The 55,290-nt window shown below is 72.1% G+C and carries 57 protein-coding genes (2 of these 57 only partly in view); 27 read left to right on the top strand and 30 right to left on the bottom strand.

Translation table 11 applies throughout. The features are described 5' to 3' along the window. Nucleotides 1-525: the 3' portion of a TetR/AcrR family transcriptional regulator gene (locus JYK18_RS45630; RefSeq protein WP_307796375.1), read on the top strand. The gene continues 51 nt to the left of window position 1, outside the view; the window shows 525 of its 576 coding nt (coding positions 52-576); the start codon falls outside the window, past its left edge; it ends in the stop codon at nucleotides 523-525. Here the strand turns inward: JYK18_RS45630 and JYK18_RS45625 are convergent. The 3 genes from JYK18_RS45625 to JYK18_RS45615 are packed head-to-tail and all read right to left on the bottom strand — an operon-like array spanning nucleotide 508 to nucleotide 2,269. Then, nucleotides 508-924, bottom strand: coding sequence for a thioesterase family protein (locus JYK18_RS45625; protein ID WP_206810555.1), 417 nt, complete (start codon nucleotides 922-924; stop codon nucleotides 508-510). The two genes, JYK18_RS45630 and JYK18_RS45625, sit on opposite strands and share 18 nt — an antisense overlap. A gap of 17 nt (nucleotides 925-941) precedes the next feature. After that, on the bottom strand, nucleotides 942-1,712 hold the full coding sequence (locus JYK18_RS45620) for an AraC family transcriptional regulator (protein WP_206810554.1): 771 nt from the start codon (nucleotides 1,710-1,712) through the stop codon (nucleotides 942-944). Nucleotides 1,713-1,714: 2 nt separating this feature from the next. Continuing rightward, the gene (locus JYK18_RS45615) at nucleotides 1,715-2,269 is read right to left on the bottom strand and encodes a carboxymuconolactone decarboxylase family protein (protein ID WP_206810552.1); all 555 of its coding nucleotides are present in this window, start codon (nucleotides 2,267-2,269) and stop codon (nucleotides 1,715-1,717) included. A 198-nt stretch (nucleotides 2,270-2,467) separates the two neighbouring features. Between JYK18_RS45615 and JYK18_RS45610 the strand changes: the two genes are divergently transcribed. Then, nucleotides 2,468-3,169, top strand: a complete 702-nt coding sequence (locus tag JYK18_RS45610) for a DUF1986 domain-containing protein (protein WP_206810550.1) — start codon at nucleotides 2,468-2,470, stop codon at nucleotides 3,167-3,169. 14 nt (nucleotides 3,170-3,183) lie between these two features. On the opposite strand, the gene JYK18_RS45605 is transcribed toward JYK18_RS45610, so the two are convergent. Further along, a complete protein-coding gene (locus JYK18_RS45605; RefSeq protein ID WP_206810548.1) occupies nucleotides 3,184-3,537 on the bottom strand; it encodes a cupin domain-containing protein in 354 nt (117 codons plus the stop codon). Nucleotides 3,538-3,698: 161 nt separating this feature from the next. Between JYK18_RS45605 and JYK18_RS45600 the strand changes: the two genes are divergently transcribed. The 3 genes from JYK18_RS45600 to JYK18_RS45590 all read left to right on the top strand — a co-directional run bounded on the left by JYK18_RS45600 (nucleotide 3,699) and on the right by JYK18_RS45590 (nucleotide 5,568). Further along, nucleotides 3,699-3,917, top strand: a complete 219-nt coding sequence (locus tag JYK18_RS45600) for a hypothetical protein (protein ID WP_206810857.1) — start codon at nucleotides 3,699-3,701, stop codon at nucleotides 3,915-3,917. Between the two features lie 60 nt (nucleotides 3,918-3,977). Then, the gene (locus JYK18_RS45595; RefSeq protein ID WP_206810547.1) at nucleotides 3,978-5,228 is read left to right on the top strand and encodes a CdaR family transcriptional regulator; all 1,251 of its coding nucleotides are present in this window, start codon (nucleotides 3,978-3,980) and stop codon (nucleotides 5,226-5,228) included. A 91-nt stretch (nucleotides 5,229-5,319) separates the two neighbouring features. Then, nucleotides 5,320-5,568 (top strand): hypothetical protein, encoded by a 249-nt coding sequence (locus JYK18_RS45590; protein WP_374195127.1) that lies wholly within the window; start codon nucleotides 5,320-5,322, stop codon nucleotides 5,566-5,568. A gap of 10 nt (nucleotides 5,569-5,578) precedes the next feature. Here JYK18_RS45590 and JYK18_RS45585 read toward each other — a convergent pair whose 3' ends face one another. Further along, entirely contained in the window at nucleotides 5,579-6,346 is a 768-nt protein-coding gene (locus JYK18_RS45585; RefSeq protein WP_242584610.1) for a siderophore-interacting protein, read from the bottom strand. A gap of 139 nt (nucleotides 6,347-6,485) precedes the next feature. Between JYK18_RS45585 and JYK18_RS45580 the strand changes: the two genes are divergently transcribed. From JYK18_RS45580 to JYK18_RS45550, 7 genes are all read left to right on the top strand, one after another. Beyond that, complete coding sequence (locus JYK18_RS45580; protein WP_206810545.1) at nucleotides 6,486-7,100, top strand: TetR/AcrR family transcriptional regulator; 615 nt, start codon at nucleotides 6,486-6,488, stop codon at nucleotides 7,098-7,100. A gap of 182 nt (nucleotides 7,101-7,282) precedes the next feature. Continuing rightward, nucleotides 7,283-8,560, top strand: a complete 1,278-nt coding sequence (locus tag JYK18_RS45575) for an ABC transporter substrate-binding protein (protein WP_206810544.1) — start codon at nucleotides 7,283-7,285, stop codon at nucleotides 8,558-8,560. A gap of 83 nt (nucleotides 8,561-8,643) precedes the next feature. Further along, nucleotides 8,644-9,429: a carbohydrate ABC transporter permease gene (locus tag JYK18_RS45570; RefSeq protein ID WP_206810543.1), complete on the top strand. Its 786-nt coding sequence runs from the start codon at nucleotides 8,644-8,646 to the stop codon at nucleotides 9,427-9,429. After that, nucleotides 9,426-10,250 (top strand): carbohydrate ABC transporter permease, encoded by an 825-nt coding sequence (locus JYK18_RS45565; protein ID WP_206810542.1) that lies wholly within the window; start codon nucleotides 9,426-9,428, stop codon nucleotides 10,248-10,250. The genes JYK18_RS45570 and JYK18_RS45565 overlap by 4 nt, the downstream gene beginning before the upstream one ends. A gap of 24 nt (nucleotides 10,251-10,274) precedes the next feature. Next, entirely contained in the window at nucleotides 10,275-12,686 is a 2,412-nt protein-coding gene (locus JYK18_RS45560; RefSeq protein WP_206810540.1) for a glycoside hydrolase family 2 protein, read from the top strand. Beyond that, complete coding sequence (locus JYK18_RS45555; RefSeq protein WP_307796373.1) at nucleotides 12,683-13,702, top strand: LacI family DNA-binding transcriptional regulator; 1,020 nt, start codon at nucleotides 12,683-12,685, stop codon at nucleotides 13,700-13,702. The genes JYK18_RS45560 and JYK18_RS45555 overlap by 4 nt, the downstream gene beginning before the upstream one ends. Nucleotides 13,703-13,713: 11 nt before the next feature. Next, complete coding sequence (locus JYK18_RS45550; RefSeq protein ID WP_206810538.1) at nucleotides 13,714-14,733, top strand: LacI family DNA-binding transcriptional regulator; 1,020 nt, start codon at nucleotides 13,714-13,716, stop codon at nucleotides 14,731-14,733. Here the strand turns inward: JYK18_RS45550 and JYK18_RS45545 are convergent. After that, the gene (locus tag JYK18_RS45545) at nucleotides 14,730-15,080 is read right to left on the bottom strand and encodes an arsenate reductase family protein (protein ID WP_206810537.1); all 351 of its coding nucleotides are present in this window, start codon (nucleotides 15,078-15,080) and stop codon (nucleotides 14,730-14,732) included. The genes JYK18_RS45550 and JYK18_RS45545 overlap by 4 nt on opposite strands. A 105-nt stretch (nucleotides 15,081-15,185) precedes the next feature. Between JYK18_RS45545 and JYK18_RS45540 the strand changes: the two genes are divergently transcribed. The 4 genes from JYK18_RS45540 (at nucleotide 15,186) to JYK18_RS45525 (ending at nucleotide 19,938) form a co-directional block, all read left to right on the top strand. After that, nucleotides 15,186-15,677, top strand: coding sequence for an RICIN domain-containing protein (locus JYK18_RS45540; RefSeq protein ID WP_206810536.1), 492 nt, complete (start codon nucleotides 15,186-15,188; stop codon nucleotides 15,675-15,677). 33 nt (nucleotides 15,678-15,710) lie between these two features. Further along, nucleotides 15,711-16,514, top strand: a complete 804-nt coding sequence (locus tag JYK18_RS45535; protein WP_206810535.1) for an aminoglycoside 6-adenylyltransferase — start codon at nucleotides 15,711-15,713, stop codon at nucleotides 16,512-16,514. Nucleotides 16,515-16,666: 152 nt separating this feature from the next. Then, nucleotides 16,667-18,553, top strand: a complete 1,887-nt coding sequence (locus JYK18_RS45530; protein ID WP_206810534.1) for a rhamnogalacturonan lyase — start codon at nucleotides 16,667-16,669, stop codon at nucleotides 18,551-18,553. Between the two features lie 11 nt (nucleotides 18,554-18,564). Next, nucleotides 18,565-19,938 (top strand): glycoside hydrolase family 30 beta sandwich domain-containing protein, encoded by a 1,374-nt coding sequence (locus JYK18_RS45525; protein ID WP_206810531.1) that lies wholly within the window; start codon nucleotides 18,565-18,567, stop codon nucleotides 19,936-19,938. Here the strand turns inward: JYK18_RS45525 and JYK18_RS45520 are convergent. The 3 genes from JYK18_RS45520 to JYK18_RS45510 form a co-directional block, all read right to left on the bottom strand. Further along, the gene (locus tag JYK18_RS45520) at nucleotides 19,928-20,158 is read right to left on the bottom strand and encodes an NADAR family protein (RefSeq protein ID WP_374195135.1); all 231 of its coding nucleotides are present in this window, start codon (nucleotides 20,156-20,158) and stop codon (nucleotides 19,928-19,930) included. The two genes, JYK18_RS45525 and JYK18_RS45520, sit on opposite strands and share 11 nt — an antisense overlap. Before the next feature lie 245 nt (nucleotides 20,159-20,403). Beyond that, nucleotides 20,404-21,786 carry a glutamate decarboxylase gene (locus JYK18_RS45515; protein ID WP_206810528.1) on the bottom strand — a complete coding sequence of 461 codons (1,383 nt, stop codon included), beginning with the start codon at nucleotides 21,784-21,786 and terminating at the stop codon, nucleotides 20,404-20,406. Between the two features lie 71 nt (nucleotides 21,787-21,857). After that, a complete protein-coding gene (locus JYK18_RS45510; protein WP_206810526.1) occupies nucleotides 21,858-22,307 on the bottom strand; it encodes a PaaI family thioesterase in 450 nt (149 codons plus the stop codon). Nucleotides 22,308-22,463: 156 nt separating this feature from the next. On the opposite strand from JYK18_RS45510, the gene JYK18_RS45505 reads away from it, so the two are divergent. Continuing rightward, nucleotides 22,464-22,832: a CrcB family protein gene (locus JYK18_RS45505; RefSeq protein WP_307796372.1), complete on the top strand. Its 369-nt coding sequence runs from the start codon at nucleotides 22,464-22,466 to the stop codon at nucleotides 22,830-22,832. Next, entirely contained in the window at nucleotides 22,829-23,197 is a 369-nt protein-coding gene (locus JYK18_RS45500) for a CrcB family protein (RefSeq protein ID WP_206810525.1), read from the top strand. The genes JYK18_RS45505 and JYK18_RS45500 overlap by 4 nt, the downstream gene beginning before the upstream one ends. Here the strand turns inward: JYK18_RS45500 and JYK18_RS45495 are convergent. Continuing rightward, on the bottom strand, nucleotides 23,190-24,359 hold the full coding sequence (locus JYK18_RS45495) for an MFS transporter (RefSeq protein ID WP_242584609.1): 1,170 nt from the start codon (nucleotides 24,357-24,359) through the stop codon (nucleotides 23,190-23,192). The genes JYK18_RS45500 and JYK18_RS45495 overlap by 8 nt on opposite strands. Before the next feature lie 69 nt (nucleotides 24,360-24,428). Here JYK18_RS45495 and JYK18_RS45490 point away from each other — a divergent pair, with 69 nt between their 5' ends. After that, nucleotides 24,429-25,343: a LysR family transcriptional regulator gene (locus JYK18_RS45490; RefSeq protein ID WP_242584608.1), complete on the top strand. Its 915-nt coding sequence runs from the start codon at nucleotides 24,429-24,431 to the stop codon at nucleotides 25,341-25,343. 178 nt (nucleotides 25,344-25,521) lie between these two features. Here JYK18_RS45490 and JYK18_RS45485 read toward each other — a convergent pair whose 3' ends face one another. The 5 genes from JYK18_RS45485 to JYK18_RS45465 all read right to left on the bottom strand — a co-directional run bounded on the left by JYK18_RS45485 (nucleotide 25,522) and on the right by JYK18_RS45465 (nucleotide 31,186). Next, a complete protein-coding gene (locus JYK18_RS45485; RefSeq protein WP_206810524.1) occupies nucleotides 25,522-26,151 on the bottom strand; it encodes a response regulator transcription factor in 630 nt (209 codons plus the stop codon). After that, on the bottom strand, nucleotides 26,148-27,296 hold the full coding sequence (locus JYK18_RS45480) for a sensor histidine kinase (RefSeq protein ID WP_206810523.1): 1,149 nt from the start codon (nucleotides 27,294-27,296) through the stop codon (nucleotides 26,148-26,150). The genes JYK18_RS45485 and JYK18_RS45480 overlap by 4 nt, the downstream gene beginning before the upstream one ends. A 24-nt stretch (nucleotides 27,297-27,320) precedes the next feature. Then, on the bottom strand, nucleotides 27,321-29,027 hold the full coding sequence (locus tag JYK18_RS45475) for an FAD-binding oxidoreductase (RefSeq protein WP_206810522.1): 1,707 nt from the start codon (nucleotides 29,025-29,027) through the stop codon (nucleotides 27,321-27,323). 276 nt (nucleotides 29,028-29,303) lie between these two features. Further along, nucleotides 29,304-30,167, bottom strand: a complete 864-nt coding sequence (locus tag JYK18_RS45470; protein WP_206810521.1) for an LLM class flavin-dependent oxidoreductase — start codon at nucleotides 30,165-30,167, stop codon at nucleotides 29,304-29,306. Further along, entirely contained in the window at nucleotides 30,164-31,186 is a 1,023-nt protein-coding gene (locus JYK18_RS45465) for an aldo/keto reductase (RefSeq protein WP_206810823.1), read from the bottom strand. The genes JYK18_RS45470 and JYK18_RS45465 overlap by 4 nt, the downstream gene beginning before the upstream one ends. Before the next feature lie 98 nt (nucleotides 31,187-31,284). Here JYK18_RS45465 and JYK18_RS45460 point away from each other — a divergent pair, with 98 nt between their 5' ends. After that, nucleotides 31,285-31,851 carry a TetR/AcrR family transcriptional regulator gene (locus tag JYK18_RS45460; RefSeq protein WP_206810520.1) on the top strand — a complete coding sequence of 189 codons (567 nt, stop codon included), beginning with the start codon at nucleotides 31,285-31,287 and terminating at the stop codon, nucleotides 31,849-31,851. Here JYK18_RS45460 and JYK18_RS45455 read toward each other — a convergent pair. Together JYK18_RS45455 and JYK18_RS48235 are read right to left on the bottom strand one after the other, a co-directional pair. Continuing rightward, nucleotides 31,842-33,650 carry a long-chain fatty acid--CoA ligase gene (locus JYK18_RS45455; RefSeq protein WP_206810518.1) on the bottom strand — a complete coding sequence of 603 codons (1,809 nt, stop codon included), beginning with the start codon at nucleotides 33,648-33,650 and terminating at the stop codon, nucleotides 31,842-31,844. The two genes, JYK18_RS45460 and JYK18_RS45455, sit on opposite strands and share 10 nt — an antisense overlap. Nucleotides 33,651-33,699: 49 nt before the next feature. Beyond that, nucleotides 33,700-36,564 carry a crotonase/enoyl-CoA hydratase family protein gene (locus JYK18_RS48235; RefSeq protein ID WP_206810517.1) on the bottom strand — a complete coding sequence of 955 codons (2,865 nt, stop codon included), beginning with the start codon at nucleotides 36,562-36,564 and terminating at the stop codon, nucleotides 33,700-33,702. A gap of 65 nt (nucleotides 36,565-36,629) precedes the next feature. On the opposite strand from JYK18_RS48235, the gene JYK18_RS45445 reads away from it, so the two are divergent. After that, nucleotides 36,630-37,262 carry a TetR/AcrR family transcriptional regulator gene (locus JYK18_RS45445; protein ID WP_206810516.1) on the top strand — a complete coding sequence of 211 codons (633 nt, stop codon included), beginning with the start codon at nucleotides 36,630-36,632 and terminating at the stop codon, nucleotides 37,260-37,262. Nucleotides 37,263-37,397: 135 nt separating this feature from the next. On the opposite strand, the gene JYK18_RS45440 is transcribed toward JYK18_RS45445, so the two are convergent. From JYK18_RS45440 to JYK18_RS45410, 7 genes are all read right to left on the bottom strand, one after another. Further along, a complete protein-coding gene (locus JYK18_RS45440; RefSeq protein WP_206810515.1) occupies nucleotides 37,398-38,399 on the bottom strand; it encodes a proline racemase family protein in 1,002 nt (333 codons plus the stop codon). Continuing rightward, a complete protein-coding gene (locus JYK18_RS45435; protein ID WP_206810514.1) occupies nucleotides 38,399-39,316 on the bottom strand; it encodes a dihydrodipicolinate synthase family protein in 918 nt (305 codons plus the stop codon). Before JYK18_RS45435 ends, JYK18_RS45440 begins: the two co-directional genes overlap by 1 nt. Continuing rightward, complete coding sequence (locus JYK18_RS45430) at nucleotides 39,313-40,710, bottom strand: FAD-dependent oxidoreductase (RefSeq protein ID WP_206810513.1); 1,398 nt, start codon at nucleotides 40,708-40,710, stop codon at nucleotides 39,313-39,315. Before JYK18_RS45430 ends, JYK18_RS45435 begins: the two co-directional genes overlap by 4 nt. Before the next feature lie 166 nt (nucleotides 40,711-40,876). After that, the gene (locus JYK18_RS45425) at nucleotides 40,877-41,185 is read right to left on the bottom strand and encodes a (2Fe-2S)-binding protein (protein ID WP_206810512.1); all 309 of its coding nucleotides are present in this window, start codon (nucleotides 41,183-41,185) and stop codon (nucleotides 40,877-40,879) included. Next, on the bottom strand, nucleotides 41,182-42,333 hold the full coding sequence (locus JYK18_RS45420) for an FAD-binding oxidoreductase (RefSeq protein WP_206810511.1): 1,152 nt from the start codon (nucleotides 42,331-42,333) through the stop codon (nucleotides 41,182-41,184). The genes JYK18_RS45425 and JYK18_RS45420 overlap by 4 nt, the downstream gene beginning before the upstream one ends. A 78-nt stretch (nucleotides 42,334-42,411) precedes the next feature. Continuing rightward, a complete protein-coding gene (locus JYK18_RS45415; RefSeq protein WP_206810509.1) occupies nucleotides 42,412-42,987 on the bottom strand; it encodes a helix-turn-helix domain-containing protein in 576 nt (191 codons plus the stop codon). Between the two features lie 70 nt (nucleotides 42,988-43,057). Further along, a complete protein-coding gene (locus JYK18_RS45410) occupies nucleotides 43,058-43,918 on the bottom strand; it encodes a cobalamin-binding protein (protein WP_206810505.1) in 861 nt (286 codons plus the stop codon). A 52-nt stretch (nucleotides 43,919-43,970) separates the two neighbouring features. Between JYK18_RS45410 and JYK18_RS45405 the strand changes: the two genes are divergently transcribed. The 3 genes from JYK18_RS45405 to JYK18_RS45395 all read left to right on the top strand — a co-directional run bounded on the left by JYK18_RS45405 (nucleotide 43,971) and on the right by JYK18_RS45395 (nucleotide 46,040). Further along, entirely contained in the window at nucleotides 43,971-44,300 is a 330-nt protein-coding gene (locus tag JYK18_RS45405; protein ID WP_206810503.1) for a VOC family protein, read from the top strand. Between the two features lie 121 nt (nucleotides 44,301-44,421). Continuing rightward, a complete protein-coding gene (locus tag JYK18_RS45400) occupies nucleotides 44,422-45,033 on the top strand; it encodes a DUF6801 domain-containing protein (protein ID WP_206810501.1) in 612 nt (203 codons plus the stop codon). A gap of 23 nt (nucleotides 45,034-45,056) precedes the next feature. Next, nucleotides 45,057-46,040, top strand: a complete 984-nt coding sequence (locus tag JYK18_RS45395; protein ID WP_206810499.1) for an LLM class flavin-dependent oxidoreductase — start codon at nucleotides 45,057-45,059, stop codon at nucleotides 46,038-46,040. Here JYK18_RS45395 and JYK18_RS45390 read toward each other — a convergent pair. Then, nucleotides 46,026-46,505, bottom strand: coding sequence for a hypothetical protein (locus tag JYK18_RS45390; protein WP_206810497.1), 480 nt, complete (start codon nucleotides 46,503-46,505; stop codon nucleotides 46,026-46,028). The genes JYK18_RS45395 and JYK18_RS45390 overlap by 15 nt on opposite strands. Nucleotides 46,506-46,699: 194 nt before the next feature. Here JYK18_RS45390 and JYK18_RS45385 point away from each other — a divergent pair, with 194 nt between their 5' ends. The 3 genes from JYK18_RS45385 to JYK18_RS45375 are packed head-to-tail and all read left to right on the top strand — an operon-like array spanning nucleotide 46,700 to nucleotide 49,595. Continuing rightward, nucleotides 46,700-48,079, top strand: a complete 1,380-nt coding sequence (locus JYK18_RS45385) for an MFS transporter (RefSeq protein ID WP_206810495.1) — start codon at nucleotides 46,700-46,702, stop codon at nucleotides 48,077-48,079. Nucleotides 48,080-48,095: 16 nt separating this feature from the next. Then, the gene (locus JYK18_RS45380; RefSeq protein WP_206810493.1) at nucleotides 48,096-48,623 is read left to right on the top strand and encodes a TetR/AcrR family transcriptional regulator; all 528 of its coding nucleotides are present in this window, start codon (nucleotides 48,096-48,098) and stop codon (nucleotides 48,621-48,623) included. Between the two features lie 51 nt (nucleotides 48,624-48,674). Further along, on the top strand, nucleotides 48,675-49,595 hold the full coding sequence (locus JYK18_RS45375) for an NAD(P)-dependent oxidoreductase (RefSeq protein ID WP_206810491.1): 921 nt from the start codon (nucleotides 48,675-48,677) through the stop codon (nucleotides 49,593-49,595). Here the strand turns inward: JYK18_RS45375 and JYK18_RS45370 are convergent. The 5 genes in view from JYK18_RS45370 to JYK18_RS45350 are tightly spaced (at most 53 nt apart) and all read right to left on the bottom strand, a layout consistent with a single transcriptional unit that may run on beyond the window. After that, a complete protein-coding gene (locus JYK18_RS45370) occupies nucleotides 49,533-51,437 on the bottom strand; it encodes an SUMF1/EgtB/PvdO family nonheme iron enzyme (RefSeq protein WP_206810490.1) in 1,905 nt (634 codons plus the stop codon). The genes JYK18_RS45375 and JYK18_RS45370 overlap by 63 nt on opposite strands. Then, the gene (locus JYK18_RS45365; protein WP_206810487.1) at nucleotides 51,434-52,306 is read right to left on the bottom strand and encodes a ribokinase; all 873 of its coding nucleotides are present in this window, start codon (nucleotides 52,304-52,306) and stop codon (nucleotides 51,434-51,436) included. Before JYK18_RS45365 ends, JYK18_RS45370 begins: the two co-directional genes overlap by 4 nt. Further along, entirely contained in the window at nucleotides 52,303-53,610 is a 1,308-nt protein-coding gene (locus tag JYK18_RS45360; RefSeq protein WP_206810486.1) for an ADP-ribosylglycohydrolase family protein, read from the bottom strand. The genes JYK18_RS45365 and JYK18_RS45360 overlap by 4 nt, the downstream gene beginning before the upstream one ends. After that, nucleotides 53,607-54,770, bottom strand: a complete 1,164-nt coding sequence (locus JYK18_RS45355) for an ADP-ribosylglycohydrolase family protein (RefSeq protein WP_206810485.1) — start codon at nucleotides 54,768-54,770, stop codon at nucleotides 53,607-53,609. Before JYK18_RS45355 ends, JYK18_RS45360 begins: the two co-directional genes overlap by 4 nt. Nucleotides 54,771-54,823: 53 nt before the next feature. Continuing rightward, nucleotides 54,824-55,290, bottom strand: the final stretch of a protein-coding gene (locus JYK18_RS45350; RefSeq protein WP_242584607.1) for an ABC transporter substrate-binding protein. 802 nt of this gene lie beyond the right edge of the window; only the last 467 of its 1,269 coding nucleotides appear in the window; its start codon lies beyond the right edge, outside the window; it ends in the stop codon at nucleotides 54,824-54,826.

The raw sequence follows: 55,290 nt of genomic DNA, 5'->3' as shown, positions 1-55,290 counted from the left end.
GCGGCGAACCTGCTCGACGCGGCCACCGCGGTTTTTGTCGAATCCGGCGTGGCGGCGCCGATCCGGGACATCGCGGCCAGGGCCGGGATCGGCACGGCCACGATCTACCGCCACTTCCCCACCCGGGCGGACCTCATCGTCGCCGTCTACCGGCACCAGGTGGAGACGCTCGCCGAGGCCGGGCCGTCGCTGCTGGCGAGCAGCGCCACCCCGTACGCCGCGCTCGCCAGCTGGCTCGACCTCTTCGTCGATTTCGTTGTCACCAAACAAGGTCTGGCCAAGGTGCTGCAGTCCGACGATCCCTGTTACGACCCATTGCACGCCTACTTCCTCGAGCGGCTCGTGCCCGTGTGCGGGGCGTTGCTCGACGCCGGCGCGGCCGAGATCCGGTCCGATGTGGACCCCTACGAGCTGATGCGCGGCATCGGCGGGCTGTGCGCGGCGGCGGGTGGCACGCTCCCCTACGACGAACGACGGCTGGTCGCGATCCTCGTCGCCGGGTTGCGCTCAGGCGAGTCCCAGTAGGCCGGGCCGGGTGGCGTGCTCGCGCCAGAACCCGGCGGGATCGGGCACCAGCCGCCGTTCGGTGAGGTCGAGCAGCCCGCACACGCTGCTGACCTCGGCGACCGCCACCCCGTCCTGCCGGTGCAGCCGCTGCACGATGCGCGAGGTCTTCCCGGTCCCCCATTCGTAGGTCGAGGTGATCGTGACCCGGTCGCCCGCCCGCAGTTCCGCCAGGTGCCGGATGGTGGTCTCCAGGTTCACCGGGCCCACGCCCCTGGCGTTCAGCAGGGCCTGCCCCGCGCCCGCGGCCTCGGCGGTCACCCATCGGGCGTGATCGGCGTAGACCAGGTAAGCGGGCCCGCGGACGTGCCCGTTGGTGTCCAGGTCGTCGAGGCGGACGGACAGCGTGATCGGCTCCATGCGCCGACCCTGCCCCCTCAGGCCGGGCGAGTCTGGTGGATTTCGGCCACGCCGTCGTGACGTGCGTAGGCGGCCACCAGCCGGGCCGGTGACGAGCCCGAGAGCCGGACGCACTCGTGGCCGAGGTGGGACTGATCGGCGAAACCGAGGCCCGCCGCCACCGACGAGAGCGTCGCGCGGCCCGACGCCAGATCGCCGAGGCCGCGCACGAACGCGGCGAAGCGCAGCACCCGGTGGACCTCCTTCGGCCCGCATCCGGCCGCGGCGCCGAGCCGTCGTCGCAGGGTCCGCTCGCTCAGGCCGATCCGGTCGGCCACCCGGTCGACCCGCGCGTCCGGTTCCGCCAGCGCACGCACCACCGCGGGCAGTGCGGGATCGGGGCGGAACCCGGCACGCAGCCGCCCGGCGACAAAACGTTCCAACAGCAGGCGCTGTTCGGCGGCGGTCTCGGCCGCCTGAAGTTCATCGGCCAGTTTCGCGCTCGACGGCACAAGATCGGCCAGCTCCCCGCTCGCCACACTGCGCAGCACTCCGCCCGCCGCCCCACAGCGCAACCGAAGGCCGACCGTGGTCCCGTGTGCGGCCAGTGGCACCCGCATCAGCGTGAAGCCGGTGGTCACGAACAGGCGTTCCCCGTTCCAGACGAGGTCGGCGCACCCGTCCGGCAGCACGCGGATGACCCGCGACCAGCCCGGCACCCCCTCCCAGGTGCAGTGGACGACGTCCGTCACCGCCTCGAACTCCCGGTAGACGGATCCGGCCGCGTCGGCTCGCAGGGGCACGCCCACGGCTAGGGCTCCACCCGGAAGACACGTAGTTGCAGGGCGAGCGTGGCGTAGTAGCCGACCAGGGTGGTCAGCTCGACGACCGTCCGTTCACCGAGGGTCGCAACGGTGGCGGCATAGGTCTCGTCGTCGGCATCGCCGTCGCGGAGCAGGGCGGTGACGAACCGCAGCGCGGCCCGTTCGGTGTCGTCGAGACCGTCCGGCAGGGTTCCCGCGCGGACCGCCGCCAGTTGTTGCTCGGTCAGCCCGGCCGCGAGCGCGACGGGTTCGTGGGCGTGGCGTTCGAAGGCGGAGTCCCAATGCGACGCGACGGCGAGAATGGACAGTTCCCGCGTGCGCGCGCTCAGCGAGGTCTCGTACCGGATGGCCGCGCCCAGCCGCTGCAACGCCGAACCGGCCGCCGGCGCGACGAGCATCGCGTTGAACGGCCCGGCGAGACGGCCGTCGGTGTCGGTCAGCGCGACCGGGCCGCCCGCGCGCGGGCCGCCGGTGATGGCGTCGTACAGCGCGCGCTGGTCGTCGTCGAGGTCGTCGGGCCGGAGGTGGGGCAGCCTGGTCATGCCCGCCATCCCACCCTACTGAGTAAAAGGGCCGCCACCCGGTGATCGAATTCAGTAGGTAGCGAAACCCCCTTCCTCGGTAGGGATCCGCGCCGCCACCCGACCTTCGTCGGTACCTGGCGCCGCGCCCGCCTGCCTACTTTCCGGCCCATCGCCGGAATCCCGGCGGTTCCCCCGGTATCCGAAAGGACCTCGACCGTGAGCCGAGTCCGTACCCTTGGCACCCTCGCCGCCGCCACCGCCACGCTCGCCATGACCCTGCTCGCCGGCACCGCGAGCGCGGGCGGGGTGCAGCCGAACATCGTCGGCGGCGGCACCGCCCCCTCGGTGCCGTGGGGCGCGCAGGTCTACGTCAACGGCAACTTCAACTGCTCGGGCACGATCATCGCCCCGCAGTGGGTGCTCACCGCCGAGCACTGCCTCGGCAGCTCGATGAGCGTGCGCGTGGGCAGCAACACCCTCGGGGCCGGCACGCAGATCGGCGTCGACCAGCAGAGAGTGTCACCGGTCGGTGACGTGGCGCTGCTGCACCTGACGCGCTCGTTCAGCACCACCTACATCACCCTCGGCAACGCCAACCCGCCCGTCGGCTCCACCAACCAGATCTACGGCTGGGGCCGCACCACCCCGACCGGCCCGGCCTCGCCGGTGCTCAAGACGGCCAACGTGCAGGTCACCGGCACCTCGACGGACGCGTACGGCGGCCCGGCGATCCAGAGCCGCGGCATCAACGGCGCCGCGTGGAAGGGCGACTCGGGCGGCCCGCAGATCTCCGGCGGCCGTCAGGTCGGGGTCGCCTCGACCGTGCAGAACCAGGGCGGCAGCAACCCCACCGGGACCAACAACTACGCCAGCGTGGCCAGCAGCCGCTCGTGGATCAGCCAGACCGCGGGCGTCTGAGCTGAGCTGACCGGTCAGGGCAGGGGGTCGGTGCTGTCGAGCCATTCGGTGCTCATCTCACCGGCGGCGTGGATGCAGACCAGTTCCACGCGCTCGGTGCCGTTGTTGCGGAAGGTGTGCGGGGTGTGCGCGCCGACCACGACGACGTCACCGGGCCCCGCCTCGGTCTCGTCGCCCTCGGCGTAGAAGGTGGCGCGCCCGGACCGGACGATCCAGGTCTCCGGGTACGGGTGCCGGTGCGGGCGCGGCCCCTGGCCCGGTTCGGCGTCGACCAGGAAGAAGGAGATGTCGGCGCCGTAGGGCTCGCCGATGAACTGGGCGTTGCGCGGTCCCTGCGGCGGGTGGAGTTCACGGATCACGTGGTGCACGGCAGCTCCTTGTCGGTTCGTCGTTGCCGGTACGTCGAACGAGCATGGCCCGGCTCGACCGGGCAGCGCGCCTCTTTCCCGGCTTTCCGGCGGAAAAGAGGTTGAAGCGGACGCGGCGGGGTACTTCGATCGAGGGATGTCGGAGTTCGGGGGTCGTGGTGGTGAGTAGCCGGGAGTCGAAGCGGGGGTTGCTCGCGCGGTGGCGGCGGAACGGCAGTTCGCTGGCGATGATGTGGACGCTGATCTCCCTGGGCGTGGCGGCGATGCTGTGGATTTCGGGGTTCCACGACTGGCCGGTCTACCTGCTGGTGGCGCCGAGCACGGTGGTCTCGGCCCTGCTGTGGATCGGCGTCTGGCGACGGCGGGGCCGGTCGCGCTAGCGAACTCCGATAACGGCAGGTTACAGCCGGATTCCCGCTGTAACGCCCTAGAGTGATCACGTGGAGGATCCCCGTTCGGACCGGCTCGCCCGTGTCGCCACCGCGCTGAACGACCGTGCCTCGGAAGTGACCGCCGAACTGGTCAGCCTCTACGAACGCGAACTCCCCCACCTGGTCCACGACGACGAGGGCATGGTCAGCCTGCTCTCGGCGAGCGTCTACCAGAACATCGACACCGCCCTGCGCATCTTCCAGCACGGCATCGACCCCACCCGGGTCGAGGCGCCGGCCGCCGCGATCGAGTACGCGCGGCGGCTCGCGCAGCGCGGCACCTCGGTGATCGACCTGATCCGCGCCTACTACCTCGGCCAGATGGCGGTGCTCGACCTGGCCATCCAGGAGGGCACCCGCCAGATCCCCGACGCCGCCGAACTCGGCGCGCTGACCCGCGAGGCGCTCTCCGGCGCGCTGATCTTCATCGACCGCGTCACCCAGCAGGTCGTGGCCGCCTACGAGGAGGAACGCGACACCTGGCTGCTCAACCGCAGCGCCGTGCGCGCGGCGCGGGTGCGCTCGCTGCTCGACGGCGCGGTGGTCGACATCGACGCCAGTGAGACCGCGCTCGCCTACCGCGTGCGCGGCCACCACGTCGGCCTGGTCGCCTGGTACAGCGAGACCGCGCGACCGGCGGACGCGCTCGCCGGACTGGAAGCGCTCGCCGGCCGGTTCACCGCGAAACGGCCCGGCGCCCCGCGACCACTGTTCGTGCCCCACGACGAGCTGTGCGCCTGGGTTTGGCTGCCCGTCGACGAACTCGCCGGGCCGACCGACGAGGAGATCGAGGCCGCCCTCGCCGCCGACGCGCAGGTGCGGGTCGCCGTCGGTGAACCCGGCAGCGGGGTCGAGGGCTTCCGGCGGACCCACCGGCAGGCGGCCCGCGTGCACGGCCTGGCCGTCGCGGCCGGGGACGACTGCGACCGCGCGATGACCTTCCGCGACGTCGGCGCGATGGCGCTGATGGCCTCGGACCTCACCGCCACCCGCATGTGGGTCGAGGAAACCCTGGGCGAGCTGGCGCTCGACGACGAGCAGCACGAACGCCTGCGCGAGACCCTGCGCGTGTTCCTCACCGTCGGCAGCAGCTACACCGCCGCGGCGGAGCGCCTGCTCATGCACAAGAACTCCGTGCAGTACCGCGTGCGCCGGGCGCAGGAACTGCTCGGCAAGCCGGTCGCGGACAACCGGCTCGACGTGGAGCTGGCGCTGAACCTCTGCCACCGGCTGGGCGGCGCCGTGGTCGTCCGCCGTTAGCGGTTTTCGGTTCTTCGAACCAGTCGGGGTGTGATTCCTTGGTCCGTTGGCACGAAGCCAACTGGGCCGGGCGGGCCCTACCTTGATCAGTATGGATGGCGTGGCACGGGAGCCTGGTCCCGCGATGATGATCGTTCGCCTGCGGCGGGGCATCGTCGGCGAGACCAGACGCGTCTGCCACCTCGTCCCGGCGTCGGCGGGCTCGACCGAGCTGAGCGCCCTGTGCGGTGAGGTGATCCAGCCCGGGCAGGCGGATCTGCTGGACGGGCTGCGCGGCATGCCGTGCGACCGGTGCCTGGCCCAGTCCGCCCGCGCCCTGCGGCTGGAGCGCGCCTCCTGACGAACGCCGCTCAGCCGGGGCTCGCCCGGCCGTACCGCCAGTAGCCGTAGAAGGCGATGTCCTGCTTCGGCCACCCGCGTTCGTTCACCAGGTGGCGCCGCACCCCGGTGGGCAGCTTCGCCTCCCCGGCCAGCCACGCGTAGCACCGGCCCGAGGGCAACTCCGCCTTCGTGACGGTTTCCAGCGCCAGGCCGCCGGGCCGGGCCGTGCGGTCGTTCCTGGGCAGCCAGTGCACCCGCACGCCTTCCGGTTTGACCACGTCGTGGCGGATGTCCGCGGTCTCGGGCACCTCCAGGAACACCTCGGCGGCCAGCGAATCCGGCGCGTTCTCCAGAATCGCCAGGATGGCGGGCAACGCGCTTTCGTCGCCCGCCAGCAACTGCCCGCCGACCCCGTCCGGTGGCAGGTAGGACACGCCCATGTCGAAGATGCCCGCCGGATCGCCGGGCCGGGCTTGCGTCGCCCATGACGAAGCCGGGGAACCGGCGTGCAGCGCGAATTCGATGTCCACCTCCCCCGCTTCGGGCCGGGACCGCCGGATGGTGAAGTTGCGGACCCATGGCCGCCGGGATTTGGGCAGCAGCAGGACTTCGGCCATCCACGCCTCGTTGTTCAGCGTCGGCATGCGCAGGCCGTCCTGACCCTCGCGCGGGAAGAACAGTCGGACGGTCTGGTCGTCGCCGGTGGGCCGGAAGTGCTCCAGCTCGGGGCCGCCGAGGGTGACGGTGGTGAAGTTCGCGGTCGTCCTGGTGGTTCCCAGCACCTCCAGCGTGATCATTCTGCGGGTATGGGGCAGTCGTACCTTGGGCAGCATCCAAGCTCCGGTTCAGCGAGTGTTTGCGCAGGTGATGGCATAATTATGAGCAATCATTCGGTTTGCCGGAAACTCGCTTTTCCCGGCTTTGGAGGAGGTAGCGGTGACATCCGAGCGGCAGCGGCTCCACCCGCGCAAACAGCCCCGGCAGGTCCGCGCCGAGCTGACCCGGCAGCGCATCCTGCTCGCGGCTGCTCACGTTTTCGGCGAGCACGGGTACGCCGCGGGCACCACCAACCGGATCGCCGAGCGGGCCCGGGTCTCGATCGGTTCGCTGTACCAGTACTACCCGAACAAGGACGCGATCCTGCTGGAGTTGGTGACCCGGCACCTCGACGCCGGGCGGGAGGCCGTCGAGCGCCACCAGAACGGTGAGCTGCCCGGGTCGATCGAGCAGATCTTCCGGCTGTTCGTCCGGGCGGTGATCGACAACCACCTCGACGACCCGCAACTGCTGCGGGTGATGCTCGAACAGGCACCGCGGTCGGCCGAACTGCTGGAGAAGATCGGTGCGTACGAACGGGAACGGGTCGCGTTCGTGCACGACCTCCTCGAGCGGCATCCCGAGGTCAAGGTGGCCGACAAGGAGACCGCCGCGCGGCTGGTGGTGTCCACCGTGGAACTCGTCGTGCACCAGCTCATCGCCGCGCCCGCGTCCATCGACACCACGCGGCTGGAGAACGAACTGGTGGCCATGTTCACCCGGTACCTCACTTAAACAGTTCAGTGGAACTTGAGCGGTTAAGTCCGTTCAGTCGAATCTCCACGAGCGCTTTACCAGGGTAGATGCGTCATACAGCTCGATGTTCGGCGCGCTGCGGAGATGATTGCTTGACCGCTTAACTTCGCCGCGCGTAGCGTTTTCGCCACTCATCACCAGCTCGCCGAGGAGCGAAAACGATGAAGCTGAGAAGTAGGACCCTGGTTCTCGCCACCGCCGGCCTCATCGCGTTCAGCGGCTGCTCGGCCTCCGGCGACGCGGGCGCGGACGGCCGGATCGACGGCGAGATCACCGTGCTCACCCAGCGCACCGACCTGGTGGACACCGTGTTCGAGCAGTACAAGCGGGAGTTCGCCAAGGTCCACCCCGAGGTGAAGGTGACCTTCCAGGGCATCACCGACTACGAGGGTGAGGTCAAGATCCGGATGAGCAGCCAGGACTACGGCGACGTCCTGCTGATCCCGGAGTCGATCACCCGCGAACAGCTGCCGTCGTACTTCGAACCGCTCGGTGATGCCGGGGAACTGGCGAAGAAGTACCGGTTCATCCCGGAACAAACCCACGAGGGCAAGGCGTACGGGCTCGCCATCACCGGCAACGCCTTCGGCTTCGTCTACAACAAGAGGATCTGGCAGCAGGCCGGGATCACCGCGCCGCCCAGGACGCCCGCCCAGTTCCTCGACGCGTTGCGCGCCATCAAGGACAAGACCGACGCGATCCCGCTCTACACCAACTACCGCAACGGCTGGCCGCTCGCGCAGTGGGAGGACCTGCGGGCCTCGGTGGCCGGGCAGCCCGACGTGATCACCACGATGGCCGCGGCCGACGCGCCGTGGACGCCCGGCACGCCCCAGGAAACCATCGACACGCTGCTTTTCGACGCGGTGGCGGGAAAACTGACCGAGGAGGACCCGACCACCACCGACTGGGAGACCTCCAAGAAGGCGATCGGCGAGGGAAAGATCGCCACGATGATGCTCGGTTCGTGGGCGCTGACCCAGGTCCGCGAACTCGCCGCCACCCCGGACGACCTCGGTTACCTGCCCTTCCCCAGCCAGGTGGGCGGGCGGTTCCACTCGGCCATCGCCGGTGACTACAAGAACGCGGTCAGCGTGCACTCCCGGAACAAGGACGCGGCCAGGGCGTGGGTCGACTGGTTCGCCGACCAGTCCGGATACGCCGCCAGTCAGGGCGGGTTCACACCCCTGCTCGGCGGCCCGGACCCGGCCATCCTCGACGAATTCACCAGCCACGGCGTGACCTACTTCGAACTGGACCGCAGCCGGGAACCGGTGGCCAAGATGATCGACAAGACCGCCGAGATCGGGCTCTACCAGCCCACCTACCGCCAGACGCTGATCGACGCCGCCCGCGGCGCGAACGGGCAGTCCAAACAGGACGTCTTCGACGACCTCAACCGGCGCTGGGCCGAGGCCAGGTCGCAGGTGACCTCCTGAGCACCACACGGACGCGGCGCGGCCGGGCCACCCCGTGGCTGTTCCTGCTCGCGCCGCTGGTCCTGCTCGCATTGTTCACCTACGTGCCCGTGGTGAGCATGTTCTTCTACAGCGTCACCGACTGGGACGGGCTGAGCCCGAACCCGGAGTTCGTCGGCGCGGACAACTACTCGGAGATCGCCGGGCGCGGCGAACTGGCCGACGTGCTGCTGGTCAGCCTGTACTACTTCGGCGCGGCCTTCGTGCAGCTGGTGCTCGCGCTGTACTTCGCCACCGTGCTGAGCTTCCGGATCCGGTTCGCGAACCTGTTCAAGGGCGTGCTCTTCTTCCCGTACCTGATCAACGGCGTGGCGATCGGCTTCGTCTTCCTCTACTTCTTCCGTCCGGAAGGGACACTCGACTCGCTGCTGTCGCTGGCGGGCCTGGACGGGCACCCGTGGCTCGGCGACCCGGACACGGTGAACTACTCGCTCGCCGGGGTCTCGGTGTGGCGGTACCTCGGCCTGAACTTCGTGCTGTTCCTCGGCGCCATCCAGTCGATCCCGCCGAGCCTGTTCGAGGCGGCGGAACTGGACGGGGCGGGCCGGTGGCAGCGGTTCCGGCACATCATCCTGCCCAGCATCCGCAACATCGTCGGGCTGACCGCGATCCTGGCCATCGCGGGCTCGCTGTCGGTGTTCGAGATCCCGTACATCATGACCGGCGGCGCCAACGGCAGCCGGACCTTCGTCATCCAGACCATCGACCTGGCGTTCAAGTTCGGCAAGGTGGGGCTGGCCTCGGCGATGGCGGTGGTGCTGCTGGTGCTGATCCTGCTGATCACCTGGGTGCAGCGGCGGCTGGTGCCGGAGAACGAGGTCCGGGCATGAGGCGGCGGGACGGTGGCGTGGTGTCGTACGCCTCGCTGGTGCTGGCGTGCCTGGTGATGCTGGTGCCGCTGGTGGTGATCTTCCTCGGTTCGCTCAAGCAGGACGCGGAGTTCCGCGGCACCGGCCCGTTCACCCCGCCGCAGGACTGGCTCAACTTCAGCAACTACGCCACCGCGCTGGTCGACGGCGGCATGGTGGGTGCCTTCGCCAACACCGTGCTCATCCTGGTGGTCTCGGTCGCGGGCACGGTGCTCATCGGCTCGATGGCCGCCTACGCGGTCGACCGGTTCCGCTTCCGGTTCCGCCGGGCGGTGTTGTTCCTGTTCCTGCTGGCGACGCTGGTGCCGAGCGTGACCACGCAGGTGGCGACCTTCCAGGTGGTCAACCGGCTGGGCCTGTTCGACACGCGTGCCGCCGCGATCGCCCTGTTCATGGGCACCGACATCGTCTCGATCTACATCTTCCTGCAGTTCATGCGCTCGATCCCGCGGGAGCTGGACGAGGCGGCCGCGCTCGACGGCGCCTCCCGGCTCGGCGTCTACTGGCGGATCATCCTGCCGCTGCTCAAGCCCGCGATCGCCACCGTGGTGATCATCAAGGGCATCGCCATCTACAACGAGTTCTACATCCCCTTCCTGTACATGCCCTCGCGCGAGCTCGGGGTCATCTCCACCTCGCTGTTCCGGTTCAAGGGGCCGTTCAGCGCGCAGTGGGAGGTCATCTCCGCGGGCGTGATCATCGTGGTGCTGCCCACGCTCGTCGTTTTCCTGTTGCTGCAGCGGTGGATCTACCGTGGTTTCGCCACCGGCGCGACCAAATGACCTTCGAGGAGAACGGAGACGCGGATGGACGGCTGGCGCGTGCGGTCGGCGGCGGTGGGGCCGATCCCGGCCGCGGTACCCGGCACGGTGCACACCGACCTGCTGGCCGCCGGGTTGATCCCGGACCCGCTGATCGGGGACCGGGAGGCGGAACTCGCCTGGATCGGCGAGACGGACTGGCACTACTCCTGCACCTTCCTCGTCACCGAGCCGGACGAGCGGATGGACCTGGTGTGCGAAGGGCTGGACACCGTCGCCGACCTCGCGCTCAACGGGATTTCCGTCGGCTCGGCGGCGAACATGCACCGGACCCACCGGTTCGACCTGCGTCCCGCGCTGCGTGCGGGCGCCAACGAGCTCACGGTGACCTTCCACCCGGCCCTGGCCCACGCCCAGCGGATGCGGGACGAACTGGGTGACCGGCCCGGCGCGTACCCGATGCCGTACCAGTTCATCCGCAAGGCCGCGTGCAACTTCGGCTGGGACTGGGGCCCGGCGTTCACCACCTGCGGCATCTGGCGCCCGATCCGGGTCCACCGGTGGCACACCGCCCGGCTGGCCGAAGTCCGCCCGGAGGTCACCGTCGGGCCGGACGGCACCGGCCGGGTGAAGCTGCACGTCGGCGTCGAACGCACCGGCGACCAAGAACTCCTTGCCACCGCGCGGATCGGGGAAGCACACCAGACCGTGACCATCCCTTCAGGACAGTCCGGAGTGGTCGTCGAGCTGGCCGTGGCGCACGCCGAACTGTGGTGGCCGCGCGGACACGGCGCACAACCGCGCTACGACCTCCGCCTCGAACTGCTGGCGGGCACCGAAGTCCTGGAAACCTGGGACAAGCGGATCGGCTTCCGGACCGTCGAACTCGACACCACCCCCGACGAGCACGGCACCCCGTTCACCTTCCGCGTCAACGGCGAACCGATCCTGGTGCGTGGCGTGAACTGGATCCCCGACGACGTGTTCTTCCCCAGGATCACCCCCGAGCGCTACGCGGCCCGCCTCGACCAGGCGTGCGCGGCCGGGGTCAACCTGGTGCGTGTGTGGGGCGGCGGGATCTACGAGAGCGAGGCCTTCTACGACGCGGCCGACGAGCGCGGACTGCTGGTGTGGCAGGACTTCCTCTTCGCCTGCGCCGCCTACCCCGAGGAGGAACCGCTCGGCGGTGAGGTGCGCGCGGAAGCCGAGGAAGCCGTCCGGCGGCTGGCCTGGCACCCGAGCCTGGTGCTGTGGAACGGGAACAACGAGAACATCTGGGGCCACCGGGACTGGGGCTGGCGGGACAGCCTCGGCGACCGCAGCTGGGGAGCCGGGTACTACTTCGGCACGCTGCCGGAGGTGGTCGCGCGCCTCGACCCGACCCGCCCGTACTGGCCGGGCAGCCCGTATTCCGGTGATCCGGCGCGGCATCCGAACGATCCCGACCACGGGCCCATCCACATCTGGGACGTCTGGAACGACCGCGACTACGGCGACTACCGCGCCTACCGGCCCCGGTTCGTGGCGGAGTTCGGCTACCAGGGCCCGCCCGCGCACCGCACCGCCGTCGACGGTTTCGGCGCGCTGGCCCCGGACTCCCCCGCCGTGCGCGCGCACCAGAAGGCGATCGACGGCGGGGACAAGCTCGCGCGCGGCCTGGCCGAGCACTTCGGCGAGGTCACCGATGACGACGACTGGCACTACCTCGCCCAGCTCAACCAGGCTCGCGCGCTCCGGCTCGGCGTCGAGCACTTCCGCTCGCTGTGGCCGCGGTGCACGGGCACGGTGGTGTGGCAGCTCAACGACTGCTGGCCGTCGATGAGCTGGTCGGCGATCGACAGCGCGGGCCGCCGCAAGCTCCTGTGGTACGCGCTGCGGGAGGCCCATCGGGATCGAGGCTTGACGATCCAACCGGACGAGAACGGACTGATCGTCGCCGTGCTCAACGACACGGACGCGGCTTGGGACGGCCAGGTCCAGATCGAGCGGATGTCCTTCACCGGTGAGGTGCTGGCCCGGTCGGACTCGGCGTTCGGCGTCGCCGCGCGCTCGGTCGGCCGGGTTCCCTTGCCCACCAACGTTTCGCAGGCGGACGACCCCGCGCGGGAGCTGGTCGTGGTGACCGCGGGAGGCGAACGGGCGCTGTGGTTCTTCGCCAACGACCGCGCGCTGGCCTACCCCGAACCCGACTTCACCGCGTCGGCGCGGGCGGGCGCGCACGGCACGGTGGTCACCGTACGGACCCGCTCGCTGCTGCGGGACCTGTGCCTGTTCGCCGATCGCGTGGAGCCGGATGCCCTGGTGGACAACGCTTTGCTCACCCTGCTGCCCGGCGAGTCGGCGGAGTTCGAGATCCGCCACGGCGCCGGGGCCGAGCCCGCGGCGTTCACCACCCGGCCCGTGCTGAGATGCGTCAACGACGTGCTCGCGAGCCGAAGCCAGCCGGCCCGGTCGTGACGCGGCGCCCGACGATGGCGGACATCGCCCGCGAGGCGGGGGTGTCCAAGGGCGCGGTGTCCTACGCGCTCAACGGCCGCACCGGCGTTTCGGCGTCGACGCGGCGCCGGATCGTGCGCATCGCCGGCGAACTCGGCTGGCGGCCGTACGGCATCACCCGCGGGGGCCGGGTCACCCGCGCGGACGCGGTCGGGCTGGTGCTGGCCCGGCCGGCGCGGTTCCTCGCGCTCGAACCGTTCATGATGGCGCTGGTGTCCGGGGTGGAGGCCGAGCTGGGCCGCCGGAAGGTGGCGCTGCGGCTGCAGGTGGTCCGCGATCACCGCGAGGAGATCAGCACCTACCGCCGCTGGTGGACCGGGGCGCACGTGGACGGGGTGCTCGTGCTCGACCTGGCCGCGCCCGACGAGCGGGTGACCGAACTGGCCCGCTGCGGGCTGCCCGCACTGGTGCTCGGCGGCCCCGACGGGCTCGGCCCGCTGCCGGGGTTGTGGAGCGACGACACGACCACCATGCACACCGTGGTCGACCACCTGGTCACCCTCGGGCACCGGCGGATCGCCAGGATCGCCGGACCGGCGCGGCTGCGGCACACCGCCACGCGCACCGCCGCGATGACCCACGCGCTGCAGCGGCACCGCCTGCCACCCGGCGTGGTGATCAACACCGACTACGGCGGGGACGAGGGCGCCGCGGCCGCCCGGCGGCTGCTCGACCGGCGTCCCCGGCCGACCGCGATCATCTGCGACAGCGACGTGCTGGCCGTCGTCGCGCTGGGCGTGGCCACGCGAAGCGGGCTGGCCGTGCCCGGCGGCCTGTCGCTGGTCGCCTGGGATGACTCCGCGCTGTGCGAACTGGCGCGGCCCGCGCTCACCGCCGTCTCCCGGGACGTCGCCGCCTATGGGGCGCACGCCGCGCGACTGCTGCTCCAGCACGTCGGCGGGCAGCCGGTCGCCACCCGGCCGGAAAGCCTGCCGCGCCTGGTGGTCCGCCACAGCACCGCCCGGCCCGACCCGTGAGGAGCACACCGGTGCCGACCAAACGCCCGACCATCGCCGACATCGCCAGGGCCGCCGGGGTGTCCACCGGCGCGGTGTCCTACGCGCTGAACAACCGGCGCGGGGTTTCCGAGGCCACCCGCCGCCGCGTGCACGAGGTCGCCGCCTCGCTCGGCTGGCTGCCCCACACCGCCGCGCGCGTGCTCTCCGGCGGCCCGGCCGGGGCGATCGGGCTGGTGGTGGACCGCCCGGCCCGGGTGCTCGGCATCGAGCCGTACTTCATGCAGCTGATCTCCGGTATCCAGGCCGCGCTGGCCGGCGGGCCGACCTCCCTGCTGCTCCAGGTCACCGACCAGGCCGAGGCCCAGCTGGCCATCTACCGGCGGTGGTGGGCCGAGCGGCGGGTGGACGGCATCCTGCTGGTCGACCTGCTCGTCGACGATCCCCGGGTGGCGCTGGTCAAGGAGCTCGGCCTGCCCGCGGTGGTGCTCGGCGAGCCGCAGGCCGAGCTGGGGCTGTCGTCGGTGTGGACCGACGACGAGAAGGCGATGGCCTTCGTCGTCGACTACCTCGCGGCGCTGGGGCACCGGGAGATCGCCAGGGTCGCGGGCCCGCCCGAGTTCGTGCACACGCGGCGGCGGTCGGCGGCGTTCCGGGCCGCCACCGCCGAGTTGCCCGATGCCCGGGTGATCACCGCGGCGGACTACTCCGGCGACGCCGCCGCCCGCATCACCCGGCGGCTGCTCACCGGGCGGGGCGCGCCGACGGCGCTGGTGTTCGACAACGACGTGATGGCGGTGGCCGCCCTCGGGGTGGCCCGCGAACTGGACTTGGACGTGCCGGGGCGGTTGTCCGTGGTGGCCTGGGACGACTCGGCCCTGTGCCGCCTGGTGCGGCCCGCGCTGACCGCGGTCCGCCGCCCGACCGCCGAGCGCGGGGCCGCCGCGGTGGACCTGCTGCTCCGCTCCCCCGGCGACGCCCCTACGCAGCTCAAAACCGCCGACCCCGAGCTGCTGGTGCGATCGAGCACCGGTCCGGTGGGCGGGCGTTAGAGGATCTCGCGCAGGGAGTCCTCGTCACGGCCGACGACGGCGGTGTCGCCGTCGATCAGGATGGGGCGCTGGATCAGCACCGGGTGCTCGGCCAGCAGTTCGATCCACCGGCCGCGGTTCGCCGCGTCGCGCGGCAGGTCGCCGAGGCCGAGGTCCTTGGCCACCGGTTCCTTGGTGCGGGTGATCTCCCAGGGTTCCTGGCCCAGCTTGGTGAGCACCTCGGTCAGCTCCGCGGCCGTCGGCGGGCTGTCCAGGTAGCGGCGCTCGGTGTAGCCGGTGCCCGCCTCGTCCAGCGCCTTCTTCGCCGCCCTCGACTTGGTGCACCGCGGGTTGTGCCAGATCTCCATGCGGCCATTGTGCCGCCGCCCGCGCAATCCCCAGGTTTCGGGATACACCCGGCGCGCCGCGGCGGCGAAGCTGATCAGGCATCAACCGAGGACAGGGGGAACGAAGTGAACAGAGCGGCGAAGATCGGGGCGGCAGTGGCGGCGGCGGTGCTGGTGGGCGGTGGGGCCGCGGTGACGGCGTCGGCGTCGGCCGGTCCGGCCGAGGAGCTGGTCGGGTTCATGATCGCGTCGAACATGAACAACCGGTGCCTCAACGTCGCCGACGCCAACCCGAACAAGGGTGCGATGGTGCACATGTGGGACTGCGGCGGCTGGGCGCAGCAGCGCTGGTCGTGGCGCGGGGAGAACCTGGTCAGCGACCTGAACCCGGGGCAGTGCCTGGACGTCCGGGGGTCGAACGGCACCGCGGGCGCCGCGGTCGGGCTGTACGACTGCCTCAGTGCGCCGCAGCAGCGGTGGTTCTGGGACGGCAGCCAGCTGCGGAACCGGATCAGCAACCAGTGCCTGAGCATCCCGAACAAGAACCGGTGGAACGGGGCTTCGGTGGTGATGTGGGACTGCGTCGGGGCGGCCGACCAGCAGTGGCACACCACCTGAGCCGGTGACCGCGCTCGTGTGATGATCACCGGCATGGACTACGGGCAGGCGCTTTCCGCACTGGTTTCCTGGGCCGAGGGACGCCGGGAGGTGCGGACGCTGGTCCTGACCGGGTCGGCCGCGGCGGGTTCGGCCCACCCGCTGTCCGACCGGGACGTCCAGGTGTTCACCACCGATCCCGCGGCACTGCTGGACGACGAGTCGTGGTGGGCGGGACTCGGCGAAGTCCTCGTGGTCGAACGTCTCGAGGACGGCGACGGCAACCCCACCCGGCTCGTCTACTACGCCGGCGGCAAGATCGACTTCACCCTGCTGCCCGCCGGTGCGCTGGAGAACAAAACGTACGACCGGTCGTATACTGTGTTGCTCGACAAGGACGGCAGCGCCGCCACCACCTCGCTGGTGCCCGAGGAGGTGGCGGCGCCGTCGCGTGAGGAGTTCGACGAGTCGGTCCACTGGGCGTGGGCGGCGGCCCTGATGACGGCCAAGGCGATCGTGCGCGACGAGCCGTGGTCGGCGAAACTGCGTGACCAGGACCTGAAGGAAGAGCTCCTGCGCATGATCGAGTGGGACCACCGCGCCCGCTACGGTCCCGCCTTCGACACCCGCTACCTCGGCACGCGCCTGCGCGCGTGGATGGACGAGGACGTGCAGGCCGAACTGGAGCAGTGCTGGTCCGGCTTCGGCGCGCCGGAGACCGAGCGGGCCCTGCTGGCCACGGTGACCCTCTACCGGCGGCTCGCCGAGCGCACCGCCGGGCGGCTCGGCTTCCCGGTGTTCGGGCACGAGCGCGTCGCCGCGGAACTGCACACCATTCTCCGTTCCGGTCCGAAATAGACAGACCGTGGCCACATCCGGACATTGACACCCGCGCCAGGGCGGGTGTACCAATTTCGCGAGTGCTTTGTGAGCGCTCCCAGTACCTGGCTCTGTTTCCGGCGGCGGAGCCGAACCCGATTCCTGCCCCCTTGCGATTCGGAGTTCAGCCCATGCCACGAACCCCTCGCGCCGCCACCCTGGGTGCGGCGCTCAGCCTGTTCGGTGCCCTGTTCAGCGCACCGGCCCAAGCCGCACCGCTCCAAGCCGCACCGGATCAGGCCGCTCCGGCCCAAGCCGCACCAAACCAAGCCGCACCGGACGAGGCCGCACCAGCCGCCGGGTCCGTCGCCGAGAAGCTCGGCCGCGGGCTGATCAGCGTCCGCACCGAGCAGGGCAACTTCGTCAGCTGGCGCCTGCTCGCCGGCGATCCGGCGGGCACCGCCTTCAACCTCTACCGCGGTGGCGAACTCGTCGCCCAGGTCACCGGCGCGACGAGCTTCCTCGACGCGGGCGCCCCGGCATCGGCCGCCTACACCGTGCACCCGGTGGTGCACGGCGCCGAGCAGCGCACCGCCGCGGCCGAGGAGTCACTCGCCTTCCCGATGGCGTCGAGCATGGACGTGCCGCTGCAGATCCCGCCCGGCGGCACCACGCCGTCCGGCGAGAACTACACCTACTCCGCCAACGACGCGAGCGTCGGCGACCTCGACGGCGACGGCCAGTACGAGTTCGTGCTGAAGTGGGATCCCAGCAACGCCAAGGACAACTCGCAGTCCGGATACACCGGCAACACCTATCTGGACGCCTACAAGCTCAACGGCACCCGATTGTGGCGCATCGACCTCGGCCGCAACATCCGGGCGGGCGCGCACTACACGCAGTTCCAGGTGTTCGACTACGACGGCGACGGCCGCGCCGAGGTGGCGGTGAAAACCGCCGACGGCACGCGGTCCGGTACCGGCCAGGTGATCGGCAACGCGAGCGCCGACCACCGCAACTCCGGCGGGTACATCCTCACCGGACCCGAGTTCCTCTCGGTCTTCCGCGGCACGGACGGCGCCGTGCTGGCCACCGCGGACTACGTGCCCCCGCGCGGGAACGTGGCGTCCTGGGGCGACGACTACGGCAACCGGGTCGACCGGTTCCTGGCCGGCACCGCCTACGTGGACGGGTCCCGGCCGAGCATCATCATGGCCCGCGGTTACTACACCCGGTCGGTGGTCGTCGCCTGGGACTTCCGCAACGGGCAGCTGACCCGGCGGTGGACCTTCGACTCCAACTCGTCGACCAACGGCGCGGCGTGGACCGGCAAGGGCAACCACCAGCTCTCCGTCGCCGACGTGGACGCCGACGGCCGCGACGAGATCCTGTACGGCTCGATGGCGATCGACGACAACGGCTGGGGGCTGTGGCAGAACAACACCCACCACGGCGACGCCTACCACGTCGGCGACTTCATCCCGTCCCGCTCCGGGCTGGAGGTGTTCAAGCCTTCGGAGTGGACCAGCGAACCCACGCACTGGATGGGTAACGCGCGCACCGGGCAGATCATCTGGAGCGCGCCCTCCTGCGGCTGCGACAACGGCCGCGCGGTGGCCGCGGACATCTGGGCGGGCAACCCCGGCGCCGAGGCGTGGTCGTCCTCGGTCGCCGGACTTCGCAGCGGTACCAACGGGAACCAGGTCTCGGCCCGCAAACCCGGGTCCACCAACTTCGTCATCTGGTGGGACGGCGACGCGCAGCGCGAACTGCTCGACGGCACGCACATCGACAAGTACGGCACCGGCGGGGACACCCGGCTGCTGACCGGTTCCGGGGTCGCGTCGAACAACGGGTCCAAGGCCACGCCCGCGCTGTCCGCCGACATCCTCGGCGACTGGCGCGAGGAGGTCGTCTGGCGCACGTCGGACAACCGCGCCCTGCGGGTCTACTCCACCACCGACAGCACCAGCATCAGCCGCCCGTCGCTGATGCAGGACCGGCAGTACCGGGTGGCGGTCGCGTGGCAGAACACCGCGTACAACCAGCCACCGCATCCGAGTTTCGCCATCGGCTGAGAGGATCCGACATGTTCCGGCTCGCGCTCGTGGTGTTGACGGTGCTCGCCGCGGTCGGGGTGTCCCCCGCCACCGCGCAGACCGCCGCGGTCGTCGACGGTGCCCGGCGGCACCAGCCGATCGACGGGTTCGGCTTCTCCGAGGCGTTCGGCCGGGCCGAGATCATGCGCGGGTCGGAGGGGTTGTCCGAGCAGCGGCAGCGGGAGATCCTCGACCTGCTGCTCTCGGGCGACGGCGCGGCGCTGTCCATCCTGCGCCTGCACATCGTGTCCACGCCCGCCGGGTCGATCCAGCCGGTCGACCCCGGCGGGCCGGGCGCGCCCCCGGAGTACGTCTGGGACGGCAGCGACGAAAGCCAGGTGTGGCTGGCGCGTGAGGCCAAGGCGTACGGCGTGGATCGCTTCTACGCCAACGCCTGGAGCGCGCCCGGGTACATGAAGACCAACGGCGACGAGGCCAACGGCGGCACGCTGTGCGGCCTGTCCGGCACCGCCTGCGGCGACTGGCGCACGGCGTACGCGAACTACCTGGTCAAGTACGCGGAGTTCTACGCGGGGGAAGGCATCCGGATCACCGATCTCGGGTTCACCAACGAACCGGACTACACCGCCACGTATTCGTCCATGCGGTTCACCCCGGCCCAGGCGGTCGAGTTCACCAAGGTCGCCGGTCCGATCGCGGCGAAGGCCGGGCTCAAGCTCGCCTGCTGCGACTCGTTCGGCTGGACCCACCAGCGCGACTACACCGCCGCGATCGAGGCCGATCCGGTGGCGCGCGGGCTCGTGTCGACGCACACCGGGCACACCTACGCGAGCCAGGTCACCGGCCCGCTGCCGACCTCCCGGCGGACGTGGATGTCGGAGTGGTCGCCCAACGGGACGACGTGGAACGAGAACTGGGACGACGGCAGCGGGTACGACGGGTTCACCGTCGCCAAGGCCGTGCACACCGCGCTCACCACCGGCAACACGGCGGGGTACGTGTACTGGTACGGCGCCTCGGTGGGGACCACGCGGGGCCTGATCCAGATGAACGGCGACGGCTACCGGGTGTCGAAACGGCTGTGGGCGCTGGCGAACTACAGCCGGTTCATCCGCCCGGGCGCCACGCGGATCGGGGCCACGACGGGTGAGCAGAACCTCGCGCTGTCCGCCTTCCGCAACCCGGACGGCTCGCTGGCGGTGGTCGCGCTGAACTCGGCGGCCAGTCCGGTCCCGATGACCTACGCGCTGCCGAACACCGGGATCGTCAGCGGCACCGCCGTCCCGTACGTCACCGGCGCCACCAGCGACACCGCGGCTCAGCCCCCGATCCAGGTGGACGGCGGGAAGTTCACGGCCACCGTGCCGCCCCGATCGCTGGTGACCTACCGCGTCACCGGGTGAGCCTCGCCCGCACCTCCCCGAGGGCGAAGCCGAGCAGGTTCGACCCCGGCCAGCGCGCCGGTTCCGCCGCGTCCGGGTGGTCGTGGGCCAGGCCGATCCCCCACACGTCGTCGAGGGGACTGGCTTCCACGAGCACCCGCTCGCCGGTGCCGAGCAGGAACTCGCGCAGGTCCTCGTGCTGCCCGAACTTGGCGAGGTTCCCGTCGACGCACCCAGGGATGCCGTGAATGTGGCTTTCACTGCGGAATCGGCCGTGAAAGCCACATTCACGGCACTAGCTCGCCCCCTGCTGCACCCCGGGCCGGTGAACCAGGTGCGTCACCAAAAGACGCGTCCGGCGGCTGTGCCGTCTGGCAGGTACCCGACATCGTCCCGCCTCAACGCCCGCCGACGTCGGCGGGATTCGTTCGCATCGGGTCAGTGTTCTCGATGACCGGCGGCAGTTCGAGTGGTTTTTCGCGGGACTCAGCCCGGTTGTTCGGCTCCGTGCGCGAAGGCCTGCTTGGCTGCGCCGATCCCGCCCGTGCGGGTCAGGTCCGCCGTGGCCTGTCGCAGGGAGTCGAAGAACAGGTCCGCCAGGTCGTGGCTGAACCCGTTCCGGACCACCACCCGGAGCACCGAAAGGTCCTCCCGGTCCGGCGGGAAGGTGTACGCGGGCACCAGCCACCCCTGCTCGCGCAGCGCCGCCGACAGGTCGAACACCGAGAACCCCGCGTCCTCGCGCACGGTGAAGGTGAACACCGGCAGCTCACCGCCGTCGGTGATCAGTTCGTACTGGGCGAGCGCGCCGATCCGTGCCGCGAGTTCCGTGGCGACCTCCCGGCAGTAACCCTGCACCCGCGCGTACCCGGACCGGCCGAGGCGGAGGAAGTTGTAGTACTGCGCCACGATCTGCGCCCCCGGCCGGGAGAAGTTCAGCGCGAACGTCGGCATCTCACCGCCGAGGTAGTTCACCTTGAACACCAGGTCCTCCGGCAGCGCCTCCGCGTCACGCCAGACGACCCAGCCCACGCCCGGGTACACCAGCCCGTACTTGTGCCCCGAGGTGTTGATCGACGCGACCCGCGGCAGGCGGAAGTCCCAGACGAGGTCCTCGTCGCAGAAGGGCGCGACCATCGCCCCCGACGCGCCGTCGACGTGCACCGGCACGTCCCAGCCACGGTCTTCCTGGAGCCGGTCGAGCGCGGCGCAGATCTCCGCCACCGGCTCGTAGCTACCGTCGAAAGTGGACCCCAGGATGGCGACCACGCCGATGGTGTTCTCGTCGCACCGCTCGGCCGCGGTAGCGGCGTCGAGGTGGAAGCGGTCCCCGGACATCGGCACCACGCGGGCCTCGACGTCCCAGTAGTTCGCGAACTTGTGCCAGCACACCTGCACGTTCGCGCCCATCACCAGGTTCGGCCGCGCACCACCCGGGTTCCGGTGCCGCCAGCGGCGTTTGAGCGCGAGCCCGGCGAGCATGCACGCCTCGCTGGAGCCCGTCGTCGAACACCCCGGCGCGTCCCCGGTGGTGTGCCACAGGTCGGCCAGCATGCGCACGCAGCGCCGCTCCAGCTCGGCCGTGCGCGGGTACTCGTCCTTGTCGATCATGTTCTTGCTGAACGACTCGGTCATCAGCCGGGTGGCCTGGTCGTCCATCCAGGTGCCGACGAAGGTGGCCAGGTTGAGCCGGGCGTTGCCGTCGAGCATCAGCTCGTCGTGCACCAGCTGGTAAGCCACGTCCGCGTCGAGCTCGCCGTCCGGGAGCCGGTCGCGCGGCACGCGCACCGGTTCGCGGGCGAACACCGGGTTGACCGAGACCTCGTCCCGGCCGGTGCCTTCCTCGTCACGCGGGTGGATCAGCGGCACGGCTCGTGTCCTTCCTCGGCGGCGGGCTCCCCCGCGATGCTCTCCGCCGATCGGGACCACGGCCAGCGCAGTCACCCGGCCGGGGGCTCCGGGCGCGCGTCCACGCGGATCAGCGTCTGCTGGCCGGCCGCCACCAGCTTCGATCGCCCGTCCCGCACGGCGAACACCTCCAGCCGGCAGATGGTCAGCGTGCGGCCGGGCTTGAGCACCGTGCCCACCGCCTCCAGGTGGTCCCCGATCGCCGGGGCCAGCAGGTTCATCTTGTACTCCACGGTGAGCACCGTGGTGTCCTCGGGGAAGACGGTGAACCCGGCGAACCCGCCCGCGGTGTCGGCGATCGCGCTGGTGGCCCCGGCGTGGAAGTAGCCGTGCTGCTGGGTGACCTCGGGCCGCGCGGGCAGCGTGATGTGCACGACGCCCTCCTCGATCCGGGTCAGGCGCGCGCCGAGGTGGGCCATCAGCCCCTGCCGGTCGAAACTGGCCTGCACCCGTGCCCGCACTTCGGGACTGACCTCTGCCACTCGCACTCCTCGTTCCCGGGGGGGGGTCGCTGCTCCCCCACTATGCAAGATCGGTATCCTGGGGGTGCAGCACGGCGGTGGGACTCGCCGGAACCGCGGCTCCGGCCGCCAACGGTCCCTATCTGATCCGGTAGTCGTTCAGGTAGGAGCCCGCTCGTGCTTTCCCGTGAAATCCAGCTCATCGCCGTGATCGCCGCCGGTGGTGTGCTCGGCGCCTGCGCGCGGTTCGGCGCCTCCCAGCTCTGGCCCGGCATATGGACCACGGTGTGGATCAACGTCACCGGCTGCGCCGCGATGGGCGTGCTCCTGGTGTTCACCGGCGAGCACGGACTGGCCCGGCCGTTCCTCGGCACCGGCGTGCTCGGCGGGTACACCACCTTCTCCACCTACGTGGTCGACGCCCAGCGCTTCCTGCACGACGGCCGTCCCGCGCTGGCCCTGCTGTACCTCACCGCCACGCTGGCCGCCGCCCTGTTCGCGACCTGGGCGGCGGCCGCGCTGACCCGGCTGGTGGTGCGCCGGTGAACTGGCTCATGGTGATCCTCGGCGCGCTGGCGGGCGCTCCGCTGCGCTACCTGATCGACCGGGCCGTGCGGACGCGGCACGGCGGCACGCTGCCGTGGGGCACCTTCGTGGTGAACCTGCTCGCGTGCGCGGGCCTCGGCTTCCTCACCGGGGCCACCGCCGCCGTACCGGTCGCGGTGCAGCACCTGCTCGGCCCCGGCCTGTGCGCCACGCTGAGCACGTACTCCACCTTCTCCGCCGAAACGCTGCGCCTGGCCCGCACTGGCGGCACGCTGATCGCCGCGGGCAAGGCGATCGCGAGTGTCCTCATCGGACTCACCGCGGCCGGGCTCAGCAGCGCGCTGGGTCAGGCCCTGCTCACCTGAGCACACCCGACTCCGGCGCCCGGCCCAGTCCGGCGACCACCGCCGCGGCGATCGCCAGTGCGCCGCCCAACCACAGCACCGCGGTCACGCCCAGAGCGTCGGCAATCCGCCCGCCCGCCAGTGCCCCCGCCGCGATGGCCGCGTTGAACACCCCGACGAACAACGCCGAGCCCGCCTCCCTCGCCCGCGGCACCGACGCCAGCAGCCACGTCTGGGTGCTCACCGACACCCCGCCGTACGCCAGGCCCCACACCAGCAGCAACCCCACCGCCGCGGCACCGAGCAACGGGATCAGCAGCACCGTCCCCGCCAGCACCCCGCCGAGCACCACCAGCGTCCAGCGCGGGGACCGCGCGACCGCCCACCCGGCCACGAAGTTGCCCACCACCCCGGCGAGCCCGTACCCCAGCAGCAGCGTGCCGAGCAGCGCCGGGCTCACCCCGGACACCTGTTCCAGCACCGGCCGCACGTAGGTGTAGGCGGCGAAGTGCCCGGTGACCAGCAGCGCCACCACGGCCAGCCCGGTGGCGACCCGCCGCTCGGCCGCCAGCCGCAGCACGCCGCCCAGCCGCGGGCCCGGTTCGCCGGGCAACCGCGGCAGCAGCACCGCCAGCGCGAGCGCCACCACCACCGCCAGCCCGCCCGCGACCGCGAACGCGGCCCGCCACCCGGCCAGCTCGCCCAGGTAGGTGCCCAGCGGCACGCCCAGCACCGAGGCCACCGCGATCCCGCTGAAGATCACCGCCGTGGCCGCCGGGCGCCCGGGCACCAGCCGCGCGCCCAGTCCGGCGGCGATCGCCCACACCCCGCCCATGCCGACGCCGACCAGCGCCCGCGCCACCACCAGCACACCGAACCCCGGCGCCCACGCCGAGGCGAGGTTGCCCACCGCCAGCAGCAGCACCAGCGCGACCAGCGCGAGCCGCCGGTCCAGCCGGCCGAGCACCGGGGTCAGCAGCGGGGCCGACACCGCCGCCACCAGTCCGGTGACGGTCAGCGTCAACCCGGCCACGCCCTCGCTCACCGCCAGCGCCGCGCCGACCGGGGTGAGCAGCCCGACCGGCAGCATTTCCGAGGTGACCACGGTGAACGTCGCGGCGGCCGTGGCCGCCACGCCGAACCAGCCCGACCGCATGCGGTGCGGGTCCATCAGTTCTGCCATGCGCCCAGCCAATCCGCCGGGCGGGGGCCGAACAACGACCGAACCCTCATCGGCCGATTAGGCTGGCTCATGGATCGGGAGGTGGCCGTGCGCGGGCTGGAGGTCAGGGAGCTGGAGTGCTTCCTCGTGCTGGCCGAGGAACTGCACTTCGGCCGCACCGGCGAACGGCTGTTCCTCTCGCAGAGCCGGGTCAGCCAGCTGCTGCGCGCGCTGGAGAGCCGGATCGGCGCCCGCCTGGTCGAACGCACCAGCCGCCGCGTGCGGCTGACCCCGCTGGGCGAGCAGTTCCTGGCCAGGGCACGGCCCGCCTACGACGAGCTGAGCGCGGCCGTGGCCGACACCACCGCCGCCGCGCGCGGGGTGCGGGGTCTCCTGCGGCTGGGGTTCCAGGGCAGCGCCAACGACCAGCTGATGGCCGCGATCGACCGGTTCGCCGACCGGTGGCCCGGGTGCGACACCGAGGTGGTGGAGGTGCCGCTGGCCGATCCGTTCGGGCCGCTGCACCGGAACGAGGTCGACGCCGCGGTGGTGCTGCTGCCGGTGGAGGAACCCGAACTGGTGCTGGGGCCGGTGTTCTCGCGGCGGCAGCAGACGCTCGCGGTGTCCGTGCGCCACCCGTTCGCCGCGCACCCGTCGGTGACGGCCAAGGAGCTGGCAGACTGCGCCCTGATCGGCATCAAGGATCCGGCACCTCCGTACTGGCGGGAGTTCCAGGCACCGGCACGCACCCCGGCCGGGCGGCCCGTGCCGCCCGGTCCCCAGGTGAGCACGCTGCAGGAGGGGCTGGCGCTGGCGGCGGCCAGGCGCGGCACCATGCTGCTGTGCCAGCCCACCGCCGAGCACCACCGCCGGGCCGCGCTGGCCTACCTGCCGGTCACCGGCCTGCCCGACTCGGCGCTCGGCCTGGTCTGGCACCGGGACCACGCCACGGCGACCATCCACGCCTTCGCCGAAGCACTGGCCGACACCACCGGAGTCCACTGAGGACATTCCGTCGGCGGAACCGGGTGGCGGCCGCCAGGCACACACCGTGCTTTCGCCCGCCGCGCCCCGCCACCTGATCGGCGCGCTGCCTCGGCGGGAGCGAGGTGCTGGCCTGCTTCGGCCACGACCACACCAACGCCGGGATCGCGCGGCGCCCGCTCGCCCAGCACGCGGGCCTCTAGTCCGCCGTCTTCGGCACCAGCAGGCCGCGGTTGAAGGCCTCGTTCACCGCCGCCGCGCGGTCGCTGACGTCGAGCTTGCCGTAGATGTTGAGCAGGTGGGACTTCACCGTGGCCTCGGTGATGAACAGCTTCGCCGCCGCCTCGCGGTTGGTGGAGCCCGCCGCGACCAGCCTCAGCACCTCCAGTTCGCGCGCGGACAACGGGCTCGTGCTCGCCGAGCGCACCTTGTTCATCAGCAGCGCCACCGCCGACGGCGCGAGCACCGGCTCACCCCGCGCGGTCGCCCGCACCGCCCGCAGCAGTTCGTCGCGCGGCGCGTCCTTGAGCAGGTAACCGGTCGCGCCCGCCTCGATCGCGGGCAGCACGTGGCTGTCGGTGTCGTACGTGGTCAGCACCAGCACGCGCGCGCCGGCGGCGGCCAGTTCCCTGGTCGCGCTCACCCCGTCCACGCCCGGCATGCGCAGGTCCATCAGGATCACGTCCGGCCGCAGCACCCCGGCCAGCCGGACCGCCTCGGCCCCGTCCGCGGCCTCCCCCACCACCTCGAACTCGGGGTCCCGCCCGAACAGGCTGCTCAGCCCGTCCCGGACCACCGGGTGGTCGTCCACGATCAGCAGCCGGATCATCCGATCGGCACCCTGGCCGAGATCCCGGCGCCCGCGCCGGGTTCCGATTCGATCTGCAGCGTGCCGGACAGCCCCTCGATCCGCTGCCGCATGGCGATCAGCCCGAACCCGCTCCCCCGCCGCGCCGGGTCGAACCCGCCGCCGTCGTCGCGCACGTCCAGCGCCACCTCGGTGTCCAAATAGGACAACGTGACGCCGACACGGCCCGCCCGCGCGTGCTTGGCCACGTTGGCCAGCGCCTCCTGCGCGGCCCGCAGCAGCGCGTCCTCGGCCCCCGGTCCCACCGGCCGCACGGTACCGGTGGTGGTGACCTGGACCGGCACCCCGTGCCGCGCCGACCACCGTTCGGCCACGTCCGCCAGCGCCTCGCCCAGCCGGGCCACCCGCAGCGGCGCCGGGCGCAGCGCGTCCACCGAACGCCGCGCCTCGGTCAGGCTCTCCCTGGCCAGCCCGGTCGCCGTGCCCAGGTGCCGCCGCAGTACCTCGGGCTCGTCGACGGCCTGCTCGGCCGCGCGGAGCTGGCTGATGATGCCGGTCAGCCCCTGCGCCAGGGTGTCGTGGATCTCGCGTGCCATCCGCTGCCGTTCCTCGTGCACACCCGCCTCCTTCGCCCGCGCCACCAGCCGTTCGTGCAGGGCGGCGTTCTCCGCGAGCATCCGCAGCCGTTCGGCGGTGCGCTCGTCGTCGCGCCAGGCGTACCACGCGAACAGGCACAGCGGTACCACGTTCGCGGTCACCACGGCGGCGTAGACGAGCCACCCGAGCGCCGTGCTCTTGTCCACGCCGTACGCCTGGGCGGTGCCCGCGACCACCGACACCGCCGCGACCCCCGCCAGCCGCCACGGCCACCGCAGCACCCGGAACGCGAAGAGGTACCCGGCCGGGCTGAAGAACCCGAACCACGGCGCCCGGAGCACCAGCACGGCCATGAGCGCCACCAGCACGGTGAAGAACACCGCCATCACCCGCGGGCGTTCCCGCCAGCCGGGGCGCAGCGTGTGGACGCACAGGATCCACAACGCCACCAGCGCGCACAGCACCAGGTCCGCCACCACCGGCTCGCCGTCCGGGACCCGGAACGCCACCGTCATCCCGGCCAGCGCGGCCAGCAGGGCGTACGGCACCACCCCGGTCACCCAGTCCATCAGCGCTCCTCCCGGCCGCCCCGATCACGTGGGCGGTTCGACGCCCAGAGCGTGCCCGAACACCCCGCGCGGGTCCCAGCTTGCCTTGATCCGCCGCAACCGCGGGTAGTTGTCCTTGTAGTACAGCGTGTGCCCCGGCACGCCGGAGGTGTTCCACGCCGGATCGAGAAGGTCCACGTCCGGGTAGTTGATGTAGGAGCCGTCGTCGACCTCGCCGGGCACCGGCACCCCGCCGGTTCCGGCGTACACGTCGCGGTAGAACTCGCGGACCCAGGTCAGGTTCGCCGCGTCGTCCGCCTCGTCGGCCCACGAGGTGAAGTAGACCGCCTTCATCACCACGTCCCGCTGGGCGATCGCGGTGTCCTCCGGCGCCACCGCGCGGACCTGGCCGCCGTACCCGATCAGCAGCATGCCGGACTCCGGCCGGCCGGTGGGATTGGTCAGGTGGCGGTGGATCGCGGCGAGCTGCGGGGCGGTCGGCGTCCGGCGGAAGTAGGCGGCCTTGTTCTTGTACCGGCGGGCTTCGGCGCTCCCGGACTCGCCGGTGCCCGGCCAGGTCAGCTTGTGCAGCCAGGAGAACCGGCGCCGGAGGTCGGCGATCGGGGTGACACCGGTGCCCGCGGTCAGCGCGGCCACGAACTCGGTGACCAGCTCGTCCGCGCCGGGCAGCCCGCCGTCGATCTGCACGGCCAGCGAGAAGTACCCGCTGCTGCGGTGGGTCAGCAGCAGGATCGCGTAAATGCCGTTGGCCCGCGCGCCCGGTTCGCTGTGGTGCTCGTGCCAAGTGCCGAAGTTGCGCAGGAGCGTGGTGAACGCCTGCTCGCTCATGCCCTCCCACGACCAGGCGAGCACGCACTCGAGCATCTCGCCCGGCGACGCGGGCAGCAGCCGGGAGGGGTCCCCGCTGGTGCCGGGGGTCCGCAGCCAGTACCGGGTGACCACCCCGAAGTTGCCGCCGCCACCCCCGGTGTGCGCCCACCACAGGTCGGGGTTCGGGTCGTCCGGTTCGCGGGTGGCCACCACCACGCGGGCGCCGTCGCGATCGGCCACCACCACCTCGACGGCGTACAGGTGGTCGACCACCGAGCCGTAACGCCGCGAGAGGGCCCCGTACCCGCCGCCCGCGAAGTGCCCGCCCGCGCCGACCGCGGGACAGCTGCCGCCCGGGATGGTCACGCCCCAGCCCTTGAACAGGGTCCGGTACACCTGGCCCAACGTGGCGCCCGGTTGCACGGAGAACGCGCGCATCGCGGGGTCGTAGGCGACCTCGTCCATCGGGGAGAGGTCGAGCAGCAGTTTCACCGCCGGGTCGGCGGTGAAGTTCTCGAAGCAGTGGCCACCGCTGCGTGGTGCGACCCGCCGCCCGGACCGCACGGCGTCGGTCACCGCGCGCACCACCTGCTCGGCCGAACCCGCGACGCGGATCTCGTCCGGTCGTCCGGCGAAGCGGAAGTTGTTGCCGCGCAACAAGCTTTCGTACCGCGGATCACCGGGCCGGATCCGCACCGGCCCGAACCCGCCCGCCCCCGCGGCCGATGCCGGGTCCGCCCCCGCCGCCTCCGCTGCCAGACCGGGCCCCGCCCCCGCTGCAAGACCAGGACCCGCCGCCGAACCCGGCCCCGTCGCGGGGGCCGCCACCGCCGCGGCCGCCCGCCCGGCCAACCCGGCTCCCGCCACCGCCCCCGCTCCGGCGATCAGCACCCGCCTGCTCACCCCGTGCCCCTGACCCATCGCCCACTCCCTCCGCCTGGTGTGCCCCCACCCTTCCGCGCCCAGCCCGCGCGCACATCGGCCGATCTCCGGACCGGGACGGCTGAGATCCGCCTCCACCGATCGGCTGAGCCGCCTGAGCTCCGGTCATGCGCGTGCTGATCGTGGAGGACGAGCCCTACCTGGCCGAGGCGGTCCTCGACCGCGACATCCCCGGCCCTCCGGCGACGACCATCCCGGCACCGCGGTAGCAGCCCCGCGATTTTCACCTACGTGCGCCAACCGTAATACGGCGTATTACGCAGCGCTCGTGATCAGTTCGTCGGCGACCCAGCGCGCCACCCCGGCGGGATAGGGAGCCGCCAGGCCCAGCACGATGTGCTCGAACCCGGCCCCGGTCGCCTCGGCGATCGCGGCCCGGGTCTCGCCGGGGCGCTCGTAGGAGACCGGCAGGAAGATCGAGCGCGTGATCTCGGCCGGGTCGCGGCCGATCTCGGCGCAGTAGCGGTCCAGCAGCGCGCTGCGCTGACGCGCGTCCTCGATGTCGCCACCGGGGATGTTCCACAGATCGGCGTGCTCGGCGACCACGCGCAGCGTCGACGCCGCCCGGCCGCCGATCATGATCGGCGGGTGCGGGCGCTGCACCGGTTTCGGGTTGCCGAACGCCCCGGCCAGCTTGACGTGCTCGCCGTCGAAGTCGAACGGCTCCTGCTCCGTCCACAAGCGACGGATCACCGTCCACGCCTCGGCCAAAGCCGCCACCGCGTGCGCGGCGTCGTGGTAGGGCAGGCCGTGCCCGTCGTACTCGCGCCGGGCCAGCGGGTGGCTCGGGCGCGAACCGGCGCCGATGCCGAAGTCGAGCCGTCCGCCCGAAACGTGGTCGACCGTGGTGGCCATCTTCGCCAGCATCGCCGGTGGGCGGAACCGGTTGCTGGTGACCAGCACGCCGAGGCGCAGGCGCCGGGTGCTCGCGGCCAGCGCGGAGAGCAGGGTCCAGCCTTCGAGCACCGGCCCGGCCGGGTCGCCGCCGATCGGCATCAGGTGGTCGAAGACCCAGGCGTGCCCGATCTCGGGGATCGTGTCGGCCTCGGCCCAGACCCGCAGCACGTCCGCGTAGGCAACCTGCTGCGGAGCGGTCATGATTCCGAAGTGGACGGTCATCGGCGCCGCCGCAGCGCCGGGTCGAGCAGGGCGGGCGGGGTGTCGTGCTTCTCGTCCGGGGCGAGGTCGGTCCCCGGCGCGACGATCTCGTCGATGGCGTCCAGCACGTCGGCGGACAGCACGGTGTCCGCGGCGGCGAGCTGCGAGCGCAGGTGGTCCAGCGTGCGCGGGCCGATGATCGCGCTGGTCACCGCGGGGTGCGCGGTGGTGAAGCCGAGCGCGAGCTGGATCAGCGTCAGGCCGGCCGCCTCGGCGACCTTGGCCAGGCGCTCCACGGCGTCGAGCCGGGCCCGGTTGGACGGCCTGCCGAGGTCGAAGCGCTCGGGCAGCACCGACGAGCGGTTGGTGGTGATCTCCTGGCCCTCGCGGACCGCGCCGGAGAGCCAGCCCGAGGCCAGCGGGCTCCACACCAGCACGCCCATGCCGTACTCCTCGGTCACCGGCAGCACGTGGGCCTCCACCCCGCGCTGCAGGATCGAGTACGGCGGCTGCTCGGTGACGTACCGGCCGAGGTGCCGCTCCCGCGCGGTCCACTGCGCCTGCACGATCCGGTACGCGGGAAAGGTCGACGAGCCGAAGTAGCGGATCTTCCCGGCCTGCCGCAGGTCGGTCAGCGCCGACAGCGTCTCCTCGTCGCTGGTCGCCGGGTCCCAGCGGTGCATCTGGTAGAGGTCGACGTGGTCGACGCCGAGCCGGCGCAGGCTGTTCTCCAGCGCGGTGACCAGCCAGCGGCGCGAGGTGCCGCGGTGGTTGCGCTCCTCGCCCATCGGCATGTGCGCCTTCGTGGCCAGCACGAGGTCGTCGCGGCGGCCCGCGATGGCCCGGCCGAGGATCTCCTCGGACTCGCCCTGGCCGTACATGTCGGCCGTGTCGACGAAGTTGATCCCGGCTTCGAGCGCGGTGTCGACGATGGCGGTGGCCTCGTCCTGGCCGGTGCGGCCGATGGCACCGAAGTTCATCGCGCCGAGCGCGAGGGTGCTGACCTGCACACCGGTGCGCCCCAAGGTGCGGTACTGCATGAGGGTGCCCTCCATGGCATCATGAGCAAACGGAACGTTGCTCCACTAACCATACGGAGCACTGTTCCGCTTCGCAACCCCCCGGCAGTGGAGGCACGGTGAACGACGGACCCCGGTCCAAGCGCGCGGACGCGCGGCGCAACGAGAAGACCCTGCTGGACGCGGCGGCCGCGGTTTTCGTCGAGTCCGGTGTGGACGCTCCGGTGCGGGAGATCGCGGCCAGGGCGGGCGTCGGCATGGGCACCATCTACCGCCACTTCCCGACCAGGGCGGACCTGGTGATCGCGGTCTACCGGCACCAGGTCGACGCCTGCGCCGAAGCCGGGCCCACCCTGCTGGCGGCGAACGACTCGCCGTACGCCGCGCTGACGCGGTGGATCGACCGGTTCGTCGACTTCCTGGTGACCAAGCACGGCCTGGCCGCCGCCATGCAGTCGGACGACAGCGGGTTCGAGGCGCTGCACGCCTACTTCCTCGACCGGCTGGTGCCGGTGTGCGCGCAGCTCCTCGAAGCGGCGACCGAGGCCGGGGAGATCCGCACCGAGCTGGCCGCGCTGGAACTCATGCGCGGCGTCGGCAACCTCTGCATCGGCGCGGGCCCCAGCTACGACGCCCGCAAGCTGGTCGCGGTGCTGATTTCGGGACTACGCCCCGATCACTCGTAGAACGCTGCCAGCAGCTTGGCGTTGTTGGTGGCGACCACGTTGCGCTTGACCTTCATCGACGGGGTCAGCTCCCCGGACTCGATGCTGAGGTCGTTGTCGAGGATCTCCCACTTCTTGACCGTTTCCCACCGGTTGAGCCCGGCGTTGAGCTGGTCGACGTACCCGGCGACCATCGCGCGCACCTCCTCGGAGCGCACGATCTCGTGGTAGCTCTTGCCCGCCATGCCGTGCTCCCCCGCCCACGAGGCGATCGCGTCCGGGTCCAGGGTGATCAGCGCGACCACGAAGTTCCGCTGGTCGCCGAACACCAGGAACTGGCTGGCGTACGGGCAGATCGCGGCGAACTTCGATTCGATCGCGGTGGGCGCCACGTACTTCCCGCCGGAGGTCTTGAACAGGTCCTTGAGCCTGCCGGTGATGGTGAGGAAACCGTCCTCGTCGAGGCTGCCCTTGTCCCCGGTGCGCAGCCAGCCGTCCTCGGTGAACGAGTTCGCCGTCTCCTCGGGCAGGTTGTGGTACCCCGCCATGATGTGCGGGCCGCGCAGCAGCACCTCGTCGTTCTCGCCGATCTTGACCTCGGCGCCGGGCAGCGCCCGCCCGACCGTGCCGAACCGGTTGGTGTCCGGGTGGTTCACCGCCGCGCCGGCGGTGTTCTCGGTCATGCCGTAGCCCTCGAGGATGAGGATGCCCGCGGCGTGGAACCACTGCGCGATGTCGCGGTTGAGCGCCGCCGAGCCGGAGATGAAGAACCGCACCCGGCCGCCGAAGCGCTCCCGCACCTTGCTGAACACCAGCTTGTCGAACAACCCGTGCCGCAGCTTCAGCAGCGGCGGCACCGGCTTGCCCTGGCGCCGGAGTTCGTCCACCCGCAGCCCGTCCGCGAACGCCTGGGTGAACAGCTTCTCCTTCACCCCGCCCTCGGCGGCCTGCATGGTCTGGATGCGCGCGTAGGCCTTCTCGAAGATGCGCGGGGCCGCGCCCATGAAGGTCGGCTTCACCGCCGCGCAGTTGTCCACGATCTTGTCCACGCGGCCGTCGATGGCGGTGGCGAAACCGCAGGCGAGCTGCGCCGAGAGCAGCACCTTGCCGAAGGCGTGCGCCATCGGCAGCCACAGCAGCTGCAGGTCGGTCTCGTCGAGGATCTCCTGCACCTTGATCGCCGCGCCCTCGTAGACCCAGCCGCGGTGCTTGAGCCGGACGCCCTTCGGCTTGCCGGTGGTGCCGGAGGTGTAGATCAGCGTGGCCAGCTGGTCCGGCTGGATCGCGGCGGCGGTCTCCTCGACGGCCTTCGGGTGCTCGGCGAGGTAGGCGTCCCCGAGTTCGGCCAGCGCGTCCAGGCCGAGCACGAAGTCGCCGTCGGCCTTGCCGTCGAAGGTGACCACCTTGGCCAGCTTCGGCAGGGACGCGCGGTTCGCGGTCACCTTGGCGATCTGCTCGTCGTCCTCGGCGAAGAGCACGCGGCATTCGGCGTCCCCGAGGATGTAGGCGGTGTCCTCGGCGTTCGTGGTCTGGTAGACGGTGGTGGTCGCGCCACCGGCGCACATGATCGCCAGATCGGCGAGGATCCACTCGTAGCGGGTGCCCGAGGCGATGCCGACGCGCTGCTCCGGTTCCAGGCCGAGCGAGAGCAGCCCGGCGGCCAGCCTGCGGACCTCGTCACTGGCCTGCCGCCAGGTCACCGACTTCCAGCCCTCGCCGGCCGGGTAGCGGAACGCCTCCCGATCCGGGGTCTCGGCGACCCGGTTCAGGAACTGGACGGCCACGCTGGGCTCGAGGTGGTCGACGAACTCGGCGCTCATGGGACTGGCTCCTTCGTGGCGGCGGAACGGGGGCGGCGGAACGGGTGGATCAGCGGCCGGACCAGACCGGGGCCCGGCGCTCGGCGAACGCCGCGATCCCTTCGCGTGCATCATCGGACAAAAGCACCGGACCGGCCAGCTCGCTCTGCCGGGCGAAACCTTCCTCGGGGGCCCAGCCGGGCGCGGCGTCGATCATCTCCTTGCCGACGCGAACCGACAACGGTGCGTTGGCCGCGATCGTGCCCGCGAGCTCCAGCGCCGCTTCGAGCGCGGTGCCCGGCGGCACCACCCGGTTGACCAGCCCGAGCCCGGCGAGGCGTCCGGCGGACAGCGGTTCGGCGACCAGCGCGAGTTCGAGCGCGACCGCGCGGGGCAGCCGCGTGGCCGTCCGCCAGAGCCCGCCCGCGGCCGCCAGCAGGCCGCGTTTCGCTTCCGGCAGCCCGAAAACCGCGTCCTCGGCGGCCACGATGAAGTCGGCGCAGAGCGCCAGTTCGAAGCCACCGGCGAGCGCGGCGCCCTCGACCGCGGCGATGGCCGGCTTGACCGGCGGTTCGGCGGTCAGCCCCAGCGGGCCCCGGCGATCGGTGACCGGCACCGCGCCCCGGTTCGCCTCGGCCAGGTCCATGCCGGCGCAGAAGGTGCCCCCGGCGCCGGTCAGCACCAGGACGCGCACGGACGGGTCGGCTTCGGCGTCGTCGACGGCCTGCTCCAGCGCCAGCGCCAGGCGCCGGTTCACCGCGTTGCGCACCGGCGGGCGGTCGAGCGTGATGACCGCGATCTGGCCGTCCGGGCCCCGGCGCTCGGTGCGCACGGGCGCGTCGGGCGGGGGCGGCAGTTCCTGGCGTTCGCGGTCGACGACCTCGATCCGGCCGTCGGCGACGCGGACGCGGCAGCGCAGGAGGTCGCGTGTTTCCTCCCGTCGCAACAACACCCGGGCGCCGTCGTCGGTGAGCACGCTGAGCAGCATCGCCTCGGGCTCGCCGTCCGGCCGGTAGACCAGGGTGGCCGCTTCGACCACGCCCTCACCGTCCAGTTCGGTCAGCGCGGGGCGGGTGGCCGGACGGGTGAACGCCGGGCGCAGGTGCGCGAACGCCTTCTTCGGCGGTGTCGCGGAGTAGACGCCGACGGAATGCTTCGTCGCGTACCAGCCGAGCGAGGTGGTGAGGCCGACCTCGGCGGGCGCGTCCCGCAGCAGCGGCACGATCGACGCCACGGCGTGCGTCCCGTAGTTGTTGCCCGGCCCGCCCGCGGAGGTGAGCCCGCCGGTGACGCTCAGCGGCCGGTCCGGGTCGTCCCACGGCAGGCCGAGCGCGTTCGCCGCCAGCTGGACCGCGGCCGGGAAGCACGAGTAGAGGTCCACCGGGCCGAGTTCGGCCGCGGTGATCCCGGCGTGGCCGAGCGCGGCGGCTCCGGCAGCCGCGATGGCCGGGGATTCGGCCAGGTCGGCCCGTTCGGAGACGAACCACTCCTCGGTGGCCGACGCCCCGGCATGCACGAAAACCCAGCGGTCCTGCGGCACGCCCGCCGCGTGTGCCGCGCCCGCGCTGGTCACCACCACCGCCGCGGCGAGGTCGACCTGGAGGTTGGCGCAGAGGAGTTTGGTGTACGGGTCGCTGACCCAGCGGTTGCGCTCGGTCGGGGTGGCGATCTCCTCGGGGGTGCGCGCGGTCGGGTCCCACGCGTACGGGTTCAACGCGGCCACCTGCGAAAAGCGCGACCAGAGTCCGGCGATCCGGTCGCGGTGCTCGTCGGGCGCGGTTCCGGCGCGGCCCCGCAGGGCCGACTCCAGCAGCGGGTAGACGAAGATCGGCGCGCCGAGGCCCACGGCCGTCTCGGCTTCGTTGTTGGCGGGCCGGTCCTGGCCGATCTTCCGGTCGGGGGCGGCGTTCTCCGGTTGCCGGGTCCAGCCGGGATCCTGCTTGAGCGCGGCCATCGTGGCCCCGGCCTCCGCACCCGAGATGAGCGCGATCTCCGCCCGGCCGTCGATGATCTCCTGGGCGGCGTCGTTGATCGCGAGCTGCCCGCCGTCACCGCCCTGGGCGCTGGTCTGCACGGTCATCGCCCGGGTGGCGCCGACGAGTTCGGCGACCGCGCCCGCTTGGTCGGCGTAGCTCCAGGACGCGCTCGGCACCGCGTAGACCAGATCCGCCTGGGCCAGCAGGTCGGCACCCGCGTCGGCGGCGGCCGCGCGCAACGCCTCGGCGGCGAGCGCGACCGGCTCGCGGGGTGCGTCGAGGTCCGGGCGCCGGTTCACCACCTGCCCGACGCCCACCACGACCGGCGTGCGCGGGTCGATCAACGTGCCGCTGCGCTCGTGGCGGATCGGTTCGGACGACACGGAAAGCCGCCGCCCCTTCGTGCCCTGGACCAGTTCGGCGAGCGCGGAGATGGATTCGTGGAGTGCCCGTTCGACGCTGTGCACGGCGGTCGACCCGACCGGGCCGCGCACGGGTGCCCCGTCCAGCGCGCCGTCCAGGCGGAGGACCGCGCCGTCCGGGGCCGGTCGCACGGAGCACCACAGGCCGAGCGTGATGCCCATCGGCCCGGTCCCGCGCAGGGCGAACCCGTGCTCGTCGGCCCGTTCGACCACCCACCTGGCCTGGGCGGGGATGTCCATCAGCCGGATCTGCTGCACGAACTCCGCGCCGGGCTCGATCCGCTCCGGCCGTTCACCGCGCCAGGCCGCGTGCAGGGTCAGCCATTCGTGGGTGCGGCCGAGGTCGCGGGCGAGGTCGACCACCGCGGCCGGCTCGGCCGCGACCGCGCCGCTGGCGGTGACGTGGCGGGCGTAGCCGTCGATCCCGTCCGGCGCGGGCACCTCCGGCAGGTCCGCCGTGGTCGCGCTTTTCGCACGCGTGAACGCGGTGCGCACCAGTGCGGTCGCGACCGTCCGGGCTGTGCGCCACCTGTTCATCGCTCACCCTCCGGCAAAAGCAGTCCGATCAGACCGTTTCGGGATCGTGCCAGTAGAGTGGCCCGGTGTCCACACCCCGCCAGGACCGCGCCACGGCGACGCGGGCGCGACTGATCGAGGCGGCTTACGCCTGTTTGCTGGACGGCGGCTACGCGGCCACCACGGTCGGCGCGGTGCAGCAGCGCGCCGGTGTGGCACGCGGCACACTGTTGCACCACTTCCCCACCCGCGCGACGCTGATGGCCGCGGTGGTCGACGACATCGCCGAGCGCCGGATGCGGGTCCTCGGTTCCGGCACCGAACCGGCGGCCGGTGGCTGGGACGGCGTGGTCGACCTCGTCTGGCGGGACCTGCAGAGCCCGGCGTTCTCCGCGGCGCTGGAACTGTGGGTCGCCTCGCGCACCGATCCCGACCTCCGAGCCGCGCTCGCGCCGGTGCAGCAGCGCGTGATCACCGCCGCGCGCCGGGCGATCATCGAGCGCGTGGGCGACGGCGACCCGCGGGTGCCGACGCTGGCCCAGTTCACCATCGACCTGCTGACCGGGACCGCGCTGAGCCGCGTGGTCGACCCGGACGCCGAGGTCACCGTGGTTGTCCAGCGGTGGAAGCAGACGCTGGCGCTGCTCAGCGGGGGTGTCCGGGACAGTCCCGCACACCCGGAACCGTTGCCGGGGCACCCGGCTCCCCGCTTGCCTTGACCCGGAACCGAGGCAACCGAAGGGGGAGTCCAGGAAATGGCGGAACCGAAAACGGGCACCACGCCCAAGCGCTGAGGCGGAACCGAGGGGACGAAGGTGGCTTCGGGGGGTCCCGCCCCCGAAGCCACCTTCGGGTCAGAGCACGAAGCCGGTGGGGAACGGGTCGCGCGGATCGAGCAGGTAGTTCGCCGTGCCGGTGATCCACGCGCGGCCGGAGAACTCGGGCACCACCGCGGGCAGCCCGCCGACCTCCGTGGTGCCGAGCAGCTGCCCGGTGAACCTGGTCCCGATGAACGACTCGTTGACGAACTCGGTGTGCAGCGGCAGTTCGCCCCGCGCGTGCAGCTGCGCCATCCTCGCCGAGGTGCCGGTGCCGCACGGCGACCGGTCGAACCAGCCGGGGTGGATGGCCATCGCGTTGCGGGAGAGCTTCGCGTCCGAGCCGGGCGCGAGGAACTGAACGTGCTTGCAGCCGCCGATGTGCTCGTCCACCGGGTGCTGCGGCCGATTGTGCTCGTTCACCGCGGCCATGATGCGCAGCCCGGCGTCGAGGATGTCGTGCTTGCGCGCCCGGTCGAACGGCAGGCCGACGCTCTCCAGGTCCACCACGGCGTAGAAGTTGCCGCCGTAGGCCATGTCGTAGCGGACCTCGCCGAGGCCGGGCACGGGCACCGTGGCGTCGAGTTCGACGGCGAAGGCGTCGACGTTGCGCAGGGTCACCCGCTCGGCCACGCCGTCGCGCACCTCGACCCTGGCGTGCACCAGCCCGGCCGGGGTGTCCAGGCGGACCAGCGTCTCCGGCTCGGTCACCGGCACCATGCCGGTCTCCACCAGCACGGTGGCCACCCCGATGGTGCCGTGCCCGCACATCGGCAGCACGCCGCTGACCTCGACGTAGAGCACGCCCCAGTCGGCGTCGGGCCGGGTCGGCGGCTGGAGGATCGCCCCGCTCATCGCCGGGTGGCCGCGCGGTTCGTCGACCAGGAACCGGCGCAGGTCGTCGAGGTGGTCGATGAAGTGGCGGCGGCGGGCGGCCATGGTGTCACCGGGGATCGGCGCCACTCCCCCGGTGATCACCCGGGTCGGCATGCCCTCGGTGTGCGAGTCGACCGCGCTCAGCGTCCGGATCGAGCGCATCAGGACCGCCCCGCCAGCGCGTCGATCGCCCGCGCCAGGTCCGCGCGCACCTGGTCGTCGTGTGCCGGGATCAGCGGCCCGCGGGGTGGGCGACACGGTCCGCCGTACCGTCCGACGAGGTCCATGCCCAGCTTGATCGCCTGGACGAACTCGGTGCGCGAGTCCCAGCGGAACGCGGCCACCAGCGGTTCATACAGCGCGCGGGCCCGGGTCAGGTCGCCGTTGAGGGCCAGTTCGTACAGTTCGACGGACTCGGCCGGGACGACGTTGGGGAATCCGGCGAACCAGCCGGTGGAGCCCATCAGCAACATCTCCAGCGCGACGTCGTCGGCGCCGCTGATCACGGCCAGGTCCGGCGCGTGCTCCTTGATCTCCAGCACCCGCCGCACATCGCCGGAGAACTCCTTGACCGCGACGACGTTCTCGATCCGCGCGATCTCGCCGAGCAGTTCGGGGGTCAGGTCGACCTTGGTGTCGTGCGGGTTGTTGTAGACCATCACCGGCAGGCCCGCCGAGGCCACCGCCTCGAAGTGCGCCAGCACCTCGCCGCGGTTGGCGCGGTACATCGTCGGCGGCAGGCAGAGGACCCCGTGCGCGCCGTCCTCGGCGGCGAGTTCGGCCCAGTGCTTCGCCTGGTGCGAACCGACCCCGTGCACGCCGACCACGACGATCCCGTCGTCGCCGACGGCTTCGATGGCGGTGCGCGCGACGCGGCGGCGTTCCTCGTCGGTGAGCGAGGAGTACTCGCCGAGCGAGCCGTTCGGGCCGATGCCGTGGCAGCCGTTGTCGATCAGCCAGCGGCAGTGCTCGGCGTAGCGGTCGTAGTCCACCGCGAGCCCGGCGGGCGCGGAACTGTCCTCTTTGTACGGAAGGGCGGTCGCCACGACGACGCCACCGAGGTTCTCCCTGGTGCTCAACGGTTCTCCTCTGTTCGCAGGTTCGCCAGCTCGCCGAGCCGGATGGGCTGGGCGATCGGCCGGTGGTGCGATCGGCCCACTTCGGCACCGGCCGCGGCGCTGAGTGCGGCGACGGCGGGGCCGCAGATCCGGCCTTGGCAGGGCCCGAGCCCGGCCCGGGTGGCGAGCTTGACCGAGCGGGCGCCGGCGGTGACGGGGGTGGTCAGCGCGCGGGTCAGGCAGGCGTGGTCGACGGCTTCGCAGCGGCAGACCACCGTGTCCGGGCGCAGCCAGCTCGTCCAGCCGGGGCCGATCGGGTGGGCTTCGGCGAGCCGGCGGCCGAAGGCGCGGCCGCGGTCCCGGCGGCGCAGCGCCCCGGTGATCCGCCCGGGATCGCCGCCGGCGGCCAGCCAGCCCGCCACCGTTCCACTGTCCACAGCGGACGGTGCACCGGCGATCCCGGTGATCTCCCCGGCGGCGAACACGCCGGGGCGGCTGGTGCGCTGGCCCGCGTCCACCAGCACCGAGTCGCCCCCGAGTTCGCAGCCGGCGGCGGCGGGGAGTTCGAGCTGCGCGGTGAACCCGTGGCCGACGCACACGGCGTCGGTGGTGAGGGTGCGCTCGGTGCCCGGGATGATCGTCCAGTCGGGGCGCAACCGGGCCACCACCACCTCTTCGACCCGGCCGTCACCGCGGGCCTCGATGACCGCGCGGCCCATCCGGTAGGGCACGCGGTGGCGGAGCTGACCGGCCGCGTATCCGGCGAGTTCGGCGGTTTTCCCGAGGTGTGGCAGCAGTTCTTTCGGGTTGCGGGTCCAGCCGCGCAGCACGGTCCGAGGCTGGTTGGCTTCGAAGACGGCTTGGACGCGGGTGTCCACTTGCACCAGCGAGGCGGCGACGGGGAGCAGGAAGGGGCCGGTGCCGGACACCACGACGTTCTCGCCGACGGCCAGCCGCTCGCCCTTCGCCAGCGCCTGTGCCGCGCCGGCGGTGAACACCCCGGGCAACGTCCAGCCGGGGAAGGGCACCACCCGATCGTGCGCGCCGGTGGCCAGCACGAGCGCGTCCGGGTGGAGCGTGATGCTTTCCCGATCGGCGCCGTCCGCGATGCCGCGCAACGCTCGCACTCGCGGGGGCTGGTCGTCGCGGGGTTCCAGCGACCACACGGCGGTCTCGTTCAGCCAGGTGCAGCGGGGGTGCCCCAACACCCAACCCCGGCGGCGGTCGAAGGCACGCCAGCCGTGGTGGATGGTCTGGGGCCGCTCAGCCCGGAAGGCGGTGGGGAGCATCCGGTGGTACTGACCGCCGGGCTGTTCGGCCGCGTCGAGCAGGCTCACCTGAGCTCCGGCGCGCAACGCCGCTTCAGCCGCCGCCATCCCCGCCGGCCCCGCCCCGACGATCACCACGTGAGTCATCGCCTCTCCCCTCCTGCTCGGTCGCCCACCTCGCCACTCATCAGGTCACCACCCGCGCCCGACCAGCGGCCATCACCACACGAGCCGTCACGCCTCCACTCCCCGTTCGATCGCCCACCCCGCCCGACCAGCGGCCATCACCACGCGAGTCATCGTCGCCGTCGAGTCATCGGTCCTCCAGGCGGGATTGGGTGCGGATCTCGTCACCATCGTGGGCGCGGCGGCGGCAGGCTCGGACATCCCGCTCGTCCCCCACGGTGACCACGCAGTCGAAGCAGGCGCCGATCCCGCAGAACACCCCGCGCGGCTCGCCCGCCGGATCGGTGCGCCAGGCCGTCTTCCCCGCGGCCAGCAGCACCCCGGCGATCGTCTGACCGTCCACACCGGACACCTCCACCCCGTCGACGGTCACCCGGATCGGCCGGTCCCGCCGCCCCACCCGGTCCGCGCCGCCGGGCACCAGCCTCGGGCTCATCGGCCACCTCCCAGCACCGCCGGGCGATCGACCCGGAACGGCGAAGCGTCGATCTCCGGCCGCCGCCCGGCGACCAGGTCCCGCAGCACCCGCCCGGTCCCGACGGACAACCCGATCCCCGCACCTTCGTGCCCGCTCGCGTGCCACAACCCCGGCAACCGCGGATCGGCGCCGATCACCGGCAGGTGGTCGGGCACGAACGGCCGGAAACCCCCGTAAGCCCGCATCACCGGCACCCCCGCCAAACCGGGGAACAACCGCAGCGCCTTCGCGGCGATCGCCGACAACGCCCCGACGTGCAGCCGGTCGTCGAACCCGACCTGACGACGGGAGGACCCCAGCAGGATCGTCCCCGCCTTCGTCGACTCGACCACCGCCGACGTCTGCAGTTCCGCCGAACCGCTGCCGACCGCACCGACGTAGTCCGCGTCGTAGACCTTGTGGAACACCGTCGGCGGCATCGGCGTGGTCACCAGCACCTCGCCCCGGCGCGGCCGGACGTCGATCGGCGCGCCGAGCACCGCCGACAACTCCCCCGCCCACGGACCGGCCGCGTTCACCACCACGTCGGCGGGCAGTTCTCCGCTGGTGGTGCGGATTCCCGTGACACCACCGGATCCGGTGAGCACGCCGATGACTTCGCAGCGCGTGTACAACGTGACCTCCGCGGCGGCGAGCAGCGCGGTCGCCGCCGCGACCGGCTGCACCTGCGCGTCCTCCGGGTAGTGGATCGCGGCGGTCACGTCCCGGGTCAGGTGCGGTTCGGCGGCGGCGAGCGCGCCGGCGTCCATCGGCTCGGCGACGATCCCGGCGGCACGCTGCCCCTCGGCGAACTCGGTGAGCGCACGCGCCCCGGCTTCCGTGGTGGCCACGACGATCCCGCCCTTGGCGTCCCATTCGACCCCGTCGGCGGCGGGCAGTCCGGCGAGCACCTCGGGCCACAGGCGCCGCGAAAGGCGGGCCAGTTCGAGTTCCGGACCGGGGCCCTTGTCGGAGACCAGGACGTTGCCCTCCCCGTGGGCGGTGGTCGCACCACCGGGACGACCGCGGTCGACCACGGTCACCTCGAACCCCTCGGCGGACAGTTCGCGAGCGCACGCGGCCCCGACGATCCCGGCGCCGATCACCACCGCTCGCGTTCCGTACATCGAACCTCCGCCGTTCGTTAAACCGAACGTGGCCGAGGCTAGGCCGGGCCCGGGGTGACTGTCAACACACCCCTCGGCTCAGGCGTGCGGGCTGCTGCCGCCCCGGTACTGGAGCAGCAGCACCGACCGCACCTCGCCGCCGATCGCCTGGTAGCTGTGCGGGAGCGAGGCGTCGAAGGCGACCGAATCGCTCGGCCCCAGTTCGGCGGTGCTCCCGCCGACCTCGACGCGCAGCCTGCCCGCCTGCACGATGGTGCGCTCGGTGCCGACGTGCCCGAGCGAGCGCTGGCTGGCCGCCCCGCGCACGCGCTGGTCGTAGACCTCGAAGATGACCCCGTCGGACTCGATGCGCCGCAGCATCCGCAGTTCCACCGCCTCGCCGGCGAGCACCTCCTGCTCCTGCCCGCGCACCACCGTCATGCCGCCGTGGTGGCTGCTCTCGAGCAGATCGGAGATCGGCAGCTCCAGCGCCCTGGACAGGCTGAACACCGTCTCGATGGTCGGGTTGCCCGCGCCGGATTCGAGCTGGGACAAGGTGGCCTTGCCGATCGACGAGCGGCGCGACAGCTCGGACAGCGACAGCCCGCGGTCCGCCCTGGCGCGCTTGATGTTCGCCGCCAGCAGGTCCCGCACCGAGGGGTCGGAGGTCTCCACGGCCCGGCCTTCCGTTCTGTAAACCGTACGTTTTGCGGTAGGGCGTTCACTATAGCGTCCAGTGCGCCGATCACCCGTGCAGCAAGTCCGCCAGGATCTCCGTGCCGCGCACCACGCGCGGGCCGGGCCGGTTGAAGTAGGCGGGCCCGTCGAGCAGGTGGACCCGGCCCGACCGGACCGCGGGCAGGTCCGCCCAGCCCGGCAGCCCGGTCAGCAGGTGCAGTTCCGCCCGGGTGCGCTCCGGCGGGAACCCGCACGGCAGCAGGAGGAGGACGTCCGGCCGCGCGGCGGTCACCGCTTCCCAGGTCACCGGCCGCGTGTGCTCCCCCGCCCGCGCCAGCAACGGAAGCCCGCCCGCCGCCTCGATCTGCTCCGGCACCCAATGCCCGGCGGGCCACAGCGGGTCCAGCCACTCCAGCGCCACCACCCGGGGCCGCGGCCGTCCGGCGACGCGGGCCCGCACGGCATCGAGCCGGGCCCGCAGCTTCTCCTCCTCGACCGCGGCGGCGTGCTCGGCGTCGAGTGCTTCGCCCACTCGGCGCAGGCAGTCGAGCACGTCGTCGAGCGTGCGTGGTTCGAGGCTGAGTACCCGCGAACCGGCGTCCAGTTCCCGCACCGCCTCCGAGACGCGGCGGTAGGAGATCGCGCAGACCTCGCACAGGTCCTGCGTCAGCACCACGTCCGCGGCGGCCTCGGCGAGCCGGTCGAGATCGAGGGAGTACAGCGACGAACCCCGGTGCGCACCGCCCACCGCGGCCGAGATCTCGCGGCTGGTCATCCGATCGTGGTCGATCTCGCTGCGCGTGACCACCGGGACCCCGGCCACCTCGGCCGGCCAGTCGCATTCGTGGGTGCGGCCGGCCAGCCACGGCAACCGGCCGAGCACGGCGACGAAGTCCGTGGCGGCGGGCAGCAGCGAAACGATGCGCACGGCCCCACCGTACGGCCGATGAGTTCCCGCCGCGGCGGCGGTCAACACCGGTATGGACCTGTACTGCTGCATCCCGGTGACCGACCGCTCCGCCGCGCTCGACTGGTTCGCGGTGTTCTTCGGCCGCCCCGCCGACGAGATCATCGGCACCGAAGCGCTGTGGCAACTCAGCGAACACGCGTGGATCGTGGTCGACGCGCACCCCGAACGGGCCGGCGGCGCCCTGCTCACCCTGGGCGTCACCGGCCTCGACGACATCCTGGCCCGCCTGTCCGCGCACGGCATCGGCCACGAACCGGTCGAGACCTACGACAACGGTGTGCGCCACGTCGTCGTGCTCGATCCCGACGGCAACAGCCTCTCGCTCGCCGAAGCCGGGTAATTGTCATTCCGGCACACCGGCGGCAGGCGGAATTCGCACTCTTCGACAAGATCCACGAGCGGCCTTGTCCCCCGGTCCCGGCCGCCAGTAGCTTCCGGGCAACCGAGACTGGGGAGTCGCGATGTTCGCACGCATGGCCACCGTCGCCGCCGTTTTCGCGGTGGGGGTACTGGGCACGACCGCACCGGCGTCCGCCGCCACGATCACCTACCGCACCGGCACGGCCGCGCCGGTGACCTACCGCTGTTCGCCGCCCAGCCTGCCGCCGCAGTACGCCACCGTCGAAGCCCGGTTCGACGCGCCGGATTCGGTGCCATCGGGCAGCACCTTCACCCCGACGGGCGTGGGTGGCTCGGTCACCTTCTCCCCGGAAACGCACGAGCAGTTCGCGAAGGCGGGCTGGGACGGCATCCGCGGTGACGCGTTCCTCTTCTTCCGGACCACCGGCGCCACCCTGTCCCCCACGGCCGCCAACTACCTCAATGTGCCGGACACGCTGTTCCCCGCCGGTGGCCCGATGGTGATCCCGTTCGCCCAATCGGGGGCCACGACGGTGCCCGCCATCACCGCCGGTGCGCCCGGCAGCGCCACGGTCGCGACCGCCGAGCTGCTGTTCGACGCCGAGTTCCACCGGCAGGCCACGAATCAGTGGGTCTCCATCACCATGGCGTGCTACCTCCACCCGACGGTGCCGCAGAACCCGGTCTTCAGCCCCTCCATTACCGTTTCCTGAACGGGGGGATCGGAGGGGCGGCCGTGCGCTTGTCGGTGCTGGACACCTCGCCGATCGTGCAGGGGTCGACACCGGGGCAGGCGCTGCGCAACACGGTCGACCTCGCACAGCTCGCCGACGCGCTGGGGTTCCACCGGTACTGGGTGCCGGAGCACCACGGGATGCGCGGGGTCGCCAGTTCCGCGCCCGCGGTGGTCGTCGGCCACCTCGCGAACCTCACGCGGCACCTGCGCGTCGGCGCCGGCGGCGTGTTGCTGCCGAATCACGCGCCGATCGTGGTGGCCGAGCAGTTCGGCACGCTCGCCGCGTTCCACCCGGGGCGCATCGACCTCGGCATCGGCCGGGCGCCCGGCGGGGCACCGCACGCGGTGGCGGTGGTCCGGCCCGAACGCGAGCGGACGGCGAAACCCTTCGCACAGCAACTCGACGAGCTGCGGTCCTTCCTCCACCCCGCGGAAGACGCGCCGGTCAAGGCGATTCCCGTGCTCGGCGGGAACGTGCCGGACCTGTGGCTGCTCGGCTCGTCGGCCACCAGCGCCGAACTGGCGGGCGAGCTCGGGCTGTCCTACGCCTTCGCGCACCACCTCAATCCCGCCGAGGCCGGGCGCGCGCTGCGTGCCTACCGGGCGAACTTCCGCCCTTCCGGGTACGCCACCGAGCCGACGAGCTTGGTCAGCGTGTCCGTCATCGCCGCCGACACCGACGAGCGCGCCGAATGGCTCGCCGGTTCGACGCGGTTGAAGGTGCTCAGCCGCTTGCGCGGCAAGCGGATCCAGCTGCCCAGCCCCGAAGACGCGGCGGCCTACCCCTACACCGACGACGACCGCGCCACCATCGCCACCCGCTCGGACCGCGTGCTCACCGGCGGCCCGGGAAAGGTGGCGAAACTGCTGCGAGAACTCGTCGAGGAAACCGGTACCGGCGAAGTGATGGTGACCACCCCGGTCCACCACCACGCCGACCGCCGCCACTCCTACGAAATCATCGCCGCCTTAGTACAACAATGAGAAGAAGTGCTCGCAGTACCGGCATTTCCTGGCCGCCGCGAGCACCCGGTTAGCACATTCCGGGCACAGTTTCGTTTCCGGTACTTTCTCGGCGCGGTGCCCACGGGTGGCGAGCACGAGAACCAGCACCCCGCAGGCCACGGTCGCCACCCCGGAAGCAGCCAGCGGGCCGAATCCGCGCTCGCCGGGGTCCAGCCCGTCACCGAGCAGGAACAGCACCACCGCGACGACAGCAGCGATCGAGGACACCAGCACCGTGCCGCGCACCCGCTCGGCCCGGTCCGCACCGCGGGTCGCATAGAAACCGCCGCCGACGATCAGCGTGGCGATTCCGGCAATGCCGAGTACATTCAATCCGTCGACCACACTGGATTCCGCCAGCCCGACCAGTGACGAAACAATCCCGACCGAGGCAGCCATTCCGTGGAGCGCGCCCAACCAGGAAATTGGCGATTCCCCCGACATCGCACACCACCTTTTTTCCGAAGGTTTTGCTCCTAGGTCGCCCTCGCGAACTCGCCTGTTACGCGGGAACAGTCACAATTCGGCCCACTACACCCCGACGGCGGTACCGCGACGCGGAGCGCGGACACCGGACGCCCGGGGGTGACCGGACTCACCCGGGCAAACTGTACCGGATGGAAGGTATAGTTTGAGCCATGGTGCTGAGTGGAGCGCGGCGGTGGAGCCTGCTGGTCACGGTCGCGGCCGGACTGCTGCTGATCACGCTGGACAATTCGATCCTGTACACGGCCCTCCCGACGCTGACCCGTGAACTCGGCGCGGACGACACCGAGGGCCTGTGGATCATCAACGCCTACCCGCTGGTGATGGCCGGGCTGCTGCTCGGCGCGGGCACACTGGGCGACCGCGTCGGCCACCGCCGGATGTTCCTGGTCGGGCTGGGGATCTTCGGCGCCGCGTCCGTGGTGGCGGCGTTCGCGCCGGACCCCGCGCTGCTCATCGCCGGGCGGGCGCTGCTCGCGGTCGGCGCGGCCGCGATGATGCCCGCCACGCTCGCGCTCATCCGCATCGCCTTCACCGACGAACGCGAGCGCAACCTGGCGATCGCGGTGTGGGGCAGCATTTCCGTGGTCGGCGCCGCGCTCGGCCCGATCGTCGGCGGGGTGCTGCTCCGGCACTTCTGGTGGGGTTCGGTGTTCCTGGTCAACGTCCCGGTGGTCGTGCTGGCCTTCGTCGCGACGCTGCTCGTCGCACCCCGGGGCACGCCCGACCCGTCGAAGCGGTGGGACCTGCTGTCCTCGCTGCAGGCGATGGCCGGGCTGGCCGGACTGGTGTTCGCGATCAAGGAACTGGCGAAGGCGCCGGCGTCGTGGCCCGTGCTGGCCGCCGCGCTGCTGGTGGCCGTCACCGGGTTCGTGCTGTTCACCCGGCGGCAACGGCGCCTGCCCTACCCGCTGCTCGACTTCGCGATCTTCCGCAACCCCGCGTTCAGCTCGGGCGTGGTCGCCGCGGGCGTGGCCATGTTCGCGCTGGCAGGCATCCAGCTGGCGACCACCCAGCGCTTCCAGCTCGTCGCCGGGTTCAGCCCGCTGGAGGCCGGGCTGCTGGTCGCCGCGGCGGCGCTCGGCTCACTGCCCACCGCGCTGGCCGGTGGCGCGATCCTGCACCGCACGGGACTGCGGCCGCTCATCGCCGGCGGGCTGCTGATCGGCGCCGCCGGGGTGCTGGTGACCGTGGCGGGCCTGGGCGCCGGGCTCGGCTGGGTGGTGGCGGGCATGGTGCTCACCGGCGCCGGGCTCGGCCTGCCGATGGCGGTCGCCTCCAGCGCGATCATCGGCAACGCGCCCGCGCACCGGGCGGGCATGGCCTCCTCGGTGGAGGAGGTGTCCTACGAGTTCGGCAGCCTCACCGCGGTCGCGCTGCTCGGCAGCCTGCTCACCGGCATCACCGCGTCGAGCGGCTTCGACACCGGGTACGTGGTGGTGATGCTGGTGGCCGCCGGGGTGCTCGCGCTCGCCGCCGGGTTCACCCACGTGCTCCTGCGCCGCCCGGCGTTGGCTACCGTCACGCACTGACCGAGGGGAGTCGATCATGCGCGAGAGCAAGCGCTCCAAGATCCTGGCCGCGGCGGTCGAGGTGGTCCAGCGCGAGGGCGTCACCGCGGTCACCTTCGAATCGGTGGCGGCCGAGTCGGGACTGACCAAGGGCGGCCTGCTCTACCACTTCCCCACCCGCGTCGCGCTCCTGCTCGGCGTGCACCAGCACGTCGCGCGGGAATGGGACCGGGCGATGACCGAGGCCGCGGGCAAGAGCGCCGCCGAAGCCACCGCCGAGGAACGGCTCGCCGCCTACGCGCGCGTCGCTTCCCGGAGCGGGACGCGTGCGGACCTGCTGCTGTCGCTCGAAGCGTCGATCAACCCGGTCTACGCCGAGCCGTGGATCGAAGTGATGTCGCAGTGGGCGCCGTCGGCGAAGGAGGCCGAAACCGATCCGGCCGCGTTCGACCGGTTCATCGCGCGCCTCGCCGCCGACGGCCTGTGGATGTACGAAGCGCTCACCGGGGAGGAGCTCGCCCCGGGGTTGCGGCAGCGCGTCTCCGACCGCCTCGCGGGTCCCTGACAAAAATGTCGGTACTTCCGCGTTCGCCGGTACCGGCCGCACGATGTGCGCATGATCGAGAACGTGACGGTGCTCGGCCTCGGCCCGATGGGGCGGGCGATGGCGCGGGCCTACCTCGGCGCGGGTTACCGGGTCACCGTGTGGAACCGCACCGCGAGCAAGGCCGACGCCCTGGCCGCCCAGGGCGCCCGCCGGGCCGGGACGGTGCGAGAGGCGCTGGCCGCCGCTGAACTGGTGGTGCTCAGCCTGACCGACTACGACGCCATGTACGCCCTCCTCGATCCGGTCGCCGACGCCCTGTCCGGCCGGGTGCTGGTCAACCTCAGCTCGGACACCCCGGAACGGGCCCGCGCGGCCGCGAAGTGGGCGGCGGACCACGGTGCGGCGCACCTGACCGGCGGGGTCCAGGCCGCTCCCCCGCAGATCGGCCGGCCCGAGGCATACACCTTCTACAGTGGACCCCGCGACGTCTTCGACACCCACCGCGAGGCACTGGCCGTGCTCACCCGCCCCGACTACCGCGGCGAGGACCCCGGCCTGGCCGCCGCCTACTACCAGCTGACCATGGACCTGTTCTGGACCACGACGCTCGGCTGGCTGCACAGCCTGGCCGTGGCCCGCGCGCACGGCATCTCCGCCGCGGATTTCCTGCCCCACGCCTCGTCGCTGCTCGCGGGCCTGCCGGACTTCCTCGCCTTCTACTCACCGCGGATCGACGCCGGCGACCACCCCGGTGACGCGGAACGCCTGACCATGGGCGCGGCCAGCGTCGACCACGTCGTCCGGACCACCGCGGACGCCGGGGTCGACACCGCCCTGCCCGACGCCGTGCACGCCGCGTTCCGCCGGGGCGTCGCGGCCGGGTTCGGCGAGGACAGCATGACCAAACTGGTCGAGGTCCTCGGGAACTCAGAGATCCCAGGCGCAGCGGAATCCGACGGTCGCGCTGCGCGCCTGGCCCAGCCCCGGTAGCAGGAGTTTCACGCTGTAGTCCGGCGCGTGCCGTCCGCCTTCGAGGTACCAGTCGGCACCTTCCGCCCGGTAGTCGCTGCCGCCCTTGAGCATGACGAACCGGGTGCGGCCGTCCGAATGCTCGCTCTCGGTCCAGTTCCACAAGGTGCGCTCCAGGGATTCCCCCGCGAGCTGCCATTCGTCCTCGGTCGGCAGCCTGCCACCCCGCCACGCGCAGTACGCCCGGGCGTCGTCGAGATCGACGTGGGTGACCGGTTCCTCGGGCCGCGCGTCGTCCCAGTGCGCGAGGAACCGGCTTGGCTGAGCGGGCCGGTAGTTCGTCGCCTCCAGGAAGGCGGCGAACTGCGCGTTGGTCACCTCGGCGGCCGCGACGGCCACGTCGTTGGCGAGGACGCCGTCCCGCTGCAGCGTCCGCGCGTCGTGCAGCCGGGGCGGCAGCGGCTTCCATTCGTCCACATAGGGCGCACCCTGGTACATCCCGGTTTCCCTGGCCCGGTACCGCACGGTGAGCACGTACGGGCCCGCCGGGACCACCACGGCATCCGGCTCGGCGGTTCCGGTGGTCCTTTGTGGAACAACACGGGTGGCGAGCCGGTGCGGGAAGCGGGCATCGGGGTCGTGCGGCAGGTCGCGCAGCGCCTCGGCCAGCTCCGGCAGCCACGACGGTTCCGGTGTGCCCGGTTCGACCCGCACCAGCGCGCCGATCCCGCGCGCCGGTACCGGCCCGGGCATCAGCTCGCGGGCCGAATCCACCACCGGCCCGGAATAGTCCCGCTCACCCCGGTTGACGACCGTCCACAGTGTCACGCCGTCGAGTTCCCAGCGGGACGCGTAGACCCCGGCCGCCTCCGCCTCCGGCGCCAGTTCCGCGAGCGGGGTCCATTCGCCGTCGAGCAACAACGAGCCCGCCGCCCGCTGGACGGTGGTCATGCGACGCACGGTGGCGGCGTCGCGGGCGGACCAGCCGACCCACACGCCGAACACCACCTCCCACACCATCACGCCGACACCGTTGAGCCACGCCGACTGCAGTTCCTCGGAATGGTCGCGGTGCCAGCGCCGGATGTGGTGCTGCATGTGCCGCCGCTCGTACCAGTGCGCCCGCAGCACCCCGGGCACCGGCGAGTCGGCGAAGAACTGCGCCCACGAACAGGCGTGGTCCTCGATGCGCTCGACGGCCAGCTTCGACTCGCCTTCCAGCACGATGCCGGGCTTGGCCTGTTCCAGCCGTTCGACGAACTCGGGTTCCGCTTTCTTGAGCGTGTCGAGGAAAACGCCGTCGGCGCCGAGATCCGCGACGAGCGAGGCCAGCTCGGTCACGTCGTCGCCCCCGCGTCGCGTGCCGACGTCCCACGGGTTGTAGTCGACGAACACGTGCAGTCCGGCGACGTGCAGCGCGCCGATCAGTTCGGTCAGCCCCGGGACTTCCCGGTAGAAGTCCCACTGGTTGCGGTCGTCGAGGCCGATCACCGGATAGGCGTGCCACAGCACCACGGCGTCCAGGCCTCCGAAGCGTTCCCGTGCGTCGGAGAGGAAGCGCGCGGGCGTGAAGCGCCCTTCCTCGAACGAAAAGAGCAGTTCGTCCCACAACCACACCTGCGCGACGGTGTAGCAGCGCGCCGCCCACGCCGCGCCGGGGCGTTCGTAGGCCGCGCCCGAGTACCCGTGGCGTGCGCGCGCGTCCTCTCGCCACTGCCGAAGGCGCTCACGCCAGGCCGGCCGGTCGGCCGGGTCCTCCGGCCCGCTGAAGATCTTCGCCTCGTCCAGGTCGGCCAGCGGTCCGTCCACAGTGGTCGGACGGTCGATCGGCCGCGGTACCAGCGGGTCGAACGCGTAGGTCATGGTGTCTTTCCTCCGGCGACTTCGGCAGCCGTCGGGACGGCCGCCTGAGCGCCCCGTCGGGTGACCGAGAGCGCGGCGGCCACGCAGGCCAGCCGCGCGGCCTCGGCGAGTTCCGAGCGGCGGGACAGCGCCGCCGCGAGCACTCCGCAGAACGTGTCCCCGGCACCCGTGGTGTCCACCGCCTCCACCCGGATTCCGGGGATGCGCAAGGATTCCCGGCCGCGTTCGGCCACCAGGCAGCCCTCGCCGCCGAGTGTGACGACCACCGCGGGCACGCGGTCCAGCAGGGCCTCCGGTGAGCCCGCCAGGTCGGCGGCCTCGTGCTCGTTGACGATCAGCAGATCCAGCGCGGCCCAGATGTCGTCAGGCAGCTCCCGCGCGGGTGCCGCGTTGAGCGCCATCACCGCACCCTGCCGCCGGGCGGCCGCGGCGGCGTGGACCACGTCCAGCGGGATCTCCAGCTGCGCGAGCACCACGTCCGCGGCGGCAATGCGGTCCGCCTGCGCGGCGTTGAGCGAGAGCCGCGAATTGGCGCCCGGGGCGACCACGATCGTGTTCTCCCCATCGGAGGTCACGGTGATCAGCGCGGTCCCGGTCGCCGCGTCCACCCGCTCGACGAGGTCGGTCCGGACCCCGGCTTCCCGCATCGACGCGAGCAGCAGGTCCGCCGAATCGTCCCGGCCCAGCGCACCGACGAAGGTGGTCTCCGCGCCGCCCGCCCTGGCCGCGGCCACCGCCTGGTTCGCGCCCTTGCCACCGGCGCTGCGGCGCAGGTCGCCGCCGAGCACCGTCTCCCCCGCGGCCGGGATGTGCGGCACGTCCACGAAGAAGTCGGCGTTCGCCGAGCCGACCACCACCACTCCGCTCATCGGGCCACCAGGGCCTTCGTGCGGGCGGCCAGCTCCGCGATGCGCTGCTCCCCGCCGGGCAGGGAGGTGGCGATCCGGCCGTCGAGCGGTTTCGCCCACTGCTCGGGCACGCCGTGCACCGCGCCGACCACCCCGCCGACCGTGGCTCCCACTGAATCGGTGTCCCACCCGGCGGTGACCGCGATCGACACGCTGGCGCCGAAGTCGCCGTCACCCTTGGCGAGCGCGTACGCGATGACCGCCGCGTTGTTGAGCACGTGGACCCAGTGCAGGTCGCCGAATTCGGCGTGCAGGCGGTCGAGCCCGGCACGCACGTCACCGGTACCGGCGGCCTCGCGGCCGATCCGCACCGCGCGATCCAGTGCACTGCCTGACGGGATCACGGTTTCCGCGGCGTCCAGGACACTGTGGACGGTGTCGCAGACCATCGCCGCCGAGCACAGCGCGGCGGCCCACATCGCGCCGTACACGCCGTTGCGCGTGTGGCTCAACCGGGCGTCGGTGTAGGCCAGCCGAGCAGCCTCGCGCACGTCACCCGGGGAAACCCAGCCGAACACGTCGGCCCGGATCAGCGCGCCGATCCATTCGCGGAAGGGGTTGTGGTGCGTGGCCGTTTCCGGCACCGGGCGGGCGTCGAGCACGTTCCGGTACGCGGCGCGTTCGGCGGTGAACACCCGGCCCGCCGGGAGGTGGTCGAGCCACAGCTGCGCGACGTCGTCGGTGGTGAACCCGCGACCGCGCTGTTCGAGCAGGGTCAGCGCGAGGATCGGGTAGTTGAGGTCGTCGTCCTCGGGCATGCCGTCGATGTTCTCTTCCAGCGACGTCGGCGCCGAACGGCGGTTCCACGGCCACCGCGCCGCCACGTCCTCCGGCAAGCCCACCGCGGTGAACCACCGGTCCAGCGGCCACCGCCCGGTCGCGCGCAGGATCTCCTCGATGCCCTCGCGCGGGATCTTCTCCACCGGCTTGCCGAGCAGGCAACCCGCCGCCCGGCCGGTCCACGCCCCGAGCAGGCGATCATCCACAGTGGACGGTAGTTCCGGCGCCGGCGGCAGGGACGCGGCGAGCACGTCCCAGGATTCGTCCGGTGCCTTGCGCAGATCCAGTTCGTCGAGCAGGGTCCGCGCGAGCGCCCGCAACTCCGGCGACGCGGGCCGCGGGCCGGCCCCGCTCACCGCCGGATCCGGGTCGCCACCCGCGGCGGTCCAGCGCGCCCGCACGGCGGTGACGTCGATGCCCTCGGCGGCCGACTGGACCAGTTCGTGTGCCAGCAGATCCTCGGGCTGCGCCCAGGTGAGCCTCACGTCCCCGCCTCGACGGCGTCCAGTGCGGCGAGCCGGGCGAGCGCCCGTTCGCGGTCCGCGCGGAGGATGTCCGCCGCCGCCGACGCCATCAACCGGCCGGTCTCGGTGATGTCCATCCGGCTGGCCTCGCTCACCGCGTCGAGCCACTCCCCCGGTACGGCCGCCGAGCCGCCGAGCCCGGCGCACACCGCGCCAGCCATGGTGGCGATCGAGTCGGCGTCACGGCCGTAGTTCACCGACGCCAGCACCGCACCCCGGTAATCACCCCGGTGCGCCAGGACGAAGGCGAGCGCCGCCGGAAGCTCCTCAATGGACTTGGTGCGCGACGGGCGGCGGGCGTCCATCGACATCTGCCGGTAGCGCGGGCCCACGGAATCGAAGGGCGCCACGGTTTCCCGCACCAGCCGAGCGAGCGCGCGCTCCTCGTCGTCGGTGGCCGGCGCCTTCTCCCACGCGCCGAAGGTGTCCACGACCGCGCGCAACGCCTCCGCCGTGCCGTCGTGCGCCACGTCGAGCGCGGCCTCGGCCACGTCCCCGACACCCGCCCCGGGCGCGACCGAGGCGGCGACCATCGCGGCCACCACGCCCGCCGCCTCCCGGCCGTAGCTCGACTGGTGCGCGCCGGTCAGGTCGATCGCCTCGGCGTAGGCACCCCGCGGATCACCCGCGTTCGCCAGGCCCACCGGCGCCACGTACATCGCCGCGCCGCAGTTCACCACGTTGCCCACGCCCGCTTCGCGCGGGTCGACGTGTCCATAGTGGAGCCGCGCGACGATCCACTTCTCCGCCAGGAACACGCGTTGCAGCAGCAGCGCGGTGGACTCCAGCTCGGGTACCCACCGCGGTTCGCCGATCATCAGCGGTACCAGGTCCTCGGCCATGGCGTAGGCGTCGAGGTGGGCGCGGCGCTTCGCGTACACCTCGACCAGCGCCCGCGTCATCAGGGTGTCGTCGGTGATGTGCCCGTCGCCCTTGTGGTAGGGCGCGATCGGCCGCGCGTCCCGCCAGTTCGGGTACCAGGGCCCGACGATGCCGGTGACGCGGCCGCCGTGCCGTTCCTCGATCTGCTCGGGGGTCCACCCTTCGGTGGCCCCGCCGAGCGCGTCGCCCACGGCCGCGCCCGCGATCACCGCGACGGCCCGGTCTTCCAGCCAGGTCAACCGAATCTCCTTACCGTGCTGTCTGCTCGGGGGACGACCCCCGGCCCCCCGAACTACCGGGAGATGTTCTGCCAGCCGTCGCGAAGCTGGGCGGCCAGCCCGTTCGCGTCGATCTTCCGCGCCAGGAACTGCTGGTACGCCGGCGTCGCCACGGTGTCCTTCCACTGCGCGTACTTGTCCGCGAACACGTACGGCGCCGAGGTCAGGTGCTGCCCGGACGACAGGATGACGTCCCAGCCGTTCTTCGTGCCCACCTTCGCCGCGAGCGCCTCGCGCGCGGAGGTGGTCGGCGGGATCAGGCCGTCGGCCTCGTTGATCGCGGCCAGGTTCTCCGTGCTGGTGAAGAAGTCGATGAAGGCGGCGGCCTGCTCGACGTGCGCGGAGTCCTTGTTGACCGACAGCGTCTGCGCGCTGCTCGCCTGCGCCGGGCCCGCCGGACCGGCCAGCGGCGGCAGCACCGCCCAGTCGAACCCGGCCGGCGCGTCCTTGGCGATGTTCGCCGCCTGGTAGGAACCCTGGA

The sequence above is a fragment of the Amycolatopsis sp. 195334CR genome (assembly GCF_017309385.1).
Taxonomy (GTDB): domain Bacteria; phylum Actinomycetota; class Actinomycetes; order Mycobacteriales; family Pseudonocardiaceae; genus Amycolatopsis.
The sequence above is the reverse complement of the archived record's forward strand: the minus strand, read 5'-3'. Positions and strand labels throughout refer to the sequence as shown.

Excerpts from the sequence above, each read along its gene's own strand:
- JYK18_RS45585 (WP_242584610.1), bottom strand. The coding sequence starts at position 6,346 with ATGATCACGCTGGAGGTGCTGGGAACCACCAGGACGACCGCGAACTTC.
- JYK18_RS45535 (WP_206810535.1), top strand. The coding sequence starts at position 15,711 with ATGGACTACGGGCAGGCGCTTTCCGCACTGGTTTCCTGGGCCGAGGGA.
- JYK18_RS45490 (WP_242584608.1), top strand. The coding sequence starts at position 24,429 with ATGGATCGGGAGGTGGCCGTGCGCGGGCTGGAGGTCAGGGAGCTGGAG.
- JYK18_RS45440 (WP_206810515.1), bottom strand. The coding sequence starts at position 38,399 with ATGCGCTCGATCCGGACGCTGAGCGCGGTCGACTCGCACACCGAGGGC.
- JYK18_RS45625 (WP_206810555.1), bottom strand. The coding sequence starts at position 924 with ATGGAGCCGATCACGCTGTCCGTCCGCCTCGACGACCTGGACACCAAC.
- JYK18_RS45380 (WP_206810493.1), top strand. The coding sequence starts at position 48,096 with ATGCGCGAGAGCAAGCGCTCCAAGATCCTGGCCGCGGCGGTCGAGGTG.
- JYK18_RS45575 (WP_206810544.1), top strand. The coding sequence starts at position 7,283 with ATGAAGCTGAGAAGTAGGACCCTGGTTCTCGCCACCGCCGGCCTCATC.
- JYK18_RS45390 (WP_206810497.1), bottom strand. The coding sequence starts at position 46,505 with ATGTCGGGGGAATCGCCAATTTCCTGGTTGGGCGCGCTCCACGGAATG.
- JYK18_RS45420 (WP_206810511.1), bottom strand. The coding sequence starts at position 42,333 with ATGTACGGAACGCGAGCGGTGGTGATCGGCGCCGGGATCGTCGGGGCC.
- JYK18_RS45465 (WP_206810823.1), bottom strand. The coding sequence starts at position 31,186 with ATGCAGTACCGCACCTTGGGGCGCACCGGTGTGCAGGTCAGCACCCTC.
- JYK18_RS45470 (WP_206810521.1), bottom strand. The coding sequence starts at position 30,167 with ATGACCGTCCACTTCGGAATCATGACCGCTCCGCAGCAGGTTGCCTAC.
- JYK18_RS45590 (WP_374195127.1), top strand. The coding sequence starts at position 5,320 with ATGGATGGCGTGGCACGGGAGCCTGGTCCCGCGATGATGATCGTTCGC.
- JYK18_RS45530 (WP_206810534.1), top strand. The coding sequence starts at position 16,667 with ATGCCACGAACCCCTCGCGCCGCCACCCTGGGTGCGGCGCTCAGCCTG.
- JYK18_RS45525 (WP_206810531.1), top strand. The coding sequence starts at position 18,565 with ATGTTCCGGCTCGCGCTCGTGGTGTTGACGGTGCTCGCCGCGGTCGGG.
- JYK18_RS45485 (WP_206810524.1), bottom strand. The coding sequence starts at position 26,151 with ATGATCCGGCTGCTGATCGTGGACGACCACCCGGTGGTCCGGGACGGG.
- JYK18_RS45545 (WP_206810537.1), bottom strand. The coding sequence starts at position 15,080 with ATGGAGATCTGGCACAACCCGCGGTGCACCAAGTCGAGGGCGGCGAAG.
- JYK18_RS45365 (WP_206810487.1), bottom strand. The coding sequence starts at position 52,306 with ATGAGCGGAGTGGTGGTGGTCGGCTCGGCGAACGCCGACTTCTTCGTG.
- JYK18_RS45425 (WP_206810512.1), bottom strand. The coding sequence starts at position 41,185 with ATGAGCCCGAGGCTGGTGCCCGGCGGCGCGGACCGGGTGGGGCGGCGG.
- JYK18_RS45480 (WP_206810523.1), bottom strand. The coding sequence starts at position 27,296 with ATGGACTGGGTGACCGGGGTGGTGCCGTACGCCCTGCTGGCCGCGCTG.
- JYK18_RS45405 (WP_206810503.1), top strand. The coding sequence starts at position 43,971 with ATGGACCTGTACTGCTGCATCCCGGTGACCGACCGCTCCGCCGCGCTC.
- JYK18_RS45615 (WP_206810552.1), bottom strand. The coding sequence starts at position 2,269 with ATGACCAGGCTGCCCCACCTCCGGCCCGACGACCTCGACGACGACCAG.
- JYK18_RS45375 (WP_206810491.1), top strand. The coding sequence starts at position 48,675 with ATGATCGAGAACGTGACGGTGCTCGGCCTCGGCCCGATGGGGCGGGCG.
- JYK18_RS48235 (WP_206810517.1), bottom strand. The coding sequence starts at position 36,564 with ATGAACAGGTGGCGCACAGCCCGGACGGTCGCGACCGCACTGGTGCGC.
- JYK18_RS45370 (WP_206810490.1), bottom strand. The coding sequence starts at position 51,437 with ATGACCTACGCGTTCGACCCGCTGGTACCGCGGCCGATCGACCGTCCG.
- JYK18_RS45565 (WP_206810542.1), top strand. The coding sequence starts at position 9,426 with ATGAGGCGGCGGGACGGTGGCGTGGTGTCGTACGCCTCGCTGGTGCTG.
- JYK18_RS45455 (WP_206810518.1), bottom strand. The coding sequence starts at position 33,650 with ATGAGCGCCGAGTTCGTCGACCACCTCGAGCCCAGCGTGGCCGTCCAG.
- JYK18_RS45385 (WP_206810495.1), top strand. The coding sequence starts at position 46,700 with ATGGTGCTGAGTGGAGCGCGGCGGTGGAGCCTGCTGGTCACGGTCGCG.
- JYK18_RS45495 (WP_242584609.1), bottom strand. The coding sequence starts at position 24,359 with ATGGCAGAACTGATGGACCCGCACCGCATGCGGTCGGGCTGGTTCGGC.
- JYK18_RS45430 (WP_206810513.1), bottom strand. The coding sequence starts at position 40,710 with ATGACTCACGTGGTGATCGTCGGGGCGGGGCCGGCGGGGATGGCGGCG.
- JYK18_RS45560 (WP_206810540.1), top strand. The coding sequence starts at position 10,275 with ATGGACGGCTGGCGCGTGCGGTCGGCGGCGGTGGGGCCGATCCCGGCC.
- JYK18_RS45400 (WP_206810501.1), top strand. The coding sequence starts at position 44,422 with ATGTTCGCACGCATGGCCACCGTCGCCGCCGTTTTCGCGGTGGGGGTA.
- JYK18_RS45475 (WP_206810522.1), bottom strand. The coding sequence starts at position 29,027 with ATGGGTCAGGGGCACGGGGTGAGCAGGCGGGTGCTGATCGCCGGAGCG.